The sequence below is a fragment of the Clavibacter zhangzhiyongii genome (assembly GCF_014775655.1).
Classification (GTDB): domain Bacteria; phylum Actinomycetota; class Actinomycetes; order Actinomycetales; family Microbacteriaceae; genus Clavibacter; species Clavibacter zhangzhiyongii.
Map to the genome: position 1 here is coordinate 953,438 of NZ_CP061274.1, position 57,370 is coordinate 1,010,807.

Sequence of the window (57,370 nt, forward strand, 5' to 3'; positions counted from 1 at the left end):
GTCGCGAGCGTCCGCGAGGCGCTCGCCGCCGGTGCGGCGGGCGTCATCCCGAAGTCCTCGGCCACCCAGACCGTCATGGCGGCCGTGGCCACCGTCGCCCGCGGCGACGTGCTCAACAACCTCGAGTGGGCCACCGCGATCGACGCCGACCGCGACTTCGCCAAGGCGCAGCTCGGCCGCCGCGAGCGCGACGTCCTGCACCTGTACGCGTCGGGCCTGCCCCTCAAGCTCGTGGCGCAGCAGCTCGGCATCGCCAACAGCACCGCGCGCGAGTACCTCGACCGGATCCGCGTGAAGTACGTCGAGGTCGGCCGGCCCGCGCCCACCAAGGTCGACCTCCTCCGCCGCGCCGTGGAGGACGGGATCCTCCCGGGGCTGGACCAGGACGGCGGCGATGCCCGCTAGGCCACCGGCCAGCGCGCCGCCCAGCGCGGCTCCCGTGACGCGCGCCCTCGCCGGCGCACCGCCCCGCACGCCCGACAACCCCATCAGTCTCGCGCGCATCGAGACGATCCTCGGCCGCGGGGCCGGCGCGTTCGGGCTCCTCTTCGCCCTGCAGTCGGTGCAGGTCATCAGCGGACAGCTCGGGGTCATGCGCCCCGAATGGAACGTCGCGTTCCTCGTGCTGTTCTTCGGCGGCCTCGTCTGGACCTGCGTCGCCGGCATCTTCCGTCGCGGCGTCGTGCCGGCGCACACCGCGGTCGCCGTCGTCTTCGCGCTCGCCGTCGTGACCTGGCCGTTCGCCATCGAGCCCGCGTCGCTCGCGGACACGCCGCAGCCGTTCCTCTACCAGGAGCTCACCGTCGCCACGACGTGCGCGGCAATGGCCTTCCGGCTCTGGATCGCGGTGATCTACACGGTCGCGGTGCCGCTGCTGCTCGGCTTCCTCGAGGTCGTGATGCGCCAGGGCGTGGTCACCCCGGGCGACTCGTTCCTGCAGGCGCTCTACGCGATCATCCTCGGCGGCTCGGTGCTGATGCTCGTCACGGTCCTCCGGCAGGCGGCGCTCGGCGTCGACTGGGCGCAGGGCACGGCGCTCACCCGCTACTCGCATGCGGTGCGGCAGCACGCGACGGAGGTGGAGCGCGTGCAGGTCGACGCGATCGTGCACGACAGCGTCCTCACCACCCTGCTCTCCGCGGCGCGCACCGCGGATCCGGCCTCCCGCGCGCTCTCCGCCACCATGGCGGCCAACGCGATGGGTCACCTGGCCGCCGCGGAGCAGGGCACGGACGACGACGCCTCGGTGCCGCTGCGCGCGGTCGCGAAGCGGATCGTCGACGCCGCCTCCGCCCTCTCGGCGCCCTTCGTGCTCGAGACGCGCGACCTCGGCACGCGCACCGTGCCCGTCGCGACCGCGGAGGCCATCTACTCCGCGGCGGTCCAGGCGATGATGAACAGCCTCCAGCACGCCGGCACCTCGGCCGAGACGATCACGCGACGGCTCGTCATCTCCGGCCACGGCGACGAGGGCGTCGCCATCGACGTCGTCGACGACGGGGCGGGCTTCGACCAGCGCCGGATCCCCACGGAGCGGCTGGGCCTCCGCGTCTCCATCAAGGAGCGCGTGGCGCAGGCCGGCGGGCTCGTGACGATCGAGTCGGCGCCGGGCGAGGGCACGGCCGTGCGGATCCGCTGGCCCGCCCCCGTGGAGCCCGACGCCGACGCCGCCGACGCCGTGCCGCGGCCGAGGGCGCGCGACGACCGGGCGACGCCGCCCCGCCCCGACCCCTCGGAGGCCGGCCGGTGATCGTCGTCCCGCGCTCGATCATCCTGGGCCTCGCCGCCCTGTTCTCGGCGTACCACGTGGTGCTGGCGCTCGTCGCCGTCGCGGCCCCGGCGGATCCTGCCGTGATGCTCGTCGCGGTCGCGCTCTACCTGGTGGCCACCACCATGAGCCTGTGGCCGACGAGCCCCACGGTCATGCCGGTGTGGCTCGCCGCGTTCAACACAGCCGTCGCGACGGTCGCGCCCGTGCTGGTCACCAGCCAGCTCACGGCCGGGCAGACCCCGCCCTTCGCGACCTGGCACATCGCGGCCGTGGGCACGCTCATGACCATCACCTCGGCCCGCCGCCGCCAGGGCTTCGCCTGGGCGGGCATCGTGATCCTCGCGGCGCAGACCGTGCTCTGGGCTGGCCCCGGCGGCCTCGTCGCCTACGGGGTCACCGGCAGCGCGCTATGGGTCGCGGTGTCGCACGTGCTCGCGCACGCGCTGTCGAAGGCCGCCCGCGACGCGCGGCAGTTCCACCGCGCCGAGCGCGAGGCGGCCGACTGGCAGGCGGCGCAGGAGGCGCACCTCTACGAGCGCCAGTTCCGGCTCCGCCAGACGAGCCGCATGGCCGTCCCCATGCTCCGCCGCATCGTGGAGACGGGCGGCGACCTGTCGCCGGAGGAGCGGCAGGAGTGCCTCTACCTCGAGGGCGCCATCCGGGACGAGATCCGCGGCCGCACGCTCCTCAACGACGCCGTGCGGGAGCAGGTGATGCTGGCCCGCCGGCGCGGGACGGTCGTGACGCTCCTCGACGAGGGCGGCATCGACGACCTCGACGACGCGACGCGCGACGTCGTGCTGGACCGCCTCGCGGAGGCCGTGCGCGACACCCGGGCCGACAAGATCATCGCGCGCACGGTGCCCGAGGGGTCCGACACGGCCATCACGGTCGTCGGCCTGAGCGTCGCCGGCGACGGCAGCGCGAGCCTCCTGGGGAGCGACGACCTGGACGACGAGGTCGACCTGTGGCTGGAGATCCCGCGCCCGCCGTCCTGACGCCGGTAGCGCACGTGCGCGGAGCCCCGCGGCGCATGCGGCGGTCGGCGATGGTGCTGAGGGGCGCGGGGGCCGGTGCCTGCACCGTCCGCCTCCGCGCCCCTCCGGTCATCCCGACGACCCGAGCATCAGGATGATCCGCCCCCTGACGTCGTCCGCTCACCACAGTTGGACGACGTCGTGTTGTGCGACCCGCGATGCGGGTCCCCCAGCACGACGAGTCTCACGGAGCGGGAAGGCGGGGCCAAGTCGTCATTTGCGGGGACACAGGGTGTTGCGTTCGCGGGCCCGGGCGGCTCAGCCCGCGAAGCCCCGCCAGCGCCCCGGGCCGGGGACGAGCGTACCGCGGACGGCCCGCTGCGAGCGCTGCCAGGCGTCGGGGGCCGGGCGCGCCGGCTGCTCCACGACCGGCTGGGTGGCGAGGGCCGCGAGGACGGCGGTCACCGCGGCGATCTCCTCCTCCGTGGGAGCACCGCCGAGGACGCGGAGCCCACCCAGCGGGGCCGGGGATCCGCCGGTCGTGCCCGCCGCGTCGCGCGCGTCGCTCACAGCGGGATGTTCCCGTGCTTCTTCGGCGGCAGGCTGGCGCGCTTCGTGCGCAGCGCCCGCAGCGCCTTGACGACCGACGCGCGCGTGGCGGCCGGCTGGATCACGTTGTCGAGCTCGCCGCGCTCCGCCGCGAGGAACGGGCTCGCCACGTTGTACGTGTACTCGTTCGCGAGCCGCGTGCGCACGGCCGCGACGTCCTCGCCCGCGGCCTCGGCGCGCTTGATCTCGCCGCGGTACAGGATGTTGACGGCGCCCTGGCCGCCCATCACCGCGATCTCGGCCGTCGGCCACGCGAGGTTGATGTCGGCGCCCAGCTGCTTGGAGCCCATGACGATGTACGCGCCGCCGTAGGCCTTGCGCGTGATGACCGTGACGAGCGGCACGGTCGCCTCGGCGTACGCGTACAGCAGCTTCGCGCCGCGCCGGATGACGCCCGTCCACTCCTGGTCGGTGCCGGGCAGGTAGCCGGGTACGTCGACGAGCGTGAGGATCGGGATGGAGAACGCGTCGCAGAAGCGCACGAAACGGCTGGCCTTCTCGCCCGCCTCGATGTTGAGCGTGCCGGCCATCGCGTTCGGCTGGTTCGCGACGATGCCGACCGAGCGGCCCTCGACGCGGGCGAAGCCCACGATGATGTTCGGCGCGAACAGCGGCTGCGTCTCGAGGAACTCGCCGTCGTCGACGATGAGCTCGATGATCGTCCGCATGTCGTACGGCTGGTTCGGGCTGTCCGGGATGATCGTGTCGAGCTTGAGGTCCTGCGCGGTGGTCTCGAGGTCGGCCGTGCGGGGGAACTCCGGCAGCTCGGCGAGGTTGTTGTCCGGCAGGAAGCCGAGGAGCGTGCGCGCGTAGTCGAGCGCGTCGTCCTCGTCGCTCGCGAGGTAGTGCGAGACGCCCGAGACGCGGTTGTGCGTGAGCGCGCCGCCGAGCTCCTCGAAGCCGACCTCCTCGCCCGTGACGGTCTTGATGACGTCGGGGCCGGTGACGAACATGTGGCTGGTCTTGTCGACCATGATCACGAAGTCGGTGAGCGCGGGGGAGTACACGGCGCCGCCGGCAGCCGGGCCCATGATGAGCGAGATCTGCGGGATGACGCCCGACGCGCGCGTGTTGAGGCGGAAGATCTCGCCGTACTTGCCGAGCGCGACCACGCCCTCCTGGATCCGGGCGCCGCCCGAGTCGAGGATGCCGATGATGGGCACGCCCGTCTTGATGGCGAGCTCCATGACCTTGATGATCTTCTCGCCGGCGACCTCGCCGAGCGAGCCGCCGAAGATCGTGAAGTCCTGCGAGTACACCGCCACCTGGCGGCCGTTGACGGTGCCCGTGCCGGTGACGACGGAGTCGCCGTAGGGCCGCTTCGCGTCCATGCCGAACGCGTGCGTGCGGTGGCGGACGAACTCGTCGAGCTCCACGAAGGACCCGTGGTCGAGCAGCTGGTCGATGCGCTCGCGGGCGGTCATCTTGCCGCGCGCGTGCTGCTTCTCGATGGCGGCCTCGCCGCTCGCGGTGACGGCCTCGTGGTACCGCTTCTTCAGGTCGGCGAGCTTGCCGGCGGTCGTGTACATGTCCGGGGCCCCGGCGTCCTCGTCTGGCTCGTGTGCAGTCACCCGCCTCACTGTACCGGCGGGCATGGGCGCCGCCGTTGTGGACCGCCCACAGAAGGCGGCACCTCCGGGGTGCGATGACCTCCTGCTCGGGCCGGTACGGTCTCCGCATGGACCTCCCCCTCAGTCGCCTGGCCGCCCCGCGCCTGGTCGCCCTCGACACGGCCGGCTCGACCAACGACGAGCTGGCGCGGCGGGCGTCCGCGGATCCCGCCGCCTGGCCGGACGGCTCCGTCCTCCTGACGCTCGACCAGACCGCGGGCCGCGGACGCCGGGGCCGCGTCTGGGTCGCGCCGCCCGGGCGGACCCTCGCGGTGAGCGTGCTGTGCGCGCCCGGCCGCACCGACCTCGACCCCGGGTGGCTGCCGCTCATCGCGGGGCTCGCGCTCGTCGGGACGCTGCGCGACGTCGTGCCCGCGCCCGCGGAGGTCACGCTCAAGTGGCCGAACGACGTGCACGTCGACGGGCGGAAGGTCTCGGGGATCCTCGGCGAGCTCGTCGCGCCCGGCCGCCTCCTCGTCGGCACGGGCCTCAACCTGACGCTGGCGGAGGAGGAGCTGCCGACGGCGACGTCCACGTCCCTGCGGCTCGCGGGCGTCCACGACCCCGACGTCGACGCGATCCTCGCGGCCTACCTCGTCGCGTTCCGCACGCGGTACCGCGCCTGGGTGGACGCCGCGGGCGACGCGCGCGCCGCCGGGCTCGCGGACGAGATCGCGCGCACCTGCGCCACCGTCGGCCGCGACGTGCGCGTCGAGCTGCCGGGCGGCGGCGAGCTCCGCGGACGCGCGACGGCAGTGGACGACGACGGCCGGCTCACCGTGGAGTCCGGTGCGGATCGCGCCGTGACGTCTGTCGCCGCAGGGGACGTGACGCATCTGCGGTATCAATGAGGCATGGCGCACACGGGTGACACGCAGCGGTACGCACCCGGCGAGGGAGGACGGGCCCTCCCCGTCCGCGGCGGTCGCCGGGCCCGGCGCAAGGCCGAGAAGGAGGAGCGCCGTCGCCTCGCGGAGGACGAGGCCGGGCGCCTGACGTCGTCGCACGACGTGGATCCGCGCCTCGGCCGCCCCGTCGCCCCGCCCGCCGCGCCGCCGCAGCAGGTGGTCGCCGCGGATCCGGAGCGCGTGCTCGTCCGCCTCCGACCGCACGGCCGCGCGCTCACGCTGCCCGTGCTGCTGCTCATCGCCATCTGCCTCACCGCCGGCTACTTCGGCGGCTGGTTCCCCGAGCCGTGGGAGAACATGCTGCTGCTCGTGTCGCTCGCGGGCGTCGCGGCGTTCGTCACGCTGCTCCCGGTGCTCGTCTGGCTCAACCGGCGCTACACGGTGACGACCCGGCGGCTCATCGTCTCGCACGGGTTCTTCGTGCGCACCCGCCAGGAGCTGCTGCACTCGCGCGGCTACGACGTCACCCTGCGGCGCGGACCCCTGCAGCACCTGCACCGCAGCGGGCACGTGACCATCAACGCCGGTCTGGAGTCGCCCGTCGTGCTCCGCGACGTGCCGTCCGCGGCGCTCGTGGTCCAGGCCCTGCAGGACCTCATGGAGGAGAACGCCAACATGGTCGCCGAGCGGCGGCGCCAGGAGGAGTCCCGGCGCGGGCGCCCGGGGGATCCGATGTGGCGGCAGGGCGAGCCGGAGCGCTCGCCGTGGCCGGACGACACGCAGCCGTGGCAGCGCCGTTGACCGCTCGCGTGAGACGGGAGCCCTCGGCGTCGGCGGCCGCCGGGCGCTAGGGGACCGTGACGCGCTCGTCGGGGGCGGCGGTGCGCGCGCCCGCAGCAGGCGGCGCCGCGTGGCGACGCGCGGGGGAGTAGACCCACTGGCGGTAGAGCACGAAGCGCACGGCGGATCCGAGGCCCAGGCCGATCACGTTGGCCGACACGTTGTCCGCGAGCGGCGAGGTCATCCCCAGCACGTAGTGCGAGACGTACAGGCAGCCGAGGCCGATGACCATGCCGAGGAGGCTGACGGCGAGGAACTCGAGCGCCTCGCGGCCGCGGCGCGTCGTGCGCTGGTCGCCGAAGGTCCAGTAGCGGTTGCCCACCCAGTTGACGGCGATGGCCACGACGGTCGACGCGACCTTCGCGAGCAGCGGACCGGCCTCGAGGGCGTCGGGGTGGAGGACCGTGGCGCGCAGCAGGTTGAAGACGGCGAGGTCCACCAGGAAGCCGAGGCCGCCGACGAGCCCGAACTGCGCGATCTGCACGCCGAGCGAGGCGAGGGAGCGGCGTGGGGACATGGGCGGGGTCCGTCCGGGATGGGGGAGGATGGCGGGTGGCGCGACGGACGATGATACCGGCAGGTCCTGAGCGCCGACCGTCCCGCCGTCGCCCGCCGACGTCCGCGGGCCCACCCACCTGGAGGAAGAGGACACCATGACGCCCATCGTCGGAGTCGTCGGAGGCGGCCAGCTCGCCCGGATGATGATCGCGCCCGCCGTGGAGCTCGGCATCGGGATCCGCGTGCTCGCGGAGGTGGAGGGCATGTCCGCGGGTCTCGCCGCCACCGCCGTCGGCGACTACCGCGACCTCGACGTGGTCCGCGCCTTCGCGCGCGAGGTCGACGTCATCACCTTCGACCACGAGCACGTGCCGCAGCACGTCCTGCGCGCGCTCGTCGCCGAGGGCGTCGCCGTGCACCCGGGGCCCGACGCCCTGCTCGTCGCGCAGGACAAGCTGCTCATGCGCGAGCGCCTCGAGCAGCTCGGCGTGCCGGTGCCCGTGTGGGCGCGCGTCGCCGACCGGGAGGCGCTCGCCGCGTTCCTCGCCGACAACGGCGGGGTCGGCGTCGTCAAGACCCCGCGCGGCGGCTACGACGGCAAGGGCGTCCGCGTCGTGCGCTCCGCGGAGGAGGCCGACGACTGGTTCGCCGCGCTCGGCCCGGGCGACGCGCTCCTCGCCGAGGAGCTCGTCGACTACGCACGCGAGCTGGCGCAGTCCGTCGCGCGGCGCCCCTCGGGGGAGATCGCGGCGTGGCCGGTCGTCGAGTCCATCCAGCGCGACGGCGTGTGCGCCGAGGTCATCGCCCCCGCGCACGGCGCCAGCCCCCGGCTCCGGGAGGCGGCGGAGGAGATGGCGCGCGGGATCGCCGAGGGGCTCGGGGTCACGGGCGTGCTCGCGGTCGAGCTGTTCGAGACCGTCGACGGCCGCCTGCTCGTCAACGAGCTGGCCATGCGCCCGCACAACACCGGCCACTGGTCGATGGACGGCGCGGTCACCGGCCAGTTCGAGCAGCACCTGCGGGCCGTGCTCGACCTGCCGCTCGGATCCACGCGGCCGCTCGCGCCCTGGTCGGTCATGATCAACGTCCTCGGCGGGCCCGAGGCCGGCACGCTCGCCGACCGCTACCCGAAGGCGCTCGCCGACCAGCCCGAGGCGCGCTTCCACCTCTACGGCAAGGACCCGCGGCCGGGCCGCAAGGTCGGGCACGTCACCGTGGTGGGCGACGACCTCGACGAGACCGCGTACCGGGCGCGCGCCGCCGCCGCGTTCTTCCGGGGCTGATCCGCGGGGGCGCGCCCGTCCGTCGTGCGCGGGTCGGGCGCGGGCTGCGTGGCGGGGCCGGGCGCGCGGGATCCGCCGCCTAGCATGGAGCCCGTGAATCCCGACACCCCTGCACTCGTCGGCCTGGTCATGGGCTCCGACTCCGACTGGAACGTGATGGAGAAGGCGTCCCTCGCGCTCGACGCCCTCGGCATCGCCCACGAGGTCGAGGTGCTCTCCGCGCATCGGACGCCCGAGCGGATGATCGCGTACGGCCAGTCCGCGCGCGAGCGCGGGATCCGCGTCATCGTCGCCGGCGCCGGCGGCGCCGCGCACCTGCCGGGCATGCTCGCGTCGGTCACGACCCTCCCCGTCATCGGCGTGCCCGTGCCGCTGGCGACCCTCGACGGCATGGACTCCCTGCTGTCCATCGTGCAGATGCCCGCGGGCGTGCCCGTCGCCACCGTCTCCATCGGCGGGGCCGAGAACGCCGGGCTCCTCGCCGCGCGGATCCTCTCGACCTCCGACGCGCGCATCGCGGACGCGCTGGCGCGCCATCGCGCCGAGCTGGCCGAGCTGGTGGAGCGGAAGAACGCCGCCCTGCAGCAGAAGGTCTCGTCGGGCGCGTGAGCCTCACCCAGCCCATCCGGCACCCGGACAGCCGGTCGCCCCGGATCATGACCACCCGGGCCTGGTGGCTCGTGGTGCTCAACGTCCTCATCCCCGGATCCGCCCAGGTCCTCGCGGGGAACCGCCGCCTCGGCCGCGTGGGCCTCGCCTCGACGCTCGTCGTGTGGGGCCTCGCCGTCGTGGTCGGCGGCCTCGCGCTCTTCGCGCGCGGCGCGCTGATCCAGCTGGTCTCGGAGGAGTGGCTGCTCGTGCTCCTCCAGGCGGTGCTCGCGGCCTACGCCGTGCTCTGGGTCGTGCTCGCGCTCGACACGCTGCGGCTCGCGCGCATCATCCGCGTCGCGCCGCGCGCCCGCGCCGTGATCGCGGCGCTGTCGGTGCTGCTCATGGTCGGCACCGCCGGATCCGCGGGCTACGCCGCGTACATCGTCGGCGTCGGCCGCGGCGCCCTCGGCGGGATCTTCGGCGACTACGCCACCGAGGCCCCCGTCGACGGCCGCTACAACATCATGCTGCTGGGCGGCGACGCGGGCAGCGACCGCGCCGGCCTCCGCCCCGACAGCATCACCGTCGTGAGCATCGACGCCGACACCGGGCACGCCACCATGGTCGGCCTCCCGCGTGACATGGAGAAGGTGCCGTTCTCCGACGGCTCGCCGCTCCAGGCGCGCTACCCGAAGGGCTACCAGCGCTGCGACGTGGACGCCTGCATGCTCAACTCCATCTACACGGAGGTGGAGGTCTACAAGCAGGACCTCTACCCGGATGCCGAGGAGAAGGGCAGCCTGCCCGGCATCGAGGCGATGCGCGAGGCGGTGGAGGGCGTCACCGGGCTCACCGTCCAGTACTACGCGCTCATCGACATGCAGGGGTTCTCCGACATGGTCGACGCGCTCGGCGGCATCGACATCGACGTGAAGCGCCGCATCGGCATGGGCTCGGGGCACGACGAGAAGTTCCGGCCGGTGCCGATCCCCGAGTGGATCGAGCCGGGCCAGCAGAAGCTCGACGGCTACCACGCGCTCTGGTACGCGCGCTCCCGCTACCAGACGACGGACTACGACCGCATGGCGCGCCAGCGCGAGGTGCAGCAGGCTGTGGTGCAGCAGTTCGACCCGGCCAACGTGCTCACCAAGTTCGACGCGATCGCCGAGGCCGGCCAGCAGGTCGTCAAGACGGACATCCCGCGCGGGATGCTCGGCTACTTCACGCAGCTCGCGCTGAAGACCAAGGACCAGCCCATCGACGACCTCGAGATCGTGCCGCCGCGCTTCGACTCGCAGAAGCCCGACTTCCCGGCGATCCGCCAGGCCATCCAGCAGCAGTTCGCCGCCGGCTCCGCGGGCTGACCCGGCACGGGCCCGCTACAGGTCGGCGTGCAGCTGCCAGACCTTCTCGGCGGAGTCGCGCCAGCTGAAGGCGCGGGCGCGGTCCTGGCCGACGACGGCGAGGCGCTCGCGGGCCGACGCGTCGGACAGCAGGCCGCCGATGGCGTGCGCGAGGCGCTCGGGGTAGCCGTCGGCGTCCTCGCGCGGGACCACGACGCCCGCGTCCGCCGCGACCTCGAGGAGGGCGGGGGCGTCCGAGTGGACGACGGGCGTCCCGAAGGACAGCGCCTCGACGACCGGGAGGCCGAAGCCCTCCGAGAGGCTGGGGTGCACGAAGACCGTGGCGCGGTCGAGCGCGACGGCGAGGTCGGCGTCGGCGAGGGATCCGAGGCTGCGGACGCGCGATGCGTCGACGCCCGCCTCGTCCGCGACCTGGGCGAGCTCCACGTCGCCCCACGTCGCGGGGCCGACGATGAGGAGCGGCAGGTCGCCGGTCTCGGGCCGGGCGAGCGCCTGCACGAGCGCCTGGACGCCCTTCCGGGGCTCGAGGCTGCCCACGGTGAGCAGGTAGTCGGCGGGGAGCTCCAGCGCCTCGGCGCGGGCGGCGGGATCCTCGGGCAGGGCGAGGCGCGGGCTGACGGCCCCGCCGATCACCCGCACGCGGTCGCCGAGGTCGACGTAGCGGGCCAGCTCCTCCGCGAGCGCGTGCGACGGGACGACCACGGCGTCGGCGTGCTTGCGGGCGCGCTTCGCCATGGCCTTCGTCCAGGAGACGGAGGCGCTCGTCATGCTCTCGGGGTGCGTCCACGCGTTGACGTCGTGGATGGTGGCGACGATCTGGTCGTGCGTGTTGACGCGGTCGTGGCGGCGCAGCGGCGCCAGGAGGCCGGGCGCGTGGACCATGCCGCTCGTGCCGGGCGTCGGCAGGCCCAGCTGCCAGGCACGTGAAAGCTCGCGGCGGGGGAGCGGCACGCGCGTGATCCGGGCGAGGCCCGGCAGGCGCGCCTCGAGGTCGGCCTGCTGCTCGGGCGTGACGGCGGAGACGACGCCCTCGACCTCGCACCCGCTGGGGGTGGTCGCGATGATCGCGCTCGTCAGGTCCTCGGCGTAGCGGCCGATACCGCCGGGGGTGGGCCCGGTCAGCTGGTCGATGATCACGCGCAGCGTGGTGGTCACGGTCCTCCATCGCGCGGGTGTCGGGTCGGCCCGCGGGAGGACCATCGTACCGGCGCTCCTCCCGGGGACGCGGGAGGAGCGCGGCGCGGAGCGGCTAGCTCCGGCGCATCCGCTCGACCGCGTCCTTGGACGGGCCGTCGAACGCGACCTTGCCGGACTGGATGAGGATCCCGCGCTCGCAGAGGTCGGACACCATGTCGAGGTCGTGGCTCACGACGACGAGGGTCTTGCCCGCATCGTGCAGCTCGCGGATCTTCGCGAGGCACTTCCGCTGGAACGGCTCGTCGCCGACGGAGAGGATCTCGTCGACCAGCAGGATGTCGACCTCGGTGTGGATGGCGACCGAGAACGCGAGCCGCAGGAACATGCCCGAGGAGTAGTGCTTGACCTCGGTGTCGATGAACTTCTCGATCTCGCTGAACGCCACGATCTGGTCGAAGCGCGCGTCGATCTCGTGCTGCTCCATGCCGAGGATGGCGGCGTTGAGGTAGATGTTCTCGCGACCCGAGAGGTCGGGGTGGAAGCCCGCGCCCACCTCGATGAGGCCGGCGATGCGGCCGCGTGCGAGCACCTCGCCGCTGTCGGGCTGGTAGACGCCGGAGATGAGCTTCAGCAGCGTCGACTTGCCGGATCCGTTGAAGCCGAGGAGCGCCACCGACTCACCGGGGCGGACGGAGAAGCTCACGTCCTCCAGCGCGTCGAACGTGCTGGCGAGGGGCTTGCGGCGGACGGCCGCGATGACCGTCTCCTTGATGGAGTGCGTGTGGCGGAGCAGGAACGACTTGCGCACGTTCTCCACGATGATGCGCGGGAGCGCTTCCGACTCAGAGGTCCTGGGCAAAGCGCCCCTCCAGCTTCTTGAAGACGAGCTGCCCGAGCAGGAGGCTCAGGAGCGAGACGCCGAGGGCGATGAACCCGTACATCCAGAGGTTCGGGGGCAGCTCGCCGGTGCCGCCCGTGGTGGGGTACCAGAACGCGGCGTGGAAGAGCTCGACCGCGGCGGTCACCGGGTTGAGCTGGTAGATCACGAGCATCCAGTCGGGCAGGACCTTCGCGACCTGGCCGTAGGGGTAGAGCACGGGCGAGGCCCACACGACCACCATGACGATGAGCTCGACGAAGTTCTGCGAGTCGCGGAACGACACGTTGGCGGCGCCGAACAGCATGCCGAGTCCGATGGCGAGCGTGCCGATGATGGCGATGCCCAGCAGGATCCCGAGCACCTGCACGGGCGTCGGCGCCCAGCCGACGAAGAGGCACACGATGAGGAGGATCACGAGCTGCGGCAGGAAGTTCACCAGCGCCACGAACGTGCTCGACACCGGGAAGAGCTCGCGCGGCAGGTAGATCTTCTTGATCAGCGCCCCGTTGTCCACCAGCGACTTCGTGGAGTTGGAGAACGCCTCCGTGTAGAAGTTGATGAGGATGATGCCCGAGAACAGGTAGACGGGGTAGTTGACCTGGTTGCGGTTGAGCTGCAGGAAGATCCCCATCGCGACGAAGAAGACCGCGAACTGCGCGGCCGGCTTCACGTACGACCAGAGCCAGCCGAGCACCGATCCCCGGTAGCGCACCTGCACCTCCTTGCGCACGAGCAGGGAGAGGAGGTAGCGGCGGCGGTAGACGTCCAGGAGCCCCGCGCCCGTGCCGGGCCTCGAGAACTCCCGGGACTGGGAACTCGTCATGCTCGACACGTCGGTGGTGCCCTTCGGGGTGCGTGGGGCCCGCGCGGGGCGCGGAGCGGGGTCGGTCACAGCGTCCGGGATCGGACCGGACACGAGTGTAACCGTCAGCGTGCCCGGAGGACGCCGTGGCCGGCGGCGTCGGTCAGCGCCTCGCGCCAGTCGCGGAGCGGCGCGAGGCCGATGCGCGCCCACGCGTCGTGCCCGAGGACGGAGTACGCGGGGCGCGGCGCCGGGCGCACGAACGACGCGCTGTCGGTCGGCAGCACGCGCTCCGGATCCAGGCCCGCCAGCTCGAAGACCGCGCGCGCGAGGCCGTGCCAGGTCGCCTCGCCCGAGGCCGTGCCGTGGAAGACCCCGGCCGGCGCGCCCGCCTCGATGAGCTCGGCGAGCCGGGCCGCGAGGTCGACCGTCCAGGTGGGCTGGCCGCGCTGGTCGTCGACCACCGAGACCGTCTCGTGCGACGCCGCGAGCCGCAGCATCGTGGCCGGGAAGGAGGGTCCGCCGGCGCCGAACAGCCACGCGGTGCGCACGACGCTCGCGCCGGTCGGGTGGCCGTCGAGCACGAGCCGCTCGCCCTCGGCCTTGGTGCGGCCGTAGGCGGAGACGGGCGCGTGCGGCGCGTCCTCAGGATAGGGGGAGGTGGCGGATCCGTCGAAGACGTAGTCGGTGGAGACGTGCACGATGCGCGCGCCCGCCTCGGCCGCGGCGCGCGCGAGGACGCCGGCGCCCGTCGCGTTGATCGCCCGCGCCTCGTCCTCGTGCTCCTCGGCCGCGTCCACCGCGGTGTAGGCGGCGAGGTTGACGACGACGTCGTGCCCGGCGACGGCCGCGCGGACGGCCGCCTCGTCGGTGATGTCGAGCTCGGCGCGCGCGGGCGCCGTCACGTCGTGCGCGGCGAGCGCGGGCAGGAGGTCCTGCCCGAGCATGCCCCGGCCGCCCGTGACGAGGATCCGGCTCACTTGGGCAGCTCGGCGCGCTGCTTCAGGGGCTCCCACCAGGAGCGGTTGTCGCGGTACCACTGCACGACGTCGGCGAGGCCCTCGGCGAACGGCACCTGCGGCGCGTAGCCGAGCTCCCGCTGGATCTTGGAGATGTCGACGGAGTAGCGGAGGTCGTGGCCCTTGCGGTCCTCGACCCGGTCGACGTACGACCAGTCGCGGCCGGTCGCGTCGAGCAGCAGCTGCGTAAGCTCGCGGTTGGTGAGCTCGGTGCCGCCGCCGATGTTGTAGATCTCGCCGGGCGCGCCCTGCACGAGCACGAGCGCGATGCCGCGGCAGTGGTCGTCCACGTGCAGCCAGTCGCGGATGTTGAGGCCCTCGCCGTAGAGCGGCACGTGGCGGTCGTCGATGAGGTTCGTGACGAACAGCGGGATGACCTTCTCGGGGAAGTGGTACGGCCCGTAGTTGTTCGAGCAGCGCGTGATCGACACGTCGAGCCCGTGCGTGCGGTGGTACGAGCGGGCGAGCAGGTCGCTGCCGGCCTTCGACGCCGAGTAGGGGGAGTTGGGCTCCAGCGGCCGCGACTCGTCCCACGAGCCCTCGGCGATGGATCCGTAGACCTCGTCGGTGGAGACGTGCACGAAGCGCTTCAGGTCGTGGCGGAGGGCGGCGTCGAGGAGCTTCTGCGTGCCGAGCACGTTGGTCTCGACGAAGATGCTGGCGTCGCGCACGGAGCGGTCGACGTGGCTCTCGGCGGCGAAGTGCACGACGGCGTCGACCTGCGGGATCCACTCGTCGAGGACGGCGTCGTCGCGGATGTCGCCCTGGACGAACGTGTACCGCGGCGAGTCGCTGACGGGCGCGAGGTTCTCGAGGTTGCCCGAGTAGGTGAGGGCGTCGAGCACGACGACGTCGACGCCCTCGAGCCCGGCGTAGTGGTCCTGGAGTGCGTGGCGCACGAAGTTGGAGCCGATGAAGCCGGCGCCGCCGGTCACGAGGATCCTCATGGGGATACGTCCTTCGGTAGAGGCGCCGGAGGGGTGGGCCGGCGTCGTGGGCCGGCGATTCGGGCGCCGGGCGCTCGATCCTATCGGGGGAGCCCCGCGGCGCGGCGGCGGCCGGGCCCCCCACATCAGGGGTGCGACGCGGTGCGCGCGCGGTCGGGCCGGGCATCATGGATGCGTGCCCCGGACCCCGCCCGCCGCCCGCCTGCGGGAGCTCCTCGCCGACCGCCGGGTGCGCTTCCTCCTCGTCGGCGGGTTCAACACCGTCTTCGCCTTCGTCCTCTTCGCCGCGCTCGAGGCCACGGCCGGCCGCGCGCTCGACCGGGCCGGGAACCCCGTCGCGGGCTCCCTCGTCCCGCTCCTCGGCAGCTACGCCGTCGCGATCCTGGTGGCCTTCGCGCTGTACCGCCGGCTGGTCTACCGGGTGCACGGCCACGTGCTGCGCGACCTCGGGCGCTTCGTCTCCGTCTACGTCGTCTCCATCACCCTGAACGCGGTCCTGCTGCCGCTGCTGGTCGCGGTCGGGGTGCCTCGGCTCGGCGCGCAGGCGCTGCTCGTGGTCCTGATCACGGTCGTCAGCTACGTGGGCCACGGCCGGTTCTCCTTCCGCCGCTCGTCCCCCGGAGAGGGGGAGCCCCCGACCGATCCGGAGGGCGACGGGGCCGCGGCGCCGCGCTGACGCGTTGCTAGGGTCGGCAGCGTGCAGATCCGAGAGCTCGCCGTACCCGACGCGTACGAGCTGACCCCCGTCCAGCGGACCGACGACCGGGGCGTGTTCCTCGAGTGGTACCGGTTCGACGAGATCCAGGAGGCGGTGGGCCACCCGCTCGACCTCCGCCAGGCGAACATGAGCGTGTCCCGGCGCGGCGTCGTCCGCGGCGTGCACTTCGCCGACGTCCCCCGCGGCCAGGCCAAGCACGTGAAGGCCGTCTCCGGCGCCGTGCTCGACTTCATCGTCGACATCCGGGTGGGATCCCCGACGTTCGGCCGGTGGGACAGCGTGCGGCTCGACACCGACACCCACAAGGCCGTCTACATCTCCGAGGGCCTCGGCCACTGCTTCGTCGCGCTGACCGACGACGCCGCCGTCACCTACCTCGTGAGCGACGTCTACAACCCGTCCGCCGAGCACGGCATCACGCCGCTGGACCCCGACCTCGACCTCCGCTTCCCGGAGGAGGCGGGCGAGCCGCTCCTCTCCCCGAAGGACCTCGAGGCCCCGACCCTCGCGGAGGCCGCGGCCGCCGGGCTCCTCCCCACCTGGTCGGACATGCGCGCCTTCCACGACTCGCAGAAGGTGAGCTGACCCATGAAGGGCATCATCCTGGCCGGCGGCTCCGGCACCCGGCTCTGGCCGATCACGAAGGGCATCAGCAAGCAGCTGATGCCGATCTACGACAAGCCGATGATCTACTACCCCCTGTCGACGCTGATGATGGCCGACATCCGCGAGGTGCTCATCATCACGACGCCCGAGTACAACGACCAGTTCCGGGCGCTGCTCGGCGACGGATCGCACCTCGGCATGCGCATCGAGTACGCCGTGCAGCCCTCGCCCGACGGCCTCGCGCAGGCCTTCGTCATCGGCGAGGAGTTCATCGGCGACGACTCGGTGGCGCTCGTGCTCGGCGACAACATCTTCCACGGCGCGGGCCTCGGCACGAGCCTGCGGAAGAACACGGAGATCGACGGCGCGCTGATCTTCGCGTACCACGTGGCCGACCCGACGGCCTACGGCGTGGTCGAGTTCGACGACGCCTTCACGGCCGTCTCCATCGAGGAGAAGCCCGCGCAGCCGAAGAGCGCCTACGCGGTGCCCGGCCTCTACTTCTTCGACAACGACGTGGTGGGGATCGCCAAGGGCATCGAGCCGAGCGAGCGCGGCGAGCTCGAGATCACGGCGGTCAACGACCACTACCTCCAGGCCGGCCGCCTCCGCGTGCAGGTCCTCGACCGCGGCACCGCGTGGCTCGACACGGGCACGTTCGAGAGCATGATGCAGGCGTCCGAGTACGTGAAGGTCATCGAGGACCGCCAGGGCTTCAAGATCGGCTGCATCGAGGAGATCGCCTACCGGGCCGGCTGGATCGACCGGGAGGCGCTGGAGGAGCTCGCGCGTCCGCTCATCAAGAGCGGGTACGGCCGGTACCTCGCCGATCTCGCGGTGCCGTCGGAGCGCTGACCGGGAGCGCAGGCCCGCCCCGCTACCATCGGGGGAGCCGAGCGCGTCCCCGGCGTCCCGACGCGCCGTCGCGCGTCGTCGTCCGGGTGGCTCATGCGCGCTCCGGCCTCGACCGAGGGGAAGACCGGATGCCGTCCGACGTGAGCCGCACCGACCGCATCGTCGCCGTGGTCGTGGCCTTCGACCGCCGCGAGCTGGTGCAGGAGACCCTGGCCGCCCTCGCGGCCCAGACCGTCGCCCCCGCCGCGATCGTGGTCGTCGACAACGCGTCCTCGGACGGGACGGCCGACGTGGTCCGCGCGCGCTTCCCGGAGGTCGACCTCACGGTGCTGCCGCGCAACACGGGCGGCGCCGGCGGCTTCACGGCGGGCATGGCGCGCGCGCTCGCCGTCCACGACGCCGACGCCGTGTGGCTCATGGACGACGACACGGTCCCGGACCCCGGTGCGCTCGCGGCGCTCCTCGCGGCCCGGCGCGCGGCGCCGGCGGGCACGGCCCTCCTCGCGTCGGCGGTCCGCTGGGTGGACGGCCGGCCGCATCCCATGAACACGCCGCGCGTGCGGCCGGGCGCCTCGCGCGCCTCGATCCGCCGCGCCGCCCGGCACGGCGCCTACCCCGTGCGCAGCGCCTCCTTCGTCTCCCTGCTCGTGGAGGCCGACGCCGTGCGCCTGCACGGGCTCCCGGTCGCCGACTACTTCCTCTGGAACGACGACTTCGAGTTCAGCACGCGCCTGCTCCGCCGTGCCCCCGGGTACGTCGCCACCGCCAGCACCGTCGAGCACCGCACGCGCACGTTCGGCGCGGCGGACGTGGATCCGGGCGCCCGCTTCTTCTACGAGGTGCGCAACAAGACGTGGCTGATGCGGCTCTCGCCGTCCCTCACGGCGGCCGAGCGGGTCCTCTACTCCGTCGCCGCGCTCCGGTCCTGGACCCGCACGGTCCGCCGCTCGCGCGACCGCCGGCTCCTCCTCTCCGGCCTCGTCCGCGGCCTGCGCGCGGGCCTCGCCACGCGTCCGCGGCCGAACGTCGAGGTGCTGGCGGGCCTGGGGGCGACGACCGACCAGGTCGCCCGGATCGACGCCGCCTCGGCGGGGGCGCGCGCGTGACGGAGCCGTTCTCCCTCCTCCTCCCCGTGTACAAGGGGGACAAGCCCGACTACTTCGAGCGCGCCTACCGCAGCTCCGTCGACCAGCAGACGCTGCGGCCGGACCAGGTCGTGGTCGTGCAGGACGGGCCCATCTCGCCGGCCCTGGCCCGCGCCGTCGACGAGGCCGTCGCGTCGTCGCCCGTCGAGGCGTCCGTGCTCCGGTTGCCCCGCAACGTCGGGCTCGCCCACGCCCTCGAGCGCGGCCTCGACGCGTGCGCGCACGACGTGGTCGCGCGCATGGACGCCGACGACATCTCCCTGCCCGACCGCTTCGCGCGCCAGCTCGAGATGATGGCGACCGGGCTCGACCTCGTGGGCACGGGCATGTACGAGTTCGCCGACGAGGTGGGCACCATCGTGGGCACCCGGACGCCGCCCACCGGCGCCGCGCGCATCGGCGGCTACGCCCGCTTCCACGACCCCTTCAACCACCCCACCGTGGTCTACCGCCGCTCCGCGGTGCGCGCCGCCGGGGGCTACGTGGACATCGGCCTGATGGAGGACTACTTCCTCTTCGCGCGCATGGTGCAGGCGGGCGCCCGGGTCGACAACATCCCCGAGCCGCTCGTGATGTACCGCGTGAGCGACGGCGCGTACGCGCGCCGCGGCGGGCTCTCCCAGCTGCGCGCCGAGCTCCGCCTCCAGCGCGAGTTCCGGCGACGCCGCTTCACCACGCCCTACCAGGCCGTGCGCAACGTCGCGATCCGCGGCGGCTACCGCCTCGTCCCCGAGCGCCTGCGCCGCTGGGCCTACGGCCGCGTCTTCGCGGGGGGCTCCGGCGCGGGTCGCAGCGCCTCCTGACGCGGGAGGGTACCCTTGAGCCGTCGCGCCGCGACGACCCCCCAGACACGAAAAGGACCCGTTCTCCATGGCCCATGACCTCGTAGTAGTCGGATCCGGATTCTTCGGCCTCACGATCGCGGAGCGGGTGGCCGAGGAGCTCGGCCTCCGGGTGCTGGTCATCGACCGGCGCGACCACATCGGCGGGAACGCCTACAGCGAGGCCGACCCCGAGACCGGCATCGAGGTCCACCGCTACGGAGCGCACCTCTTCCACACGTCGAACGAGCGCGTCTGGGAGTACGTCAACCGGTTCACGGAGTTCACGCCCTACGTCCACAAGGTCTACACGAACCACCGCGGCGAGGTCTTCCCGCTGCCGATCAACCTCGGCACCATCAACCAGTTCTTCCGCGCGGCCCACGGCCCCGAGGACGCGCGCCGCCTCATCCAGGAGCAGGCGTCCGAGCTGTCCGCCGGCGACGCCCGCAACCTCGAGGAGAAGGGCATCAGCCTCATCGGCCGCCCGCTGTACGAGGCGTTCATCCGCGACTACACCGCGAAGCAGTGGCAGACGGACCCCACGGAGCTCCCCGCCGAGGTCATCTCGCGCCTGCCCGTCCGCTACGACTACGACAACCGCTACTTCAACGACACGCACGAGGGCCTCCCCGTGGGCGGCTACACGGCGTGGATCGAGCGCATGGCCGACCACCCGAACATCGAGGTCCGCCTCGGCACCGACTTCTTCGACGACGCGCAGGAGATCACCAAGTCCTCCACCGTCGGCCGCGTCCCCGTCGTCTACACGGGCGCCATCGACCGCTACTTCGACTACTCCGAGGGCGCGCTGTCGTGGCGCACGCTCGACTTCGAGCGCGAGGTGCTGCCCGTGAAGGACCACCAGGGCACCCCCGTCATGAACTACGCCGACGCCGACGTGCCGTACACGCGCATCCACGAGTTCCGCCACTTCCACCCGGAGCGCGACTACCCGGAGGACAAGACGGTCATCATGCGCGAGTACTCGCGCTTCGCCGAGCGCGAGGACGAGCCGTACTACCCCGTCAACACCCCCGACGACCGCGCCGGGCTCCTGCGCTACCGCGAGCTCGCGGCGGCCGAGGAGGGCGTCTTCTTCGGCGGACGCCTCGGCACCTACCAGTACCTCGACATGCACATGGCCATCGGCTCGGCGCTGACGATGTACGAGAACGTCCTCAAGCCGGTGCTCGCGCCGGCCGCGACGGAAGGATCCTGAACATGGCCGACGCGCTGATCGAGGCCACGGGCCGGGACGAGGCGCTGCTCCTGCAGCGCGTCATCTTCCCCACGGACCACGACCCGGACACCGTCCCCCTCTACGTGGACGCCGACTACTGGACCAGCATCCCCGTCGTCGACCGCCGCAAGCACGGCACGAACATGCAGGTCATCGACGCGGACCACGACCGCGCGGTCGTCCGGCTGTCCGACGTCGGCATCCTGAGCGCGATGGACGGCGAGGGCGGCTTCCGCGTGCCGCACCGCCGCAAGGTCTCGTTCGGCACCTACTTCAACGCCTTCCCCGCGGCCTACTGGCGCGCCCACACGTCGCTCTCGTCGGTCGCGCTCGAGGTCATGACCGCGGGCGAGGGCCAGGTCGTCGTCTACCGCTCGAACGCGCGCGGCGTGATCCAGAAGGTCGAGGGGCGCATCGTCCGCGGCGACGTCACGAGCACCTTCGAGCTGCCGTTCACGAACTTCGCCGACGGCGGGTGGTACTGGTTCGACCTCGTCGGCGAGGAGGCCGACCTGTCCCTCGTGCAGGCCGCGTGGTTCGCGCCCGAGGGCACCGTCACGCGCACGGGATCCACCGGCACGGTCAGCCTCGCGGTCACCACGCTCAACCGGGCCGAGTACTGCGTCAAGCTCCTCACCGACATCGGCGCCAACGCCGAGGTGACCCGCCTCATCGACAACATCTTCGTCACCGACCAGGGCACCCAGAAGATCGTCGACCAGCCCGAGTTCCCACGTGCCGAGGAGCTGCTCGGCGGGCGCCTGCGCGTCATCGACCAGGCCAACCTCGGCGGGTCGGGCGGGTTCTCGCGCGGCATGTACGAGACGCTCCAGGCCGGGGCCTCCGACTACGTGCTCGTGCTCGACGACGACATCACCATCGAGCCGGAGAGCATCCGACGCGCGCTCAAGTTCGCGGACTTCGCGGTCAAGCCGACGATCGTCGGCGGCCACATGTTCGACATGTACGACAAGGGCAAGCTGCACGCGTACGCCGAGGGCTTCGACATGTGGAACTTCATGTGGGGCCCGGTCACGCCGACGCGCCACGACTTCCCGTCGTCGAACCTCCGCCAGACCCGCTGGATGCACCGCCGCGTCGACGCCGCCTACAACGGCTGGTGGATGTGCCTGATCCCCGTGGAGACCATCCGCGAGATCGGGCTGTCGCTCCCCGTCTTCATCAAGTGGGACGACGCCGAGTACGCGCTCCGCGCCCGCGAGCACGGCGTGCCCACGGTCACCCTGCCCGGTGCCGCCGTCTGGCACGTCTCCTGGGTCGACAAGGACGACTCGCAGGACTGGCAGGCGTTCTTCCACGCCCGCAACCGGCTCATCGTCGCCCTGCTGCATTCGCCGTTCCCGCGCGGCGGCCGCCTGCTGACGGCCAACCTCGCCACCGACGTGCGGCACCTGGTCTCGATGCAGTACTTCGCGCTGGCCGCCCGGCACGAGGCGTACCGCAACATCCTCAAGGGGCCGCGCGGCCTGCACCAGGACATGGTCACGCGCCTCGCCCGCACCCGCGAGCTCGCGAAGGGCTTCACCGACGGCGTCCCCATCAAGGACCGGGCGGAGCTGCCGGCCGTCGAGGGGAGCCTCGGGTCGCGCCGCCGTCCGCGCCAGTACCGGGCGCCGAACGCGCTCACGCGTCCGCTGTGGCTGGCCCGCGTGGTGCTCCGCCACGCGTTCTCGCCCGTCAAGCCGGCCGCCATGCAGAGCCCGGAGGCGCACCTCGCGTTCGCCGACGCGCGCTGGTGGGTCGTCCCGAACTACGACAGCGTCCTCGTCTCCAACGCCGAGGGCTCGGCGGCGCTGCTGCACCGCCGCGACCCGGCGACGTTCCGCCGGATGCTCGTGACGAGCATCGTCCTCCGGGCGCGGATCCTCGCCCGCTGGCCGCAGCTGCGCGCCGCGTACCGGGCCGCGCTGCCGCGCATCACCAGCGAGAAGGAGTGGGCGAAGAGCTTCGGCGTCACGCCCCCGCGCACCGGACGCTGATCCGCGGGGCGGTCGGCCGGAGCCGGCCGCCCCTGCCCCCTCGCGCGCGTCCGGGCGCCGGATGCCGTCGAGCCCCGTGGTCGGGTCGTGCGCGACCACCGGTTAGCATGTCCCAGCGGGGCGCATGGTAGCGCCCCCGGGAGCGGGGGACGGCTAGTGCGACGGATGAGGGGATCCGCGCGTCGGATCGTGGCGGGCATCGCCGCGGTCGCGACAGCGTGCGGGATCATGCTGGCGGGGGCCGCGGGCTCGACGGACGCGGCGCAGGCGGCGGACCTGTCCCGGTTCCAGCCCGGAGCGATCATCTCGGACTCCGTCTTCTTCGACGGCGGCACGATGAGCGCCCCGCAGGTCCAGACCTTCCTCGCCAGCCGCGTGTCCGCCTGCCGGTCGGGCTACACGTGCCTCAAGGACTACCGGCAGGACACCTTCTCCCGGGGAGCCGACCCGATGTGCGGCCCGTACCAGGGTGCGCGCGCCGAGAGCGCCGCGGACATCATCGCCAAGGTCGGGCGCGCCTGCGGCATCAACCCGCAGGTGCTGATCGTGCTCCTCCAGAAGGAGCAGGGCCTCGTGCTCTCGACCGCCCCCAGCGCTCGCGCCTACCGCTCGGCCACCGGCTACGGCTGCCCCGACACGGCCGCATGCGACGAGCAGTTCTACGGCTTCTACAACCAGGTCTACAAGGCCGCGTGGGCGTTCCAGCGCTACTCGAACCCCCGCGGCACCGGTCCGGGCACCGCCTGGGGGAGCGTCTACTCCCGCTACGGCAAGGGCAAGACGGTGCAGGTCCAGTACCACCCGGACGCCTCCTGCGGCAGCAGCGCCGTCTACATCTCGAACCAGGCGACCTCGAGCCTCTACTACTACACGCCGTACCAGCCCGACCGGGCGGCGCTCGCGTCGGGCTACGGCTCGGGCGGTGCCTGCTCCTCCTACGGGAACCGGAACTTCTACGCGTACTTCACCGACTGGTTCGGGTCGACGTCCTTCGACGTCGGCGGCTGGATCGGCGACAAGTACCGGTCCATCGGCGGCGCCTCGGGGATCCTCGGCGCGGCCACCGGGCCGGAGCGCCAGGTGCCCGGAGGGGCGGCGCAGGACTTCCGGAACGGGAGCATCGTCTCGTCCTCCGCCGGCGCCTTCGTGGTGCGCGGCTGGATCCGCGACGCGTGGATCCGCAGCGGCTCCGCCGGCGGCACGCTCGGCGTCCCCCTCGCGGACGAGCAGGCGATCGCCGGGGGTGCGGTCCAGCGGTTCTCCGGCGGATCCGTCTACTCCTCCGCCGCGGGCGCCTTCGCGGTGCGCGGCTGGATCGGCGACCGCTTCACCGCGGGCGGCGGCTCCGGCGGGGTCCTCGGCTTCCCGACCTCCGACGAGGTGGCGCTCCGGGGCGGCGCCCGCCAGGCCTTCGCGGGCGGCGACGTCGTCTCCTCCTCAGCGGGCGCCTTCGCGGTGCGCGGCTGGATCGGCGACAGGTACCGCGCGCTCGGTCGCGACACGGGCGTGCTCGGCTTCCCGCGCGCGGACGAGAAGCAGGTCGCCGGAGGCGCCTACCAGGACTTCACGGGCGGAATCGTCTCCGCCACGGCGAGCGGCACCAGCACGGTGCGCGGGTGGATCTCCGACGCCTACCGCGCACGCGGCGGCGCGACGGGCGCGTTCGGCCTGTCGACCGCCGACGAGCGGGCGACCGCGCGGGGCGCCCAGCAGCAGTTCCAGGGCGGGCGCTTCTACTCGTCGTCCCGCGGCGCGTTCGGCGTGCGCGGCTGGATCGGCGACCGGTACACGGCGTCCGGCGAGCAGGCCGGCGTCCTCGGCTCGCCGACCGGCATCGAGACCGCGGTGCCGAACGGCGCTGCGCAGCGGTTCGAGGGCGGCGGCATCTACAGCTCGGCCCGCGGCGCGTTCGTCGTGCGCGGCTGGATCGGCGACCGGTACGTGGCCCTCGGCGCATCGTCCAGCCGTCTCGGCCTGCCGCTCGGCGAGGAGCGGGTCTCCGGCGCCGACGTCGTGCAGGAGTTCCAGGGCGGCCGCATCGTGGTGGGACCGCAGGGCGTGCAGGTCGTCTACAACTAGCTGGCCCCTGACGAGGACCGTGCTCCCCTCGGGGGCACGGTCCTCGTCGTCTGCGCCCGGTGCCGCGTGGCCGACGCGCTCCGCGAGGTCGTCCCCCCCCCCCGCGCGCGTGACGGGGCGACGGGGAGGTCCGCGGTCCGCGTCGGGCGTCCCTGCGGGAGCTCCTGGCGCCTGACGCACGCCCGGCTCGAGCCGCCGCCGGCCCAGCGCTCCGCGGGCGTCGGACGACACCGGCGGATCGGCGGATCGGCGGGCTCGGCGACGCCATCGCGCGACGACGTCCGGCGCCGGACCCGGTCCGCCGGAGCGGGGCCGGGTCAGGCGCCGGTGGTCATCGGGACTGGCCGCCCTGCCGGTCGAACTCGACGATCTGCGACACCGGCTCGAACGGCGTGCGCCAGCCCCACGTGGAGACGCGGTCGACCGTGAGGTCGTAGGCGTCGGCCGCGTAGGGGTAGTCGAACAGCTGCACGCGACCCCACGAGCTGCCGGCGCCCTCCATGTCGGACGCCAGCGTGCTCACCGTGGCGGAGCGCTCGACCCCGGCCAGGGATCCGCCGCGACGCTGCACCCAGATGTTGTCCGGTCCGCCGTCGCCGAACGTGGTGGCGAGGACGGGGCGCTCGATGATGCCGTGCGCGATGGAGACCGGCCGCTGGCAGGGGAACCAGAACGAGGACGTCCACGTCACGGCCGTGGGTGCGTCGGGGGCGGAGAGGTCGTTGAAGGACACGGGGTCGACGAGCACCGGGGCCGTGAACCCGAACCAGCCGGACTCGCCGGTCGTGCCGTCCTCGGCCTGCAGGCGGATGGCGTCGCCGGGCGTCAGGCGGGACGGGTCGAGCGCGATGGTGCGCCAGCCGGGGCGGTCGACGGTGTCCTCGACGGCCACGCCGCCGAGGTCGACCACGGTGCCGTCCGCGGCGCGGATCTGGAGCCGGAGGCGGTCGGCGTCGCCGGCGGCCAGTTCCCCGCCGATGAGCACGGCGATGCGCTGGCGGTCGGTGGTCTCGGGCACGCGGTACCACGGGGTGGTCATGCGGCCCACGGTGTCGCCGCCCTCGGCGTAGCTGCCCCAGAGGGCGATGCCGTCGGCCAGCGCGGGCGGGGCGTCGGACGCGGGCCAGCCCGCGTCGAGCGCGAAGGAGCCGGGGGAGGCCGCGTCGGACTCGTCGCCCTCGTCGACGGCGAGGGGGCGGCCGGCGCTCGCGTCCCAGGTGGTGATGGCGGCGCCGGTCAGGCACTGCGAGCCGGCGGGGTCCTCGATGTTCGCCGCGCCGACGGAGTAGCCGTCGAGGCCGCGGGCCGCCGCGAGGGAGAACGTGCCGACCAGGTAGCCGCCCGTGACGAGCGCGAACACGGTGGCGAGCGCCGTGACCGACCAGAGGCCCTGCGGCTCCGACCAGGCGCGGCCGGCGCGACGCTGGACGAGGACGGCGACCGCGACGACGGCGGCCGCGACGAGGATCCAGATGGGCAGCGCGCCGAAGTGGATCGGCCCGAAGCCGGGCTCGCGTCCGTCGCCGAACATGCCCTGGCCCCACGCGTACGCCCACGAGTTGGGCCCGTGCAGGGAGAACACGATGACGGGGACGAGGCTCGCGACGGCCACGGGCGTCAGCCACCAGGGCGCGCGGCGGCCGTGCAGGAGACCCGTGACGATGCCGGGGGCGAGCACCAGGAACAGCGTGACGAAGAGCGGGCCGATCGAGGAGATGGCCCCGAAGTGGTGCGTCCACTTGCTGGGGGTGATCCACAGGAGCACGAACGACAGCGCGAGGCCCCATCCGGCCAGCTCGAGGGGCGCGGGCACGAGGCGCGCCGCCCGCGGCGACACGCGGGACGCCGCGTACGTCGCGACCCACCAGACGAGGAGCACGAGGGCGAGGAGCACCACGGACCGCTTCGCGTAGGAGCCCATGGGGATGTCGTTCATGAGCAGCGCGTAGCGCGACCACTCGTTGAGCCAGGTGAGCGGCGTCTCGACGGCCGCGAAGCGCTTGGGGCCGGTGAGGGCGTCGGAGAGCGTCGCGTCGGCGAAGGCGGCGAAGAGGGCCACCGACCCGACCGAGAGGACGGCCATGGTGCGGGCGGCCGCCGCGAGGCGCGATCCGCCCTGGTACGCGAGCCGCCAGAAGCCGGGGATGCCGAGCAGCAGCGGGGCGAAGGCGACGATGCCCGTGGGGTGCGCGGCGAAGGCGAGGCCGGCGACGAGGGCGGCGAGGGCCGCGGGGAGCAGCGTGCCCCGGTCGCGGGAGCGGAGCACGAGCGCGACGACGACCACGCCGGCGAGGGAGCCGAGGATCTCGGGACGGCTGCCGATCGTGTACGAGAGCCACCAGATGAGGAAGGTCGCCGCGAGCAGGCCGCGGGCCCAGAGCAGGGCGCGTCGGGAGAGGCGGACGGCCGCGCGCTCGAGGAGGTGTCGGGTGACGAACCAGGCCGCGATGCCCGCGACCAGCGCCGGCGTGCGCAGCCACACGGGGGAGCGCCCGCCGAGCTCCTGCCATGCGCCGAGCAGCTGCCAGAACCACGTGAAGGGCGTGAAGGACTGGTTGAACATCTGGTAGTAGTTGCCGACGAACCCGGCGACGCCGTCGTTGAGCGACATGGCCGCGTAGTAGCCGTCGTCGTCGGTCATCGGGCCGATGAAGATCCAGAGCGTCAGCACCGCGACCACCACGGCGTCGACCGGGCGCAGGGCCCGGAGGACGCGGGACGCGACGCCTCGGCGGGCGGGGGACGCTGCGGGGGAGCCGTCCGCGCGGACGGCGGCGGGCGCTGCGGAGGGATCCCGCCCGTCCGCATCGGCCACGGCGTCGTGGGCCCGGGCCGCGCGGCGTCGGCGGTCGTCGCGCGCGAGGACCACCAGCGCGCCGATGAGGCTCAGCCACATCAGCACCATGACGGCGATCTTGATCCCGCTGGGGGTGCTGTCGAAGTCGTCGACGACCTGCACGCCGACGGCCAGGTCGGACGGCGCGGGCACGGAGCCCACGCTGGAGACGAGGGCGTCGATCTGCGGGGGCAGCGTGCCAGGGAGGTCGACGACGCGGGACCCGTCGGCGTCGAGCGTGAGCCCCTGCACGTCGGAGTGCAGCGCGTAGGAGACGTCGGCGCCGGCGTCCAGCGGGATCTGCTCGGTCGCCCCGCCGACGCGGAGGGTCAGAGCGGTGCCGCTGGCGGTGAGGACGAGCCCGTCGGTCGCCGCCTCGGGCTCCGCCGGGTCGATGGTCGCGAGCAGGACGCCGTCGTCGGTCGCGGCCGCCGCCTCGACCGCCCGCGACGTGAAGGACGCGTCGAGCACGTGCGGCGTCTGGTTGGTGAGCAGGAGCGAGGTGGAGCGGATCTCGGCCGCGTCCTGGGGCCACGCCACGCGCACGTCGGCGGTGTCGACCGGGGCGAGCGCCAGCAGCCCGCCGGACGCGATCGCGACCGCGCCGAGGAGGCCGGCCAGGAGCGCCGGCCGCGGCCGGCGCGACCCGCTCCGGGCGGTCGAGGGGGAGTCGGACGCGGACGCGGAGGAGGAGGACGGCACAGTGACCCGAGGGTACAGGATCGGGTCGCCCCGATCCCGGACGGTAGCCTGATGCGATGACCGCCCTCCCCAGCGCCTCCCGCCGGGCGCTGCTGGTGATGGGCGCGACGGTCGTGACCGGCCTGGTGACGTACGTCTTCCTCGGCATCGTCTCGCGCGGCGTCGCCGCCCTGGCCCCCGACGCCGCCTCGGGCGACGCGGCGTTCGACATGTTCTCCGTCTTCTGGTCCGTCGCGCTCGTCGTGGGCTTCGGCCTCTTCCTCCCGGTCGAGCAGGAGCTCGCGCGCCTCGGCGCGCACGGCGCCGACGTGCGGGCCGCGGTGCGCGCGGCGCTCCGCCTCTCCGCGGTGGTCGCCCTGGCCGGCGTCGCGGTCGTGGCCATCGCCGCGCCCCTCCTCCTCGGCGCGGGGATGCCCCCGGGCCTCGTGGTGGCGTACGCGCTCATCGCGCCCGTCTCCGCGCTCCAGTTCACGGCCCGCGGCGCGATGGTGGCCCGCGGCGACGTCCCCGCCTACTCGCGGGTCCTCCTCGCCGACTCGGGACTGCGCGTCGCCCTGGCGCTCGCCGCCCTCCTCCTGCTCACGGCGCTCGACCTCCCCGACGCCGTGTCGTGGTTCGCCGCGGCGCTCCTCGCCGCCATCGCGCTCGCGCACGTGCCGGTGCTGCTGCGCGCCGGAACCCGGACCCGCGTCGTCGCGGACGAGGCCCCGGGCGCCGGCGACGGCGTGGACCCCGCCCTGGTCGCCGTCGAGGGTGCCGCCGTCGGGAGCGCGGCCGTCGAGGGAGCCGCCGTCGAGGGCGACGCCGGCACCGCCGCGCGCGGCCGGGCGACCACGAGCATCCGCCGCGCCTACCTCGCCCTCCTCGGCGCGGGCGTGTGCGCGCAGCTGCTCCTCAACGCCGGGCCCGTCGTCATCGCGGCGCTCGACCGCACGGTGGGCACGGCCGGCGCGTTCCAGGCCACGTTCAGCGTCGCCCGCGTCCCGCTGTTCATGCTCGTGCCGCTGCAGGGGCTCATCGTCCCGCCGCTCGTCGCCTACGTGCGACGCGGGGAGACGGCCGCCCTGATCCGGCGCATGTCGCTCCTCGCGGCGGCCATCGCGGGCCTCGGCGTGGTCGCGGGCGTCGTCGCGGCGCTCGCGGGCCCGGCCGTGATCGAGCTCGTGTTCGGGGAGGGCCGCTCGCTGCCCGCCCTCGACGTGGGGATCCTCGTGCTCGGCGTCTTCGCGCACGTGGGCCTCGTCATCGGCACGCAGGCGCTCATCGCCACCGACCGGCACCGCGACTCGTCGCTCGCGTGGGCGACCGCCCTCGTGTCGGCCGCCACGGCGACCGCGCTGCTCCAGGGCCCGCTCGGCTGGGCCACCGCCATCGCGGCCGGCTTCGGCGCCGGCTCGCTCATCGGCTGGATCACGGCGCTGCTGCGGCTGCGCGCCGTGGGGACCCGGCAGGTCCGCCTCGCGCGGACGGACACCCACAAGGAGACCCCATGACCGACGTCGTCATCGCCCTGACCTACTACGCCCCCTACGTGAGCGGCCTCACCAACGTGGCCCGCGACGTGGCGGAGGGGCTGGTCGAGCGCGGCCACCGGGTGACGGTGGTCACCACGCGGCACGACGCCGCGCTGCCCGCGGAGGAGACGATCGCGGGGGTGCGCGTCGTGCGCACGCCCGTGCTCCTGCAGCTCGGGAAGGGCGTCATCAGCCCGTCCTTCATCCCGACGGTGCTGCGCGAGTCGCGGCACGCGGGCGTGCTCAACATCCACGCGCCCATGGTCGAGGCCGGGCCGCTCGCGTGGCGCGCGTCGCGGATCACGCGGGTCGTCACCACGTACCACTGCGACGTGGACCTCCCGAGCGGGCTGGTGAACGCCGTGCAGCGCACCGTCATGGACCGCTCCAGCGTGCTCGCCGCCCGCAGCTCCGCCCGCGTGGTCGTCACAAGCGACGACTACGCCGACCACTCCCGCATCCGGGCCGCGCTCAGCCGGCGGCGCGCGGTGATCCCGCCCGGCTGCCACGACCGCAGCGGCGGCCGCCCGTCCTTCCGCGAGACGGACGGCCTGCACGTCGGCTTCCTCGGGCGCATCGTGGAGGAGAAGGGCATCGAGTACCTGGTGGAGGGCTTCACCGCCCTCGACCGGCCGGACGCCCGGCTCATCATCGGCGGCGACTTCTCGCGCGTCGCGGGCGGCTCCGTCATCGACCGGGTCAAGGAGCGCATCGCCGGCGACGACCGGATCCGCCTGCTCGGCTTCGTCGCCGACGAGGACGTGCCCGACCTCTACGCCTCCGTCGACGCGTTCGCGCTCACGTCCGTCAACGCGTTCGAGGCCTTCGGCATCGTGCAGGTGGAGGGGATGATCGCCGGCGTGCCCGCGATCGCGTCCGACCTCCCGGGCGTGCGGCAGCCCGTGCGCACCACGGGCTTCGGCGTGGTGGTGCCGCCCCGCGACGCCGCCGCCATCACGCGCGCCCTGGAGGAGATCGAGGCGCGCACCGACGACGTGCCCGCGATGGCCGCCCGGGCCAAGGAGCTGTACGGGGTCGACGCGGTGACGACGGCCTACGAGGAGCTCTTCGCCTCGCTCGCGCGCTGACGCGGCGCCGGCCGGGCGGGCGCTGCGGCAGACGACCGCGACCGCGGGCGCCCGCCTGGGGTCGGGATCAGAACGTGCTGGGCTGGACGTACAGGCCGATGACCAGGATCACGAGCCAGACGCCCGCGAGCACCTGGAGCATGCGGTCGCCGAGGGCGATCTCCTCCGGGGCCTGCGCGTCGCCGCGGTCGATGTGCTGGCCGTAGCGCAGCACCGCGAGCACGAACGGCGCCACCGAGACGGAGAGCCAGAGGTTCCGCAGGTCGGTGAAGAGCTCGAAGGCCCACAGGCTGTAGCCGAGGATGAGGATCGTCGCGGCGGAGTGCCAGATGAAGCCGAGGTAGCCGAGCGTGTAGCCCTTGAGGGACCCGCGCACGTCGCCCTGCAGGTCGGGGTTGCTGGCGAGCTCCCCGTAGCGCTTGCCCGAGACCATGAGGAGCGACCCGAAGACCGCGACGAGCAGGAACCACTGGCTGAGCACGACGCCGGTGGCCGCGCCGCCCGCGATGGCGCGCAGCAGGAAGCCGGAGGAGACGACGGCGATGTCGAGGATGGTGATGTGCTTCAGCCAGATGCAGTACGCGATCTGCACGAGCTCGTAGCAGAGCACCACGGCCGCGAGCTCGAGGCCGCCGGCGAAGGCGACGGCGAGGCCGCCGAGGAGGAGCACGGCGGCGACCGCCACGGCGACGGGCACGGGCACGATGCCGGCGGCGATGGGGCGCGAGCGCTTGCGGGGGTGCGCGCGATCGGCCTCGACGTCGAGGATGTCGTTCAGGAAGTAGATGCCGGACGCGGCGAGGCAGAAGGCGACGAACGCGAGCACGGCCTTCACGAGCGACGGCTCGAAGAGCGCGCCGGCGGCGACGGGTGCGGCGAACACCAGCACGTTCTTCATCCACTGGCGGACCCGTGCGGTGCGGATGACCCCGCCGAGGACGGAGGAGCTGCTGCCGGCGGGCGTGCGGGGGACGAGGTCTGGTTCGCTGATGGTGGTCCTCCTGGTCGGGCGATCAGAGTCACCGTAGCCGGTCGGCGCGCCCGACGCCGAACCGGCGGGCGGGCCCGGGGACATCGCCGGCGGGTCCGCCCGTCGGCCGTCGGATAGGGTCGTCGGGTGCAGATCCCACGGAACGTCCACCGGTGACCGCGGCCAGGATCCACCTCGTCCGGCACGGTGAGGTCGACAACCCGGACGGCATCCTCTACGGCCGGCTGCCCGGCTTCGGCCTCACGGCGCTCGGCCGCCGGATGGCGGCCGCCGCCGCGGACCACGTCGTCGAGGCGGGCCGCGAGGTCGGCCTCCTGCGCACCTCCCCGCTCCAGCGCGCGGTCGAGTCGACGGCGCCGATGGAGGCCGCGCTCGGCCTCGACCCCGAGCGCCGCGACGGCCTCGTCGAGGCCTCCAGCCGCCTCGAGGGCGGCCGCTTCGACATGAGCCTCTCCATCCTCGGCAAGCCGTCCGCGTGGCGCTACCTCGTGAACCCGCTCCGTCCCAGCTGGGGCGAGCCCTTCGTCCAGGTCGCCGCGCGCATGCGGGCCGAGCTCGCCGCCGCCGCCGCGGACGCGCCCGACGGCACCGACGCGGTCCTCGTGAGCCACCAGCTGCCCATCTGGATGGCGCACCGCAGCGTCACCGGCGCGCCCCTCTTCCACGACCCGCGGAAGCGCCGCTGCGCGCTGTCCAGCATCACGTCGTTCGAGCCGACGGCCGACGGGTTCCGCGAGGTGTCCTACTGGGCGCCGGCGCCCGAGCTCCTGGCCGCGTCGACGGACGACGGCGCCGTCTGAGGCGTCCGCGCGACCACGCGACCGCAGGGCGCGACGGCCCGTGAGCCGTCGGCCGCTCCCGCGCATCAGCGCGCCGGGCCCTCCGGCAGGCCGTGCCGCCAGCTGCGCCCCTGGGCGGCCTTGACGGCGCAGATCACGAGCAGGACCCATCCCCACTCCACGAGCGTGACGCTCTCGGCGAGCGACGCGACGACGAGCACGACGAGCACGAGCGCGGTCCAGACGTAGCCGACGCCGCGCTTGGTGGTCGCGAGCACCCAGGAGCGCCCGAGCGCGAGGGCGCAGAACGCCGCGAACAGCGCGAGCCCGACGAGCCCGGCCTGCAGGTAGAGGTCGAGGTAGGCGTTGCGGCCGGTCTCCTGCGCGCCGCGGCTCACGAGGTCGAGCGCCGTGTACGGATAGGCGTCCCGCCGCCAGTAGCCCACGAACCCCCAGCCCTCGATGGTGTTGAGGTCGATGAGGCGGAGCATCTCGCGCCACAGGGCGACGCGCTGGAGGTAGTCGGGACGCGCCTGGAGCACCTGCAGCACGGGGGAGCGGAACGCCACGACGAGCACCCCGACGACCGCGGCCAGCACGAGCGCCGCGCTGTTGGCGAGCGGCCGGGCCTGGCGGGCGAGGTGACGGAGGCCGAGGATCGCGAGGGCGGCGAGGCCGAGGACGAGGAACGTGCCGAGGATCACGGACGAGCGGGTGAGCGACGCGACCAGCAGCGCGGTGGTGAGCGAGAAGATCCCCCGGCCGCGGGAGACGGAGCGGGTGAGCAGCTCGACGGCGAAGGTCACGGCGGCGACGAGCGCGAGGATCCCGAGGGCGTTGCGCTCGCCGAGCAGGCCCTGGATGGGACCGAGGCGGTCGAGGGCCCCGCGGATGCCGAGGAACGGGATGGGGCCGTCGATGAGGAGCCCCGCCAGCACCTCGAGCGCGAGCGAGCCGACGAGCACGAGCCGCAGCACGTCGCCGGCCGCGCGCACGATCTGGATGAGGTCGCGCACGACCCCCACGTACACCGCGAGGAACGCGGACGCCGCGAGGTGGAGCACGCCGCCGACCGCGTCCGGCTGGTACGCGGTCCAGAGCAGCGTCGCCGCGCACCAGCCCACGAGGACCAGGAGCGAGATGGGGAGGAGGCCGCGCCACTCCCAGTCGCCGCGCTTCGCCGCCAGGGATCCCGCGGCCATCGCCACGAGCGCGACCAGGACGGCGACGAGCCCGGCCCAGCCCATGGTCGCGCGCAGCGCGTGCGACAGGACCGCGGTGCCGAGGATGCACTGCGTGAGCGCGGCTGAGAAGCGCGCGGACCCGAGGAGGTCGGGCAGGCGCTCGGGCAGCGGCAGGCGGGTGGGCAGCGTCATGCGGCGGCGGTCACGGGCGGTCGGCGGGGCACCGGGCGGCCGCGCGGGTCAGGCGACGCCGGGGTCGGCGACGGACGGCGCGGCGGGAGCGGGGGCCGGGGCGCCGGCCGCCGCGGGCTCGGCGGGCACGGCGGGCACGGGGCGACGGCGGGGGACCGCCGGCCCCGGGACGTCCTCGCGGGCCACCATGCCGGAGCGCGTGGCGACGGCGATCACGACGAGCAGCAGCCAGTTGCCCTCGTAGAGCAGGCGGCTCTCGGCGAGGCTCTGCACGACGAGGGCCGTCATGAGCAGCAGCGGCGCCAGCGCGAGCGTGGAGTAGGGCTCGACGAGGTCGCGGCGGTGCTGCGGCCGGTCGATGGCGGCCCACCAGGAGCGGACGTACGTGGTGACGATGAGGCACGCGAAGGCCAGGAGGCCGACGGCGCCCACCTGCAGCAGGACGTCGAGGTAGGCGTCGTGGGCCTGCAGGTAGGTGACGCCGCTGCGGACGGCGAGGCCCTGGAAGGGGTGCACCCAGGGTGCCCAGTAGCCGATCCAGCCCCAGCCGACGACGGGGTGCTCCTGCGCGAGCCCGAGGACGGACTCCCAGATCTGGAACCGCCCGGTGAGGTCGGGGGAGCGGCCGAGGAGCTCGAAGACCTCGGCGGTGCGCGTGACCACGATGCCCGCGCCGACGACGGCCGCCACGACGACGCCGCCCGCGAGCACGAGGCGCCCGCGGAGGTCGACGCGGCGGGCGATGAGCGCGAGCGCGGCGACGACGCCGGTCATGAGGAGCGCCACCAGCACGGTGGAGCTGCCGGTGAGGGTCAGCGTGAGCAGGGCGACGGCGATCCACACGGCGGCGTCGCGGCGGGCCACCGTGCGCGCCGCGTACTGCAGGGAGAAGACGATGAGGCCGAGCAGCGCGACCATCGCGAGCAGGTTGGCGTTGCCGACCACGCCCTGGATCCGCCCGCCGCTCAGCAGCTCGCCGCGGGTCCACGCGAACGCGGCCGGCGCGTTCGGCCCGTAGTCCGTGAAGAAGGGCATGACCGGCTGGCGCACGACCACGGCGACGACCAGCTCGAAGGCGAGCGACAGCCCGAGGATGATGCGGAGGGCCCGGCCGAGGCCCTGCACGATCTCCGCCCACGACAGCAGCACGAGGATCGTGAGCGCCGCGATGGTCGTGGACAGCTGGATCAGCACGCCGAGCACGGACTCGAACCGGTACTGCGACCACGCGATGGACAGCACGCAGACGACCGTGAACGCCAGCAGCGGGAGGGGCACGACCCGGAGCCGCGGCAGCGGGCGGGCGCGCACGAGGAGCACGATGCAGGTCACCAGCACCGCCAGGGCGATGGCGCCGAAGCCCCACCAGCTGAGGCTGTCCCGCCACATGTCACCCGCGAAGGTGGTGACGAGGACGAAGGTCGCGAAGCTCCGGAGGGCTCGGCGGCTGGGGGTGGGCATGCCCATCAGGGTATCCGGCCCGGGCCCCGAGCCCCGCCGCCTGGGTGAACGCGGACGGCGGCGGCGAGCGCGGGGCGGCGCGCCGGGCACCGGGCTGTCCGTCCCGCGAACGCGCCGCACCGGGCGCCGCCGTCCGGCGGTCAGACGAAGGCGGCGTGGCCCGTGATCGCCCGCCCGACGATGAGCGTGTTCATCTCCCGCGTGCCCTCGTACGAGTAGATGGCCTCCGCGTCGGCGAAGAACCGGGCCACGTCGTGGTCGAGGACGATGCCGTTGCCGCCGAACGCCTCGCGGCACCACGCGACGGTCTCGCGCATCCGGCTGGTGGCGTAGGCCTTGGCGAGCGCGGAGTGCTCGTCGGACTGGGTGCCCTCGTCGACCATCTCCGAGGCGCGCGTGACGAGGCCGATGGAGGCCGTGATGTTGCCGAGGCTGCGGACGAGGAGGTCCTGGATCAGCTGGTGCGCGCCGAGCGGCTTGCCGAACTGGTGCCGTTCGCCCGTGTACGCGACCGCGGCCTCGTAGGCGCCGACCGAGATCCCGACGGCTGCCCACGCCACCTCGGCGCGCGTGAGGCGGAGCACCTTGGCGGTGTCGGCGAAGGAGCGCGCGTTCTGCAGCCGGTTCCGCTCGGGCACGATCACCGCGTCGAGCTCGATGTCGGCGTTCTGCACGATGCGCAGCGCCTGCTTGTCCTCGATCCGCGTGGCGCGGAAGCCGGGGGAGTCGTTGGGGACGAGGAAGCCCTTGACCTGGCCGTCGTCCGCGTCCTTGGCCCAGATGACGGTGACGTCGCTGATGGTGCCGTTGCCGATCCAGCGCTTGGCGCCCGTGATGCTCCACTCGTCGCCGCGCCGGGTCGCCACCGTGCGGAGGCCGCGCGCGGAGTCGGACCCCGAGAGCGGCTCGGTGAGGCCGAACGAGCCGAGGACCTCGCCGGACGCGAGGCGCGGCAGCCACTCGGCGCGCTGCTCGGGGGATCCGGCGACGGCGACGCTGCCCATCACCAGGCCGCTCTGCATGCCGACGAGGGTCGCGATGCTCGCGTCGACGCGGCCGAGCTCGAGCGCCGCCCAGCCGCGGAACACGGCCGAGTTCTCGAAGGGGCGCGTCTCGGGGAACGGCATGCCGAAGAAGCCGCGCTCCGCGAGGCCGCCGACGACGTGGCGGGGGAACTCGGCTCGTGCCCAGAGCCCGTTGACGTGCGGGCGGACCTCCGCCTCGAGGTAGGCGCGCAGGTCGGCGAGGGACTCCTTCTCCCTGTCGCCGAGCCGGGACTCGTAGCCGTAGAAGTCGCCGATGAGGGGGGTGAGGGTCACGATGCTCCGTTGCGGTCCGTTTGTGCCCTCGGGGACGGGCGCCTGCGGGCGAGCCTAGGTCGGCGTCCGGCCGGCACCCCCATCGGTTGGTACTTTGGTCGCGTCCGGACAGGACGCGCGCCCTCGGGCGTTGTAGGTAGCCGCCAAGCCCGACAGGATCGCCCGTGTTCACTGCCCTCGCCAACACCCCCCGCGACTACGCCTGGGGGTCGACGACCGCCATCGCCGAGCTGCTCGGCCGCGAGCCGTCCGGAGGGCCGGAGGCCGAGCTGTGGCTCGGCGCGCACGACGGCTCGCCGACGCGCGTGGTCGACCCGGCGGCGGCCGGCGGCGCGCCCACGCTGGCCGAGTGGATCCGCGCGGACCCCGCCACGACGCTCGGCCCGCTCGCCGAGGGCCTGCGCCCGGGCGACGGCCCCGGCCTCCCGTTCCTCCTCAAGGTGCTCGCCGCCGGCGGCCCGCTCTCGCTCCAGGCGCACCCCGACCTTCACCGTGCGCGCCTCGGCTTCCGCGACGAGGAGGACCGCGGGATCCCGATCGACGCCCCGCACCGCAACTACAAGGACCCGCTGCACAAGCCCGAGCTCGTCTACGCGCTGAGCGACGAGTTCCACGCGCTCTGCGGCTTCCGCCCGCTCGCGGAGGTGCGCCAGGTCTTCACGCTGCTGCTCACCCTGGACGCGTCGGGACCGGACTCCGACCCGGCCGTCATCCGGTCCGTCCTCACGCGCCTCACGGGCTCCGAGGCCGACGTGCTGCGCGACGTGTTCGCCTTCCTCATGGGCGGCGGATCCGAGGTGCGCCGGCTCGTCGACCGCGTCACCCTCCTGGCGAACCTCGCCTCCGACAGGCAGTGCCGCGAGTTCTCGACGGAGATGCGCACCGTCCGCGAGCTCGCGGAGGCGTACCCGGGCGACCCCGGCATCGTCACGTCGCTGCTGCTGAACCGCGTGACCCTCCGCCGCGGCGAGGCGCTGTACCTCCCCGCGGGCAACATCCACGCGTACCTGCACGGCCTCGGCATCGAGCTGATGGCCGCGTCCGACAACGTGCTCCGCGGCGGCCTCACGCCCAAGCACGTGGACGTGCCCGAGCTCCTCGACGTGCTCGAGTTCCAGGCGCTGCCCGTGCCGTACCTCGCCCCCGAGCACGCGGCCCCGGGCGTGGAGCTGTACCGGCCGGACGTGCCCGACTTCCTGCTCGCGCGGATCGCCCCGGCCACGCGCGACGCGGCCGCCGACGACGCGGGCGCCAGCGTCGTCGTGGTCGACGGGCCGACCATCGTGCTTTGCACCTCCGGCGAGGTGACGCTCCGCGGCGAGGCCTCGACGGTCGTCGTCGGCCGCGGCGAGGCCGTGTTCGCCACGCCCGACGAGGGCCGGATCGTCCTCACGGGGGAGGGCGAGGCGTTCCTCGCGACGACCCCGGCCCCCGGCCCCGACGCCGCCGACGAGGACGCCAGCGCGTGACGGCTCGTCCGGGCGTCGTCGATAGGGTTGCCGCATGACATGGTTGGTCACCGGCGGCGCCGGCTACATCGGTTCGCACGTCGTCTCCGCGTTCGCGAAGGCGGGCATCGACACCGTCGTCCTCGACGACCTCTCGAGCGGCCACGCGTCGTTCGTCCCCGAGGGCGTGCCCTTCCATCGCGGATCCGTGCTGGACCGGGAGCTGCTCGCGAGCATCCTCGGCTCGGGCGACATCCGCGGCGTCGTGCACGTGGCCGGCTACAAGTACGCCGGGGTCTCCGTGCAGCGACCCCTCCACACCTACGAGCAGAACGTGACCGCCACGGCCGTGCTCCTCGAGGAGATGGAGACGGCGGGCGTCGACAGCATCGTCTTCTCCTCCTCGGCCGCCGTGTACGGCACGACCGACGTCGACCTCGTCGACGAGCGCACCCCCAAGGCCCCCGAGTCGCCGTACGGGGAGTCCAAGCTCATCGGCGAGTGGCTGCTGCGCGACCAGGGCGTCGCGGCGGGCCTCCGCCACGCGTCGCTCCGCTACTTCAACGTCGTGGGATCCGGCGAGGAGGGCTACTTCGACACCAGCCCGCACAACCTCTTCCCGCTCGTCTTCGAGGCCCTGCTCGCCGGGCGCACGCCGCGGATCTACGGCGCGGACTACCCGACGCCCGACGGCACGTGCGTGCGCGACTACATCCACGTCGTCGACCTCGCCGCCTCGCACGTCGCGGCCGCCCTCCGCCTCGAGGCGGGGGAGCCCGTCGAGCCCGTCTACTGCCTCGGCAGCGGCGCCGGCGTGAGCGTCCGCGAGATCATGACGGCCATCGCGTCGGCCACGGGCATCGGCTTCGAGCCCGAGGTGCACGACCGCCGGCCGGGGGATCCGGCCCGCATCGTGGCCTCCGGCGAGCTCGCCGCGCGCGACCTCGACTGGGCCATGCGCCACTCGCTGGACGACATGGTGACGAGCGCCTGGAACGCCCGCCAGGCCGGTTCCGGGCTCTAGCGCCGACGGCGAGCGGCGGCGCGTCGCAACCCTCGAGGAGCGGCTGAGGGTTTACCCTCCGCAGCTTGACTCGATGGAGTTACACCGGTGTAATTATGACGATGAGCTGAGGCCGGCCGGACGCCTCGGCCGCGTGGGGAGATCGTGACATGGCACTACCTGAGTACCACGCCGGAGTCCCCGACGACTGGTTCGTCGACCCCGTCCGACTCGGGGTCCCGGGCGTCCGCAGCGTCGACGACGGCAACCCGCTCGCCTGGCAGGCGGACTCGCTCTGCGCGCAGACCGACCCCGAGGCGTTCTTCCCCGAGAAGGGCGGATCCACCCGCGACGCCAAGAAGATCTGCGGCTCGTGCGAGGTCCGGTCCGAGTGCCTCGAGTACGCGCTGGAGAACGATGAGCGCTTCGGGATCTGGGGCGGCCTCTCCGAGCGCGAGCGCCGGAAGCTGCGCAAGCGCGCCGTCTGACCCGGGGTCGCGTGCCGCCGCGACGGACCCCCGCCTCCCCGGCGCGCCGTCCGGCTGCGGCGGATCCCCACCACGCACCACGTAGGGTCTCCCCTGTCATGCAGCCACGAGTAACCGCGATCCTCGTCGCCCACGAGGGCGCGCAGTTCCTCGACCGGACCCTCCAGGCGCTCGCCGCGCAGACCCGGCGACCGGACCAGGTGGTCGCGGTCGACCTCGGCTCCAAGGACGCGTCGGCCGCCCTCCTCGCGGCGTCCGAGCCCACCCGCATGGTGCAGGCGCCCGCCCGCATGACCTTCGGGCAGGCGGTGGACCAGGCCGTGCGCGTGATCCCCGCACCCGAGGGCGACCACGAGCTGCTCTGGCTGCTCTCCGCCGACAACGCGCCCGCGCCCGACGCCCTCGAGCGCCTGCTCGCCGCCGTCGAGGCCTCGCCCAGCGTCGCGGTCGCCGGTCCGAAGCTCATGGAGTGGGACCACCCCGACTACATCCGCGAGCTCGGCCGCACGCTCACCACGCTCGGCGCCGCCGTGCCCGTCGTCGACGGCGAGCTCGACCAGGCGCAGTACGACGACATGAGCGACGTGCTCGCCGTCGCCGCGGGCGGGATGCTCGTGCGGCACCGCCTCTGGGACGAGCTCGACGGCTTCGACGACGCGCTGCCCGTGGAGGACGACGCGCTCGACCTGTGCGTGCGCGCCCGCCTCGCCGGCCACCGCGTCGTGGTCGTGCCGGCCGCGCGGGTCGCCTCCGCGGGATCCGCCGCCCCCGGCACCGCCTTCCTCGGCCGCCGCACGCCGCGTCGCCGCCGTCGTCGCCTGCGCCGGCAGGCCGAGCTGCACCGCCGCCTCGCGTACGCGCCGCCCGCCGCCGTCCCGTTCCACTGGCTCTCGCTCGTGCCGCTCGCGATCCTGCGCGCCCTGCTGCAGATGCTCCGGAAGCGGCCGACCGCCGCGCCCGGCGAGATCGGGGCCGCGGTGCGCGTCGCGGTGGCGCCCGGCCGCGTCCGCGCCAGCCGCCGCCGCCTCGCCGCCACGCGGACGGCGCCCTGGTCGAGCATCGCCTCGCTGCGCCAGCCGCTCGCGGTCGGCCGACGGCGGAGATCGCTCGCCCGCGAGCAGTACCGCGTCGAGCACATGGGCGTCTCGGACGGCGTCGAGTTCCTCGCCACGGGCGGCGGCTGGACCGTGCTCGCGGCGCTCGTCGTCGCCGCGGTCATGTGGCTGCCGCGCCTCACGGGCACCGCGCTCTCGGGCGGGCAGCTGCTGCCGCTCGGGTCGAGCGCCGGCGCGCTGTGGGCGCAGGTCGGCGTCGGCGTCCGCGGATCCGGCGCGGGGCCCGTCGCCCCCTCCGACCCGTTCGCGTACGTCCTCGCGGTCCTCGGCAGCGTCACCGCCTGGGAGCCGTCGCTCGCCGTGCTCGGCCTCTTCGTCGGCGCGCTGCCGCTCGCCGCGCTGGCCGCCTGGCTGTGCGCCGCGCAGCTCACCCGCAACTCCTGGCTGCGCGCCCTCGCCGCCCTCGTCTGGACGCTCGCGCCCACCCTGCTGGTGGGGCTCGACGAGGGCCGCCTGCCCGCCGTGCTCGCGCACCTGCTGCTGCCGTGGCTCGCGCTCGCGGTGCTGCGCGCGCCGCGCTCGTGGTCGGCGTCGGCCGTCGCCGGGATCCTCATGGCCGCCGTCGGGGCCTCCGCGCCCTCGCTCGTGCCGGCGATGCTCGTGCTCTGGCTGGTCGCCACGGTGCGGGCCGGCCGTCGCGCCGGACGGCTCGTGACGATCCCCGTGCCGCTCGTCGCGTTGGTCGCGCCGCTCGTCGCGTACCGCGTCATGCAGGGGCAGCCGCTCGCCCTCGCCGCGGATCCCGCCGTCCCGGCCGCGTTCACCCCGGCCGACGTGCCCGGGCTCGCGCTCGGCTTCCCGACCGCCGGCCTCGGCGGCTGGACCGCCTTCGTCGAGGGGCTGGGGCTCGGCCTGCCCGCCGCGGTGCCGCTCGTCGTGGTGGCCGTCCTCGTGGCGCCGCTCGTGCTGGGCGCCGTCGCCGCCCTCTTCCTCCGCGGATCGCACCGCGCGGCCCTCGCCCTGGCCGTGACGGTGCTGGGGTTCGCGACCGCCGTGCTCGCGGTGCGCACCGTCGTGCAGTCGACCGGATCCGACGTCGTCGCGGTCTGGCCCGGATCCGGCCTCAGCCTCCTGTGGCTCGGCCTCGCGGGCGCCCTCGTGCTCGGCTTCGCCGCGCTCGGCCGTCGTTCCGTCGTGCCGGGGCTCGCCGCCGCGGCCGCCCTCCTGATCCTCGCGCTGCCCGTCGTCTCGGCCTCGGTCGCGGGATCCACCGCCGTGCGCGCCACGCAGGACACCTCGCTGCCCGGCCTCGTGCTCGCGGAGGCGGCGACGGACCCGTCCGTCGGCACGCTCGTGCTGCGGGCGGGAGGCGACGGATCCCTGGCCGCCGACGTCGAGCGCGGCGCCGGCCGCACGCTCGAGCAGGTGTCCACCGTCGACACCGCCATCGCGCCGCTGACCGACACCGAGACGCGCGTCGCCGAGCTCGCGGGCAACGTCTCGTCGCGCTCCGGGTTGGACGCCACGGAGGACCTGAGGACGCTCGGCATCAGCTACGTGCTCCTCGCGCCGCCGGCGGGCGACGCGGACGCCGCCGTGCACGACCGCGCCCGCGCCGCCCTCGACGACGACCCGGTGTTCACGGCCGTCGGCCAGACGGAGGCGGGCCTGCTGTGGCGCTTCGTCGGCAGCGACGCGCTCGACGTCCCGGTGGCCGGACCGGGCAACCTCGACGACCCGGGTCGCATCGGGGTGCTGGCGGCGCAGGCCCTGGTGTTCGCGCTCACGCTGCTCCTCGCGATCCCCACGGGCAGCCTGGCCGCGCGCAGCCGCCCGCTGCCCGCCTACCGCGAGCCGGTCGTCGCCCCCGACGCGCGTCCCGCGGACGCGGACGAGCCGCGCCCCGAGCACGACGACCGCGGGACGCCCGCGTACCTGGACGAGCCGACGGGCACGAGCGTGGAGGCCGCGGCCTTCGGCGACATCCCGCAGGCGGGGGAGCGCCGTGGCGACGACGACGCGGCCGCGCCCGTGGCGTCCGACCGCGCGACCGACCACGCGTCCGTCGCCGAGCGCGGCGCCCGACCGGATCACCATGACGACACCAGGAGGACCGATGGCCAGGCGTGACGCCGTGCGCATCGCGACGCGCGTGACCACCGGGATCGCCGGGGTGGCGGTGCTCGGCGTCGTCGTCGCCGGAGCCCTCCTGCTCCCGCCCGCGTCCGGCGGGACGGCGGCGCCGTCCGTGCTCGTGACGCCCGTGGCCACCGACCAGCAGCGCGTCTGCCCCGGCGCCCTCCTCCGGCCGCCCGAGGCCGACGCGCAGGCGACCACCAGCGCCGTCGCCGTCGGGAGCGCCGCCGTCACGAGCGGATCCGCGACCGGCGACGCCGCCGCGGGCGGGCCCGCGGTCCGCACCTCCCGCATCCAGGCGCCCGACGTCCAGGGCTCCGCGTCCGCGGAGGCCCAGGTCCTCGCGATCGCGGGCGCGGTCGACGCGCAGCCCACCGACCTCGCGGGCGCCGCGTCGCAGATCGCCACCGAGCCCGACCTCGCCGGTCTCGCCGCCGCGCCGTGCTCCGAGGCCACCGCTGACTCGTGGCTCGTCGGCGGCGCCACCACGACCGGCCGCACCACGTTCGTCGTGCTCGACAATCCGTCGGGCGTGTCCTCCACGGTCGACCTCGCCATCACGGGCGAGGACGGCGCCGTCAGCGCCCCCGGCGCGAGCGGCATCGCGGTGCCGGCGGGCGCGCGCCGCGTCCTCAGCCTCGCCGGCCTCGCACCCGACCTCAGCGCGCCGGCCGTGCACGTGCAGAGCCGCGGCGGCCAGGTCGTCGCGACGCTCGAGCAGACCACCGTGCGCGGGCTGCTGGCGGGCGGCGTCGACTGGATCGGCCCGGCCGCCGCGCCGTCCACCGCCCTGACCATGACGGGCCTCCGCATCGACACCCAGGCGGCCGCCGCCCCCGCACCCGCCGAGGGCGAGCAGGCGGCCGGCGACGACGCGTCCGGATCCGCCCCCGGTGCGGGCGCCGACGTCGGCACCGACCCCGACCGCGAGACCGCCGTCCGGATCCTCGTGCCCGGCACGACCGACGCCGACGTGAGCGTGAGCATCGCGCCCGAGGACGGCACCGACGGCACCGGCACGACCTTCACCGTCCAGGCTGACGCCGGCAGCACGACCGACCTCCCCGTCGCCGACCTGCCGGACGGCCGCTACTCCGTCACCGTGCAGAGCTCCGTGCCCGTCACCGGCGCCGTGCGCAGCGTCTCCGGCGCGGCGGAGGGCGGCGCGACCGACTTCGCGTGGGTGCCGTCCGCGGATCCGCTCACGCGCGACGCCCTCGTCTCCGTGCCCGCGGGTCCGGCCCCGCTCCTGCACGTGCGCAACCCCGGCTCCGCCGACGCGACCGTGACCGCGCGGCCGACCGACGGGTCCGAGCCGGTCGAGCTGGCGGTGCCCGCGGGATCCGCCGCCTCCGTCGCCGTGACCGCGGGCCGCACCTACCTGCTGGAGGGCGCGACGGGACTCACCGCGACCGTGACGCTCGCCGAGCCCGGCCGTTCCGCGTCGCTGCCCGTGGTGCCGGTGCTCCCGGCGGCCGACCCGCTGCGCGTCCACCCCTGACGCCGGCGCGGGCGGTCCGGCGCGGACGGCACGCGACGCGCGCCGATCGTCCCGCCGGGAACGCGGACACCGCACGCCCGTCCGGGATCCGGCGCTAGTGCGGGTCGTACCTGTCGGGCGCGAGGTCCCACGGGTCCTTGCCGAGCATCTCGGCGACGGCGCGGAACACGCAGCCCTCGACGAGCGCGCGCTGGTGGTGCTCGTCGTCCTCGTGCAGGTGCGCGAGGCGCTCGATGGGCAGGCGGTAGAAGATGACGCGGCGCTCGTCGACGAGCACGCTCCAGCGGTCGATCCCGTCCCGCTCGCTGTTCTGGGCGGGCAGCGCGGCGACCTCGAACGAGACGCGCTCGAGCTCCTCGGGCCAGAGCCCGCGCAGGTACTCGGCGGCGGACGCGATGGTCTGGTCGAACAGGTCGGCGCGCGTGCGGAGCACCGGCAGCTCGGGCCCGGTGACGGGCGAGCGGAGGCCGCGGCCGTGCCGATCCCGCCAGGAGCCCCGGATGGAGACGTGGCCTCCCCGGCGGCGCGATCGTGGCATGGCCCCATCGTACGGCCCCGGAGTCGGCGGTAGTGTGGGCCCGACATGACGAACAGGCCCTGCTCCCGCGTCGGCTGCACCGGCGGCGCCACGACCACCCTCACCTACGTCTACGCGGATTCCATGGCCGTGCTCGGTCCCCTCAGCCACGACTCCGAGCCCCACAGCTACGACCTCTGCGACCGCCACGCGGCGCGGCTCTCGGCGCCGCAGGGCTGGCAGATCGTCCGGCACGGGGTGCTCGGTGAGGTAGGTTTCGGAGCATGACGACGACTGCCGCCGAGACGCTGACCGCCATAGTGAAGACCTACGACGTGAGAGGTCTCGTCGGGAGCCAGCTGACCGAGGAGCTCGTCACGGCCCTCGGCGCCGGCTTCGTCGACGAGCTGGGCGCCGCCGGCAGCGAGGTCGTCGTCGGCCACGACATGCGGGACTCCTCGCCGTCGTTCGCCCAGGCGTTCGCGAAGGGCGCCACCGCCCGCGGCGGGAACGTCCTCCTCATCGGCCTCTGCTCCACGGACGAGACCTACTTCGCGTCGGGATCCCTCGACGCCCCCGCGGTCATGTTCACCGCGAGCCACAACCCGGCCACCTACAACGGCCTCAAGTTCTCCCGCGCCGGCGCCCAGGGCATCAGCCTGGACACGGGCCTCGCCGCCATCCGCGACCGCGCCATCGGCTTCCTCGCCGACGGTATCGCGCCGGTCGAGCCCGCCGGCACCGTGCGCGAGCGCGACGTGCTCGCCGACTACGCGGGCTACCTCCGCCAGCTCGTCGACCTGTCCGGCATCCGCCCGCTGCGCGTCGTCGTCGACGCCGGCAACGGCATGGGCGGCATGACCGTCCCCGCCGTGCTCGGCACCGCGGCCGGCCTGCCCGAGCTGCCCATCGAGATCATCCCGCTGTACTTCGAGCTCGACGGCACCTTCCCGAACCACGAGGCGAACCCGCTCGAGCCCGCCAACCTGGTCGACCTGCAGAAGGCCGTCGTCGAGCACGGCGCCGACCTCGGCCTCGCCTTCGACGGCGACGCGGACCGCTGCTTCGTGGTCGACGAGAAGGGCCGCGCGGTCACGCCGAGCGCCGTCGCCGCCGTCGTCGCGCTGCGCGAGATCTCGCGCGTGAAGGCGCAGTCGCCGGACGAGGAGGTCACCGTGCTGCACAACCTCATCACCTCGCGCATCGTGCCCGAGACCATCGAGGCCGCGGGCGCCACGGCGGTGCGCACGCGCGTCGGCCACTCCCTCATCAAGGACCAGATGGCCGCCACGGGCGCCGTCTTCGGCGGCGAGCACTCCGCGCACTACTACTTCCGCGACTTCTGGGGCGCCGACAACGGCATGCTCGCGGCGATGCACCTGCTCGCCGAGTTCGGCCAGAGCGACGGCCTCATGTCCGACCTCTCCGCGCGCTACACGCCGTACGCGCTGTCGGGCGAGATCAACAGCACGGTCGACGACGTGCCCGCCGCGTACGAGCGCATCGTTGAGGCGTTCCGCGGCCGCGGCGAGTTCGACGAGCTGGACGGCCTCACGGTCGACGGCCCGGTCGAGGACGACGGCGCGTTCTGGTGGTTCAGCGTCCGGCCCTCCAACACCGAGCCGCTCCTGCGCCTCAACGTCGAGGCGTCGACCGAGGAGCGCATGGCCGCCCTCCGCGACGAGCTCCTGGGGCTGATCCGCGGGGCCTGATCCCGTCACCCGCACCATCCGACGCCGCGTCCCTCCTTGAGGGGCGCGGCGTCGTCGTGCACCCGGCGGGCGCACGCACCGGATACCCCCGGGGGGTTCCGTTCGGTACCCCCCTGGGGTATCGTCGAGGGGAACGGAGGTGGCCACCATGGTCGGGTACAGCGAGGGCAAGGACGACATCCTCAAGCGGCTGCGCCGTGCGGAGGGGCAGGTGCGCGGCATCGAGCGCATGGTCGAGTCCGACACGTACTGCATCGACGTGCTGACCCAGGTGTCCGCCGTCACGCGGGCCATGGAGACCGTCGCCCTCAAGCTGCTCGACGACCACCTCGCGCACTGCCTCGCCGAGGCCGCGCGCGAGGGCGGCCAGGTCGCCGAGGACAAGGTGCGCGAGGCCTCCGCGGCCATCGCGCGGCTCGTCCGGTCCTGATCCGCCCCGCCGCCGCATCCGCATCCCCCGACAAGGAGACACCATGACCACCACGACCTTCCCCGTCACCGGCATGACCTGCGCGCACTGCGTCGCGAGCGTCACCGAGGAGGTCGGCGAGCTGCCGGGCGTCGCGTCCGTGGCCGTCGACCTCGTCGTCGGCGGCGCGTCGACCGTCACCGTCGAGAGCGACGGCCCGCTCGACCCCGCGGCCGTCCGCGCGGCGGTCGACGAGGCCGGATACGTCGCGGAGGTCTGAGATGGCCGACCCCGCATCCGGAGCCGCGCCCGCCGCGGACCCCGTCGCCTCCCCGGTCGAGGGCGGCGCCGTGCTCACGCGCGTCGACCTCGACGTGCAGGGCATGACGTGCGCGTCGTGCGCGATGCGCATCGAGCGCAAGCTCGGCCGGATGCCCGGGGTCGAGGCCGCCGTCAACTACGCCACCCACCGCGCGCGCGTGCAGCTGCCCGCGGGCACGAGCGTCGAGGACGCGATCCGCACGATCGAGCGCACGGGGTACCGCGCGTCCGAGCGCGCGGCGTGGGGGAGCGGAGCGCAGGAGGACCTCGCGCCGGCTCCGACGGCGCGCGCGGACGCCGCCGAGCGCGCGTCCGTCGCGGTCGAGGCGCCGCGGATCCGCCCGAGCGCGGATCGGCCCGGAGCCAGCATCGACGAGCCTGCGCCTGCCCCTGCGCCTGCGCCCGCTCGCGCCTCGGCGGAGTCCGCCGCCCGCGACGCCGTCGCGGCTCGCCGGCCCGACGCCGACGAGCTGGCGCTCCGGCAGCGGCTCGTGGTCTCGGCGGCGCTCACCGTCCCCGTCTTCCTCATGGCGATGGTCCCGGCGCTCCAGTTCGACGACTGGCAGTGGCTGTCCCTCGCGCTCGCCGCCCCCGTCGCGGTGTGGGGCGCCTGGCCGTTCCACCGCGCGGCGGCCGTGAGCGCGCGCCACGGCGGCGTCGGCATGGACACGCTCGTGAGCATCGGCGTCGCGGCCGCGTTCCTGTGGTCGCTCTACGCCCTCTTCCTCGGCGACGCGGGCGAGCCCGGCATGCGCATGACCATGAGCCTCTTCTCCGAGCCCGGAGCGGGATCCGGCGACGTGTACCTCGAGGTGGCCGCCGCCGTGACGGTGTTCCTCCTCGGCGGGCGCTACCTGGAGGCGCGGGCCGCCCGCGCGTCCGGCGCCGCCCTCGCCGCGCTCCTCGACCTCGCCGCGAAGGACGTGGCGGTCGTGCGCGACGGCGTCGAGCGGCGGATCCCCATCGGCGCGCTCCGCGTCGGCGAGGAGTTCGTCGTGCGGCCGGGCGAGCGCATCGCCACCGACGGCGTGGTCGTCGACGGCTCCAGCGCCGTCGACCGCTCCCTCCTCACGGGCGAGTCCCTGCCGGACGAGGTCGGCCCCGGTGACGACGTGACAGGCGCGACCCTCAACGCCGGCGGCCGCCTGCTCGTGCGCGCCACGCGCGTGGGGGAGGAGACCCGCCTCGCCCGCATGGCCGCGCTCGTGGAGGAGTCGCAGACCGGCAAGGCCCGGATCCAGCGCCTCGCCGACCGCGTCTCGGCCGTCTTCGTGCCGGTCGTGCTCGTGCTCGCGCTGGGCACCCTCGTGGGCTGGCTGCTGCTCGGCTTCCCGCCCGAGGCCGCGTTCACCGCGGCGGTGGCGACGCTCATCATCGCCTGCCCGTGCGCCCTCGGGCTCGCGACGCCGACCGCGCTCCTCGTGGGCACGGGCCGCGGCGCGCAGCTCGGGATCCTCATCACGGGCCCCGAGGTGCTCGAGTCGACCCGCCGGATCGACACCGTGCTGCTCGACAAGACCGGCACCGTGACGACGGGCGTCATGTCGCTCGTGCGGGCGGTCCCCGCCGCGGGCGTCGACGCCGACGAGCTCGTGCGCGCCGCCGCCGCCCTCGAGGCGCGCAGCGAGCACCCGGTGGCGCGCGCCGTCGTCGAGGCCGCGGGCGCCGGATCCCTGCCCGCCGTCGAGGGCTTCGTCGCCACCGCGGGCCTCGGCGTGCACGGCGTGGTCGACGGCCGCGCGGTCGCCGTCGGGCGCCCGTCCTGGCTCGCCGAGCAGTGGGCCGCGGAGCCAGACGCGACGCTCGCCGAGGCGCTCCGTGCGGCCGAGGCCGACGGATCCACCGTGGTCGCGGTCGCCTGGGACGGCGCCGTGCGGGGGATCCTCGCCGTCGCCGACACCGTGAAGCCCACGAGCGCCGAGGCCGTCCGCCGGATCCGCGCGCTCGGGCTCCGCCCGGTCCTCCTCACGGGCGACACCGCGGGCGCCGCGCGCCGCGTCGCCGAGGAGGTCGGGATCGACGAGGTGATCGCGGGCGTCCTCCCCGAGGGCAAGCTCGACGCGGTCCGCCGCCTCCAGGCCGAGGGGCGCGTCGTCGCGATGGTCGGCGACGGCGTGAACGACGCCGCCGCGCTCGCGCAGGCCGACCTCGGCATCGCGATGGGCACGGGCACCGACGCGGCCATCGAGGCGGGCGACATCACGATCGTCCGCGGCGACCTGGTGCTGGTCGCCGACGCCGTGCGCCTCGCCCGCCGCACCCTCGGCACGATCCGCGGCAACCTGTTCTGGGCCTTCGCCTACAACGCCGCCGCGATCCCGGTCGCCATGCTCGGCCTCCTCAACCCGCTCGTCGCCGGGCTCGCCATGGCGCTGTCGTCAGTGTTCGTCGTGACGAACAGCCTGCGCCTGCGGTCCTTCCGCTAGCCGCCGCGGCGCCCGCCCGTCATCCACGGGCGGGCGTCACGCGTCGGATGCGAGACTGGACGCATGACCCTGCTGCCGGACGCCACGTCCACCGCTCTGCCCTTCCGCGTCGCCGACCTCTCCCTCGCGGAGTCGGGCCGCCACCAGATCCGCCTCGCCGAGAACGAGATGCCCGGCCTCATGGCCCTCCGCGAGGAGTTCGGCGCCGCGCAGCCGCTCGCGGGCGCGCGCATCGCCGGATCCATCCACATGACCGTGCAGACGGCCGTGCTCATCGAGACCCTCACCGCCCTCGGCGCGCAGGTGCGCTGGGCGAGCTGCAACATCTTCTCCACGCAGGACGAGGCGGCCGCCGCGGTCGCCGTCGGCGCGGGCACCCCGGAGGCGCCCGCGGGCGTGCCGGTCTTCGCCTGGAAGGGCGAGACGCTCGAGGAGTACTGGTGGTGCACCGAGCAGATCTTCGACTGGTCCGGCGAGGCCGAGGCCGCGGGCGCCGACTGGACGGGCCCGAACATGATCCTCGACGACGGCGGCGACGCCTCGCTCCTCGTGCACAAGGGCCGCGAGTACGAGCTCGCCGGCGTCGTGCCCGAGACCCCCGAGGACGCGAGCCACGAGTACCGCGTCATCCTCGACACGCTCCGCCGCAGCCTCGCCGCGTCCGGCGACCGCTGGACCCGCCGCGCCGCCGACATCCAGGGCGTCACCGAGGAGACCACCACGGGCGTCCACCGCCTCTACGAGCTGGCGCGCGACGGCGAGCTGCTGTTCCCGGCCATCAACGTCAACGACTCGGTCACCAAGAGCAAGTTCGACAACAAGTACGGCATCCGCCACTCGCTGCCCGACGGCCTGAACCGCGCCACCGACACGCTCATCGGCGGCAAGGTCGCGTTCGTCGTCGGCTACGGCGACGTGGGCAAGGGCGCGGCCGAGGCCCTCCGCGGCCAGGGCGCGCGCGTCATCGTCTCCGAGGTCGACCCGATCTGCGCGCTCCAGGCCGCGATGGACGGCTACCAGGTCGCGCGCCTCGAGTCGGTCATCGAGCACGTCGACATCCTCGTCACCGGCACGGGCAACGTCGACGTCGTCCGCGTCGAGCACATCGAGCGGATGAAGCACCAGGCGATCATCGCCAACGTCGGCCACTTCGACAACGAGATCGACATGGCCGGCCTCGAGCGCCTCCCGGGCGTCGAGAAGGTCGAGATCAAGCCGCAGGTGCACGAGTGGCGCCTGCCCTCCGGCCGCAGCGTGCTCGTGCTCTCCGAGGGCCGCCTCATGAACCTCGGCAACGCCACCGGCCACCCGTCGTTCGTGATGAGCAACTCGTTCACGAACCAGGTGCTCGCGCAGATCGAGCTGTGGGTCCGCAACGACCAGTACCCGATCGGCGTGTACGTGCTGCCGAAGCACCTCGACGAGAAGGTCGCGCGCCTGCACCTCGACGCGCTCGGCGTGGAGCTCACGGAGCTGCGTCCCGAGCAGGCCGCCTACATCGGCGTCTCCGTCGAGGGCCCGTACAAGGTGGACCACTACCGGTACTGATCCCGGCGGATCCGTCCGACGCCGCCCGTCCCCTCGCGGGGCGGGCGGCGTCGTCGCGTGCGGGGATCGCACCGGGTGGTCGGGTGGCCGGGTGGCCGGGTGGCCGGGTCGGGCGAGAGGATCAGGCGGGCGGGGCGGGCGCGGATCCGCCGCGGGCCGGGAAGCCGTGCGGGAGCCCGGCGAGGATCGGCTCGAGCGACGCCATGCGGTCGCGCTCGAGCATCAGGGCCCGGTGCTCGCGCTCGCGACGCACCGCGCCGACCGCGGTGACGAAGGACTCGGCGTCCGTCGCGGGCAGCGGCGCGACGTGCGGCGCGGCCTCGTCCGCCAGCTCGCCGGCGAGGCGGGCGCGCGACGCGGGCGTCAGGCGGTCGCGCTGCACGAGGAAGCGGGCGATGCGGCGACCGAGCGCGTCGGGCAGCCGCCCGACGTCGGCCTCCGACGCCCACGCGACCAGGTGCGGCGGCACGGGCGGCAGCGGCGCCGGGTACGCGGGCACGCGCTCGTGCTGCGACCGCGTGCCCGCCACGAGGTCGCCGAGGCGCTGGGCGCGCGGCGTGAGGAGGCCCACGAGCGCGGCCAGGCCGCCCAGCGTGAGGTAGGTCTCGAGGATCCCGACGAGCGCCCGGGCGACCGCGTGCCGGAGGCCGATGCCGCCGCCGTCCGCGCGCACGATGCGGGCCCCCACGGCCCAGCGCCCGAGGGACCGGCCGCGGGACGCGACCTCCACCACGACGGGCAGGACGACGATCGCGAGCACCACCGCGGCGATGGCGCACGCGGCGCCCGACGCCTCGTCGAGGAGGCCCGCCGCGGCGAGACGGCCGATGAGGAGGACGAGCAGGAGGCCGACGACCAGGGACGCGGCCACGTCGATCGCCGCGCCCGCGGTCCGCAGCACGAAGCCCGCGGGACGGACGTCGAGGGCGACGGCCTCGCCCACCACGAGCGCGTCGGGACCGTCGGAGAGCGTCGGGTCGTGCGCGTCGGCGGCCGCCATGCATATAGTCAAGCAGATGGACCTCGACGCCTACACCGCCGCCCACCGGGACGAGTGGGACCGGCTCGCCCGCCTCGCCGGTCGGCGCCGGCTCACGGGACCCGACGCCGACGAGCTCGTCGACCGGTACCAGGCGGGGGCGGCCGAGCTGTCCGCGATCCAGGCGGTCGCCGGATCCACCGCGCAGGGCGACCGGCTCTCCGTCGCGCTCTCCCGGGCCCGGATGCGGTTCACCGGGCAGACCACCAACGCGGCGTCGCGCATCCCCGCGTTCTTCGCGGTCGACCTGCCCGCGGCGCTGCACCGGATCCGCTGGCTGACGCTCGCCGTGGCCCTCGCGACCATCGCGATCACGGCGCTCTACGCCACCTGGATCCTCCGCGACCCCGCCATGATCGCGAGCCTCGGCAGCGACGCCGACCTCCGGAGGTACGTCGACGACGAGTTCGTCGACTACTACAGCTCGAACCCGGCGGCCTCGTTCACGGGGCAGGTCTGGACGAACAACGCGTGGATCGCCGCGCAGTGCGTGGCCTTCGGCATCACCGGCGTCTGGGTGCCGTACGTGATCCTGCAGAACGCCCAGGGGCTCGGGACGACCACCGCCGTCATGTTCCACTACGGCGAGGGCGGCACGTTCTTCTCCTACATCCTCCCGCACGGCCTGCTCGAGCTCACGGCGATCTTCGTCGCGGCCGCTGCGGGCCTGCGCATCGCGTGGGCGTGGATCGCGCCGGGCGCCCGCACGCGCGGCCAGGCGCTCGCCGAGGACGGGCGCGCGCTCATCACGGTGGCGATGGGGCTCGTGCTGGTGCTGCTCGTCTCCGGCATCATCGAGGGCTTCGTCACGCCGCAGCCGTGGCCGGTGCCCGTGAAGATCGCGATCGGCGCGGCGGCCCTCGGGGCGTTCCTCTTCTACATGGTGGTCGTCGGCGGCCGGGCGGTCCGCGCGGGCGCCACGGGCGACCTCGACGAGTTCGAGGCGGGCGGCCGGCGGATCGTCGCGGGCTGAGCCCGACCGGATCCGCCGCCGCCCGCCTCGCGGGTCGTGCGGGCGCGGGTCAGTCCGCGGGGTCCACGTCCGCCTCGAGCGGCGTGGCGGCCACGGAGGTGCCGACGTGCAGGCGGAAGGCGCCGGGCTCGCGCTGCCAGCCGCCGGTCCAGTGCGCGAAGGCGCGGGCGCCGATCGCGACCTCGACCTCGGCGGACGCGCCCGCCTCGAGCTGCACGGGCGCGAAGCCCGCGAGCCAGCGCACGGGACGGTCGACGGCGGATCCCGCGCGCGACAGGTAGGCCTGCACGACCTCCTTGCCCGCGCGGTCGCCCGTGTTCGTCACGCGCACGGTCGCCTGGATCCCGCCGGCGCCGTCCTCGACCACCCGCAGGTCGTCGAGCGCGTGCGTCGTGTAGCCGAGGCCGTGGCCGAACGGGTACGCCGGCGTCGCGCCGGAGCGGAGCCAAGCGCGGTACCCGACATGGATGCCCTCGTCGTAGACCACCCGTCCGTCGACGGGCGTGACGGAGCGGACGGGCGCGTCCTCCTCCGTCGCGGGCCACGTGGTGGGGAGCCGGCCGCCGGGCTCGACGGCGCCGAACAGCACGTCCGCGAGGGCGCCGCCGAACTCCTGGCCGCCGAACCACGCCAGCAGCACGGCCTGCACGTCGTCGCGCCAGGGGAGGAGCACCGGGGATCCCGAGTTGACCACGACGACGGTGCGCGGGTTCGCGGCGGCGACGCGGCGCACCAGCTCGTCCTGCCGGCCGGGGAGCGCGAGCGAGTCGCGGTCGAAGCCCTCGGACTCGACCTGCGCGTTGGTGCCGACGACGACGATCGCGACGTCCGCGCCCGTGGCGGCCGCGACGGCCTCCTCCAGCAGGCGGTCGGGATCGGACTCGTCGGCCTCGAGGCCCACCGTGATGCCGAGGATCCCGGCGAGGCCGCCCGGCGCGGACGTGAGCTCGAACTCGACCTTGAGGTCCACGGGCTGCCCGGCGACCGCGGCGAGGGGCGCCGAGATCGACGGCGGCGAGAGGAGGCTCGCGCCGAGGTCCATGCCGACGGGGGCGGCGCCGTCCTCGCGGAGCAGCACGCCGTCCGCGTGCACGCGGCCTCGGCCGGTGGCGCTGAAGCCGACGAGCACCTCGCTCGTCTCCTCGGGCGTCCACCGGGTCGTGATCTCGATGACCGCGGCCGTGCCCGTGGGCGCGTCGCCGCCGAAGTACATGAGCGTCGTCGCGCGGCGGTCCTCGGTGAAGACCTCCGTGCCGTCGGCGTCGAGGAAGCGCACGAGGGCACCCGGCTCGCCCGTGCGGGGGTTCCGGATCGACGCGAGCGGCAGCTCCTGGATCCCCTTCTGCACGACGGCGCCGCGCGCGTACCGCACCTCGACGTCGTCGCCGAGCGCCGCGCGGATCCCGTCGAGCGGCGTCACCACGTGCTCGGGGATGACGGTCGCGCTCCCGCCGCCCTGCGTGCGCGCCTCGACGGCGTTGTGGCCGATGACGGCGACGGAGCGGAGCGCGGACGCGTCGAGCGGCAGGGCGCGGCCCGCGTTGCGGACGAGCACGCTGCCGGCCGCGGCGGCCGTGCGCGCGAAGGCCACGCCGTCCTCCACCTCGACGGGCGCGGGCGCGACGGCGTCGAAGCCCTCGAGCGCGCCGACGCGGGCGGCGAGGCGCAGGAGGCGGATCACCTTGCGGTCGACGTCGGACTCGAACACGCGGCCGTCGCGCACGGCGTCGAGGAGCGCGGGGCCCCACGCGCCGACCGGGCCCGGCATCTCCAGGTCCTGCGACGCGCGCGCGGCGTCGACGCTGCGGACGCCCGTCCAGTCGCTGACGACCACGCCGTCGAAGCCCCACTCGGAGTTGAGCGGCGTCTCGAGCAGGTCGCTCTCGGTCGAGGTCGTGCCGTTGATCGAGTTGTAGGAGCTCATCACGAGCCAGGCGCGCGACTCCACGACGGCCTTCTCGAACGCCGCGAGGTACAGCTCGCGCAGCGCCCGCTCGGGCACGACGCTGTCGGCCGTGAAGCGGTCGGTCTCGTACTCGTTGGCCACGTAGTGCTTCGGGGTCGCGCCGACGCCGTTCTCCTGGACGCCGCGCACGTAGGCGGCGGCGAGGTCGGCGGTGAGCAGCGGATCCTCGCTGAACGCCTCGAAGTGCCGGCCGCCGTAGGGCGAGCGGTGCAGGTTGATGGTCGGGCCGAGCACGACGTCGACGCCCTTCCGGCGCGCCTCGACCGCGGAGGCGCGGCCGTAGCGCGCGGCGATCCCGGTGTCCCAGGTGGAGGACAGCGCGGACGCCGACGGCAGGTTCAGCGAGGGCGAGCGCTCGTCCCAGACCTCGCCGCGCACGCCGCTCGGGCCGTCGGAGACGAGCATGCGGCGCAGGCCGATGCCCTCGACCGGCCAGGTGGTCCAGAAGTCGCGGCCCGTGACGAGCCGCACCTTCTGCTCCAGCGTGAGGCGGCCGGCGAGCTCCTCGAGCGCGGCGGTGTCGGGGTCGAGCGGGGTGGGGGCGTCGTGCGGGTCGTGCGTGTCCATGGGGGCTCCTGGGGGGACGGGGGCGGCGGTCCGGGTGCGCTCGGGCGGGGCGGCGGATGCGGCGGTCACCGCACGCCCTTCACGCGGAAGGCGGCGAGCGCGCCGAGGATCCCGGCGGCGGCGCCGGAGAGGAACAGGCCCGGGTAGCCGAAGGCCGCGACCACGCCGCCCGCCGCGGTGGGCACGAGCGACTGCGGCAGCGCCTGCGCGATGTTGACGACGCCGAGGTCCTTGCCGTTGTCGGAGTCGCTCGGCAGCACGTCGGTGATGAGCGCGAGGTCCACCGCGTAGAACGAGCCGATGCCCGCGCCGATCACGAGCTGCGCGGCGTACACGACGGCGAGGCTGGGGGCGAGGGCGAGGATCACGAGGCCGACGACCGCGACGAGCGCCGCGACGGCGACGAACACCTTGCGGCGGCCGAGCCGGTCGCTCAGCCAGCCGGCGAGGAAGGTCGTGGCGACCACGCCGATCACGTTGAAGAGCGTCGCGACGAACACGGCGTTGGCGACGTCCGCCTCGGCGACCCCGAGGTCGTCGATGAGGTACAGCGCGAGGTAGTTGGTGGCGGTCACGGCCGAGGCGGTGAGCAGGAAGCGCATGAGCCAGGCCCAGCCGAAGTCGGGGTTCCGGCGGGGGTCGAAGACGAACGAGCCCAGGAGCTCCTTCGCGCTCAGGCGCGTGGCGGGCCGCTCGACGAGCACGCGGTCGCGGAACACGAGCGCGAAGGTGACGACCACGATCACGCCGATGGCGCCCGGCACGAGCACCTGCTGCGTGGTGGTCGCGAAGAGCTGGACGATGAACGTGCCGACCACGAGCGAGCCGTTCTGCGCGACGCCCACGGCGGCGGCGACGCGGCCGCGGTTGCGGGGGCGCGCGGAGTCGGCCATGACGGCGATGAGCGCGGCGATGGCGGCGTTGAAGCAGGCCTGCACGAGCATCCACGCGCCGACGAGCGCGAGCACGGTGGACGCCTGGGTGAGCAGGAACAGGGCGCCGTAGCCGAGGACGACGCCGCCGATGATCCACGGGCGGCGCATGCCGAGGCGGCCGGGCGTGCGGTCGGAGAGGCGGCCGGCGAGCGGGTTGACGACGAGCGCCACCAGCGCGCCGAGGCCGAGGACGAGGCTCAGCGTGCCGGCCGTCGCGTCGGGCGCGACCTCGGCGACCTTGAGCGCGAGCGACACGATGATGGGCGGCAGCAGGGCCACGAAGAGGCCGAGGAGCGCGATCGGCATCCCGATCTCCGCTCGGCGCGAACCCGGCGGGCGCTCGCCCTCCCGGCCTGCCAGGACGCGCGACGCGTCCTCGATGTGCTGCTCTCGGACTGCGTCGGCCACGGTGCCTCCTCGTTCGGGGCCGCCCTCGTCGGCGGCTCGGCACGACGGTAGCACGCGAAACCCACCGGTGGTAGGTATTGGTCCACGCCGCGGATCGCTAGGGTCGAGGCATGGCAGGGGCAGAGGGTCCGCGGCGCTACGCCAAGGGGGCGACGCGCCGGCGCGAGATCCTCGAGGCCGCGCTCGCGCTCATCGCCGAACGGGGGTAC

General features: G+C 74.3%; 48 protein-coding genes and 1 pseudogene (2 of these 49 cut by a window edge). 32 read left to right on the top strand and 17 right to left on the bottom strand.

What is annotated here, in order from left to right; all coding sequences use genetic code 11:
* The 3 genes in view from H9X71_RS04600 to H9X71_RS04610 are tightly spaced (at most 34 nt apart) and all read left to right on the top strand, a layout consistent with a single transcriptional unit that may run on beyond the window.
* Positions 1-405, top strand: partial view of a response regulator transcription factor gene (locus H9X71_RS04600; RefSeq protein WP_191148535.1) — the 3' portion only. It extends 300 nt beyond the left edge of the window; 405 of the gene's 705 nt are visible here — the last part of the coding sequence; its start codon lies off the left edge, out of view; its stop codon occupies positions 403-405.
* 34 nt (positions 406-439) lie between these two features.
* A complete protein-coding gene (locus H9X71_RS04605; protein WP_244961797.1) occupies positions 440-1,750 on the top strand; it encodes a sensor histidine kinase in 1,311 nt (436 codons plus the stop codon).
* Entirely contained in the window at positions 1,747-2,769 is a 1,023-nt protein-coding gene (locus tag H9X71_RS04610) for a hypothetical protein (RefSeq protein ID WP_191148536.1), read from the top strand. Before H9X71_RS04605 ends, H9X71_RS04610 begins: the two co-directional genes overlap by 4 nt.
* Before the next feature lie 297 nt (positions 2,770-3,066).
* Here H9X71_RS04610 and H9X71_RS04615 read toward each other — a convergent pair whose 3' ends face one another.
* Both H9X71_RS04615 and H9X71_RS04620 read right to left on the bottom strand, forming a co-directional pair.
* Positions 3,067-3,318, bottom strand: coding sequence for an acyl-CoA carboxylase subunit epsilon (locus tag H9X71_RS04615; protein WP_191148537.1), 252 nt, complete (start codon positions 3,316-3,318; stop codon positions 3,067-3,069).
* A complete protein-coding gene (locus H9X71_RS04620) occupies positions 3,315-4,886 on the bottom strand; it encodes an acyl-CoA carboxylase subunit beta (protein ID WP_244961885.1) in 1,572 nt (523 codons plus the stop codon). The genes H9X71_RS04615 and H9X71_RS04620 overlap by 4 nt, the downstream gene beginning before the upstream one ends.
* 149 nt (positions 4,887-5,035) lie before the next feature.
* Here H9X71_RS04620 and H9X71_RS04625 point away from each other — a divergent pair, with 149 nt between their 5' ends.
* Both H9X71_RS04625 and H9X71_RS04630 read left to right on the top strand, forming a co-directional pair.
* Positions 5,036-5,818 (top strand): biotin--[acetyl-CoA-carboxylase] ligase, encoded by a 783-nt coding sequence (locus tag H9X71_RS04625; RefSeq protein ID WP_191148539.1) that lies wholly within the window; start codon positions 5,036-5,038, stop codon positions 5,816-5,818.
* A 3-nt stretch (positions 5,819-5,821) separates the two neighbouring features.
* A complete protein-coding gene (locus H9X71_RS04630; protein ID WP_191148540.1) occupies positions 5,822-6,616 on the top strand; it encodes a PH domain-containing protein in 795 nt (264 codons plus the stop codon).
* Positions 6,617-6,662: 46 nt separating this feature from the next.
* Here H9X71_RS04630 and H9X71_RS04635 read toward each other — a convergent pair whose 3' ends face one another.
* The gene (locus tag H9X71_RS04635) at positions 6,663-7,172 is read right to left on the bottom strand and encodes a GtrA family protein (RefSeq protein ID WP_191148541.1); all 510 of its coding nucleotides are present in this window, start codon (positions 7,170-7,172) and stop codon (positions 6,663-6,665) included.
* Positions 7,173-7,263: 91 nt separating this feature from the next.
* On the opposite strand from H9X71_RS04635, the pseudogene H9X71_RS04640 reads away from it, so the two are divergent.
* From H9X71_RS04640 to H9X71_RS04650, 3 genes and pseudogenes are all read left to right on the top strand, one after another.
* A pseudogene (locus H9X71_RS04640) lies at positions 7,264-8,436 on the top strand (5-(carboxyamino)imidazole ribonucleotide synthase); the annotation flags it as partial.
* An 84-nt stretch (positions 8,437-8,520) separates the two neighbouring features.
* Positions 8,521-9,045 (top strand): 5-(carboxyamino)imidazole ribonucleotide mutase, encoded by a 525-nt coding sequence (gene purE, locus H9X71_RS04645; protein WP_191148543.1) that lies wholly within the window; start codon positions 8,521-8,523, stop codon positions 9,043-9,045.
* Positions 9,042-10,391: an LCP family protein gene (locus H9X71_RS04650; RefSeq protein ID WP_191148544.1), complete on the top strand. Its 1,350-nt coding sequence runs from the start codon at positions 9,042-9,044 to the stop codon at positions 10,389-10,391. The genes purE and H9X71_RS04650 overlap by 4 nt, the downstream gene beginning before the upstream one ends.
* Before the next feature lie 15 nt (positions 10,392-10,406).
* Here H9X71_RS04650 and H9X71_RS04655 read toward each other — a convergent pair whose 3' ends face one another.
* The 5 genes from H9X71_RS04655 to rfbB all read right to left on the bottom strand — a co-directional run bounded on the left by H9X71_RS04655 (position 10,407) and on the right by rfbB (position 15,176).
* On the bottom strand, positions 10,407-11,546 hold the full coding sequence (locus H9X71_RS04655; protein WP_191148545.1) for a glycosyltransferase family 4 protein: 1,140 nt from the start codon (positions 11,544-11,546) through the stop codon (positions 10,407-10,409).
* Between the two features lie 94 nt (positions 11,547-11,640).
* Positions 11,641-12,387 (bottom strand): ABC transporter ATP-binding protein, encoded by a 747-nt coding sequence (locus H9X71_RS04660; protein ID WP_191148546.1) that lies wholly within the window; start codon positions 12,385-12,387, stop codon positions 11,641-11,643.
* The gene (locus H9X71_RS04665) at positions 12,371-13,240 is read right to left on the bottom strand and encodes an ABC transporter permease (RefSeq protein ID WP_191149083.1); all 870 of its coding nucleotides are present in this window, start codon (positions 13,238-13,240) and stop codon (positions 12,371-12,373) included. Before H9X71_RS04665 ends, H9X71_RS04660 begins: the two co-directional genes overlap by 17 nt.
* A gap of 95 nt (positions 13,241-13,335) precedes the next feature.
* Positions 13,336-14,190: a dTDP-4-dehydrorhamnose reductase gene (gene rfbD, locus H9X71_RS04670; RefSeq protein ID WP_191148547.1), complete on the bottom strand. Its 855-nt coding sequence runs from the start codon at positions 14,188-14,190 to the stop codon at positions 13,336-13,338.
* Positions 14,187-15,176, bottom strand: coding sequence for a dTDP-glucose 4,6-dehydratase (rfbB, locus tag H9X71_RS04675; RefSeq protein WP_191148548.1), 990 nt, complete (start codon positions 15,174-15,176; stop codon positions 14,187-14,189). The genes rfbD and rfbB overlap by 4 nt, the downstream gene beginning before the upstream one ends.
* A 175-nt stretch (positions 15,177-15,351) precedes the next feature.
* Here rfbB and H9X71_RS04680 point away from each other — a divergent pair, with 175 nt between their 5' ends.
* The 8 genes from H9X71_RS04680 to H9X71_RS04715 all read left to right on the top strand — a co-directional run bounded on the left by H9X71_RS04680 (position 15,352) and on the right by H9X71_RS04715 (position 24,643).
* On the top strand, positions 15,352-15,852 hold the full coding sequence (locus tag H9X71_RS04680; protein ID WP_244961799.1) for a GtrA family protein: 501 nt from the start codon (positions 15,352-15,354) through the stop codon (positions 15,850-15,852).
* A 21-nt stretch (positions 15,853-15,873) separates the two neighbouring features.
* On the top strand, positions 15,874-16,479 hold the full coding sequence (locus tag H9X71_RS04685) for a dTDP-4-dehydrorhamnose 3,5-epimerase family protein (protein WP_191148550.1): 606 nt from the start codon (positions 15,874-15,876) through the stop codon (positions 16,477-16,479).
* A gap of 3 nt (positions 16,480-16,482) precedes the next feature.
* The gene (rfbA, locus tag H9X71_RS04690; protein WP_191148551.1) at positions 16,483-17,355 is read left to right on the top strand and encodes a glucose-1-phosphate thymidylyltransferase RfbA; all 873 of its coding nucleotides are present in this window, start codon (positions 16,483-16,485) and stop codon (positions 17,353-17,355) included.
* A gap of 140 nt (positions 17,356-17,495) precedes the next feature.
* A complete protein-coding gene (locus H9X71_RS04695) occupies positions 17,496-18,461 on the top strand; it encodes a glycosyltransferase (protein WP_244961802.1) in 966 nt (321 codons plus the stop codon).
* Positions 18,458-19,303, top strand: a complete 846-nt coding sequence (locus H9X71_RS04700; RefSeq protein ID WP_191148553.1) for a glycosyltransferase — start codon at positions 18,458-18,460, stop codon at positions 19,301-19,303. The genes H9X71_RS04695 and H9X71_RS04700 overlap by 4 nt, the downstream gene beginning before the upstream one ends.
* A gap of 67 nt (positions 19,304-19,370) precedes the next feature.
* A complete protein-coding gene (glf, locus tag H9X71_RS04705) occupies positions 19,371-20,543 on the top strand; it encodes a UDP-galactopyranose mutase (RefSeq protein WP_191148554.1) in 1,173 nt (390 codons plus the stop codon).
* Positions 20,544-20,545: 2 nt separating this feature from the next.
* Positions 20,546-22,564, top strand: coding sequence for a glycosyltransferase (locus tag H9X71_RS04710; RefSeq protein ID WP_191148555.1), 2,019 nt, complete (start codon positions 20,546-20,548; stop codon positions 22,562-22,564).
* 189 nt (positions 22,565-22,753) lie between these two features.
* Positions 22,754-24,643, top strand: a complete 1,890-nt coding sequence (locus H9X71_RS04715; RefSeq protein WP_191148556.1) for a hypothetical protein — start codon at positions 22,754-22,756, stop codon at positions 24,641-24,643.
* Between the two features lie 331 nt (positions 24,644-24,974).
* Here H9X71_RS04715 and H9X71_RS04720 read toward each other — a convergent pair whose 3' ends face one another.
* A complete protein-coding gene (locus H9X71_RS04720) occupies positions 24,975-28,181 on the bottom strand; it encodes an arabinosyltransferase domain-containing protein (RefSeq protein ID WP_191148557.1) in 3,207 nt (1,068 codons plus the stop codon).
* Positions 28,182-28,237: 56 nt separating this feature from the next.
* Here H9X71_RS04720 and H9X71_RS04725 point away from each other — a divergent pair, with 56 nt between their 5' ends.
* Together H9X71_RS04725 and H9X71_RS04730 are read left to right on the top strand one after the other, a co-directional pair.
* Positions 28,238-29,674 carry a polysaccharide biosynthesis protein gene (locus tag H9X71_RS04725; RefSeq protein ID WP_191148558.1) on the top strand — a complete coding sequence of 479 codons (1,437 nt, stop codon included), beginning with the start codon at positions 28,238-28,240 and terminating at the stop codon, positions 29,672-29,674.
* Complete coding sequence (locus H9X71_RS04730; protein WP_191148559.1) at positions 29,671-30,783, top strand: glycosyltransferase family 4 protein; 1,113 nt, start codon at positions 29,671-29,673, stop codon at positions 30,781-30,783. The genes H9X71_RS04725 and H9X71_RS04730 overlap by 4 nt, the downstream gene beginning before the upstream one ends.
* A gap of 67 nt (positions 30,784-30,850) precedes the next feature.
* Here the strand turns inward: H9X71_RS04730 and H9X71_RS04735 are convergent, their stop codons facing one another.
* On the bottom strand, positions 30,851-31,774 hold the full coding sequence (locus H9X71_RS04735; RefSeq protein ID WP_414749992.1) for a decaprenyl-phosphate phosphoribosyltransferase: 924 nt from the start codon (positions 31,772-31,774) through the stop codon (positions 30,851-30,853).
* Positions 31,775-31,926: 152 nt separating this feature from the next.
* On the opposite strand from H9X71_RS04735, the gene H9X71_RS04740 reads away from it, so the two are divergent.
* Positions 31,927-32,574 carry a histidine phosphatase family protein gene (locus H9X71_RS04740; protein ID WP_191148561.1) on the top strand — a complete coding sequence of 216 codons (648 nt, stop codon included), beginning with the start codon at positions 31,927-31,929 and terminating at the stop codon, positions 32,572-32,574.
* 65 nt (positions 32,575-32,639) lie between these two features.
* Here H9X71_RS04740 and H9X71_RS04745 read toward each other — a convergent pair whose 3' ends face one another.
* From H9X71_RS04745 to H9X71_RS04755, 3 genes are all read right to left on the bottom strand, one after another.
* Complete coding sequence (locus H9X71_RS04745) at positions 32,640-33,929, bottom strand: O-antigen ligase family protein (protein ID WP_191148562.1); 1,290 nt, start codon at positions 33,927-33,929, stop codon at positions 32,640-32,642.
* 48 nt (positions 33,930-33,977) lie between these two features.
* Entirely contained in the window at positions 33,978-35,390 is a 1,413-nt protein-coding gene (locus H9X71_RS04750; RefSeq protein WP_244961804.1) for an O-antigen ligase family protein, read from the bottom strand.
* Between the two features lie 140 nt (positions 35,391-35,530).
* The gene (locus H9X71_RS04755) at positions 35,531-36,709 is read right to left on the bottom strand and encodes an acyl-CoA dehydrogenase family protein (RefSeq protein WP_191148564.1); all 1,179 of its coding nucleotides are present in this window, start codon (positions 36,707-36,709) and stop codon (positions 35,531-35,533) included.
* A 164-nt stretch (positions 36,710-36,873) separates the two neighbouring features.
* Between H9X71_RS04755 and manA the strand changes: the two genes are divergently transcribed.
* From manA to H9X71_RS04780, 5 genes are all read left to right on the top strand, one after another.
* The gene (manA, locus tag H9X71_RS04760) at positions 36,874-38,178 is read left to right on the top strand and encodes a mannose-6-phosphate isomerase, class I (RefSeq protein ID WP_191148565.1); all 1,305 of its coding nucleotides are present in this window, start codon (positions 36,874-36,876) and stop codon (positions 38,176-38,178) included.
* A gap of 34 nt (positions 38,179-38,212) precedes the next feature.
* Complete coding sequence (gene galE / locus H9X71_RS04765; protein ID WP_191148566.1) at positions 38,213-39,181, top strand: UDP-glucose 4-epimerase GalE; 969 nt, start codon at positions 38,213-38,215, stop codon at positions 39,179-39,181.
* A gap of 149 nt (positions 39,182-39,330) precedes the next feature.
* Positions 39,331-39,648, top strand: coding sequence for a WhiB family transcriptional regulator (locus H9X71_RS04770; RefSeq protein WP_012298082.1), 318 nt, complete (start codon positions 39,331-39,333; stop codon positions 39,646-39,648).
* A gap of 98 nt (positions 39,649-39,746) precedes the next feature.
* On the top strand, positions 39,747-42,833 hold the full coding sequence (locus tag H9X71_RS04775) for a glycosyltransferase (protein ID WP_244961806.1): 3,087 nt from the start codon (positions 39,747-39,749) through the stop codon (positions 42,831-42,833).
* Positions 42,820-44,340, top strand: coding sequence for a DUF5719 family protein (locus H9X71_RS04780; RefSeq protein ID WP_191148567.1), 1,521 nt, complete (start codon positions 42,820-42,822; stop codon positions 44,338-44,340). The genes H9X71_RS04775 and H9X71_RS04780 overlap by 14 nt, the downstream gene beginning before the upstream one ends.
* Positions 44,341-44,434: 94 nt before the next feature.
* Here the strand turns inward: H9X71_RS04780 and H9X71_RS04785 are convergent, their stop codons facing one another.
* Positions 44,435-44,878, bottom strand: a complete 444-nt coding sequence (locus H9X71_RS04785; protein ID WP_191148568.1) for a metallopeptidase family protein — start codon at positions 44,876-44,878, stop codon at positions 44,435-44,437.
* Positions 44,879-44,923: 45 nt separating this feature from the next.
* On the opposite strand from H9X71_RS04785, the gene H9X71_RS04790 reads away from it, so the two are divergent.
* From H9X71_RS04790 to ahcY, 6 genes are all read left to right on the top strand, one after another.
* On the top strand, positions 44,924-45,145 hold the full coding sequence (locus H9X71_RS04790; RefSeq protein ID WP_015489735.1) for a DUF3499 family protein: 222 nt from the start codon (positions 44,924-44,926) through the stop codon (positions 45,143-45,145).
* Positions 45,142-46,569, top strand: a complete 1,428-nt coding sequence (locus H9X71_RS04795; RefSeq protein WP_191148569.1) for a phosphomannomutase/phosphoglucomutase — start codon at positions 45,142-45,144, stop codon at positions 46,567-46,569. Before H9X71_RS04790 ends, H9X71_RS04795 begins: the two co-directional genes overlap by 4 nt.
* Positions 46,570-46,717: 148 nt before the next feature.
* Positions 46,718-46,999 carry a metal-sensitive transcriptional regulator gene (locus tag H9X71_RS04800; protein WP_094126037.1) on the top strand — a complete coding sequence of 94 codons (282 nt, stop codon included), beginning with the start codon at positions 46,718-46,720 and terminating at the stop codon, positions 46,997-46,999.
* Between the two features lie 43 nt (positions 47,000-47,042).
* The gene (locus tag H9X71_RS04805) at positions 47,043-47,258 is read left to right on the top strand and encodes a heavy-metal-associated domain-containing protein (RefSeq protein WP_116052587.1); all 216 of its coding nucleotides are present in this window, start codon (positions 47,043-47,045) and stop codon (positions 47,256-47,258) included.
* Between the two features lies 1 nt (position 47,259).
* The gene (locus tag H9X71_RS04810; RefSeq protein WP_191148570.1) at positions 47,260-49,725 is read left to right on the top strand and encodes a heavy metal translocating P-type ATPase; all 2,466 of its coding nucleotides are present in this window, start codon (positions 47,260-47,262) and stop codon (positions 49,723-49,725) included.
* 63 nt (positions 49,726-49,788) lie between these two features.
* Complete coding sequence (ahcY, locus tag H9X71_RS04815) at positions 49,789-51,273, top strand: adenosylhomocysteinase (RefSeq protein WP_191148571.1); 1,485 nt, start codon at positions 49,789-49,791, stop codon at positions 51,271-51,273.
* Positions 51,274-51,394: 121 nt separating this feature from the next.
* Here ahcY and H9X71_RS04820 read toward each other — a convergent pair whose 3' ends face one another.
* Positions 51,395-52,273: an RDD family protein gene (locus H9X71_RS04820; protein ID WP_191148572.1), complete on the bottom strand. Its 879-nt coding sequence runs from the start codon at positions 52,271-52,273 to the stop codon at positions 51,395-51,397.
* A 16-nt stretch (positions 52,274-52,289) separates the two neighbouring features.
* Between H9X71_RS04820 and H9X71_RS04825 the strand changes: the two genes are divergently transcribed.
* Positions 52,290-53,285, top strand: a complete 996-nt coding sequence (locus tag H9X71_RS04825; protein WP_191149084.1) for a stage II sporulation protein M — start codon at positions 52,290-52,292, stop codon at positions 53,283-53,285.
* Between the two features lie 49 nt (positions 53,286-53,334).
* Here H9X71_RS04825 and H9X71_RS04830 read toward each other — a convergent pair whose 3' ends face one another.
* Both H9X71_RS04830 and H9X71_RS04835 read right to left on the bottom strand, forming a co-directional pair.
* Entirely contained in the window at positions 53,335-55,818 is a 2,484-nt protein-coding gene (locus tag H9X71_RS04830) for a beta-glucosidase family protein (protein WP_191148573.1), read from the bottom strand.
* 65 nt (positions 55,819-55,883) lie between these two features.
* A complete protein-coding gene (locus tag H9X71_RS04835; RefSeq protein WP_191148574.1) occupies positions 55,884-57,161 on the bottom strand; it encodes an MFS transporter in 1,278 nt (425 codons plus the stop codon).
* A 110-nt stretch (positions 57,162-57,271) separates the two neighbouring features.
* On the opposite strand from H9X71_RS04835, the gene H9X71_RS04840 reads away from it, so the two are divergent.
* Positions 57,272-57,370, top strand: partial view of a TetR/AcrR family transcriptional regulator gene (locus tag H9X71_RS04840; protein WP_191148575.1) — the start only. It continues 546 nt past the right edge of the window; 99 of the gene's 645 nt are visible here — the first part of the coding sequence; its start codon is at positions 57,272-57,274; its stop codon lies beyond the right edge, outside the window.

Bases quoted from the DNA above. Each gene is read 5' to 3' on its own strand.
- H9X71_RS04750 (WP_244961804.1), bottom strand. From the start codon at position 35,390: ATGCCCACCCCCAGCCGCCGAGCCCTCCGGAGCTTCGCGACCTTCGTC.
- rfbB (WP_191148548.1), bottom strand. From the start codon at position 15,176: ATGAGGATCCTCGTGACCGGCGGCGCCGGCTTCATCGGCTCCAACTTC.
- H9X71_RS04635 (WP_191148541.1), bottom strand. From the start codon at position 7,172: ATGTCCCCACGCCGCTCCCTCGCCTCGCTCGGCGTGCAGATCGCGCAG.
- H9X71_RS04830 (WP_191148573.1), bottom strand. From the start codon at position 55,818: ATGGACACGCACGACCCGCACGACGCCCCCACCCCGCTCGACCCCGAC.
- purE (WP_191148543.1), top strand. From the start codon at position 8,521: ATGGAGCCCGTGAATCCCGACACCCCTGCACTCGTCGGCCTGGTCATG.
- H9X71_RS04630 (WP_191148540.1), top strand. From the start codon at position 5,822: ATGGCGCACACGGGTGACACGCAGCGGTACGCACCCGGCGAGGGAGGA.
- H9X71_RS04790 (WP_015489735.1), top strand. From the start codon at position 44,924: ATGACGAACAGGCCCTGCTCCCGCGTCGGCTGCACCGGCGGCGCCACG.
- rfbA (WP_191148551.1), top strand. From the start codon at position 16,483: ATGAAGGGCATCATCCTGGCCGGCGGCTCCGGCACCCGGCTCTGGCCG.
- H9X71_RS04795 (WP_191148569.1), top strand. From the start codon at position 45,142: ATGACGACGACTGCCGCCGAGACGCTGACCGCCATAGTGAAGACCTAC.
- ahcY (WP_191148571.1), top strand. From the start codon at position 49,789: ATGACCCTGCTGCCGGACGCCACGTCCACCGCTCTGCCCTTCCGCGTC.
- H9X71_RS04820 (WP_191148572.1), bottom strand. From the start codon at position 52,273: ATGGCGGCCGCCGACGCGCACGACCCGACGCTCTCCGACGGTCCCGAC.
- H9X71_RS04780 (WP_191148567.1), top strand. From the start codon at position 42,820: ATGGCCAGGCGTGACGCCGTGCGCATCGCGACGCGCGTGACCACCGGG.
- H9X71_RS04620 (WP_244961885.1), bottom strand. From the start codon at position 4,886: ATGTACACGACCGCCGGCAAGCTCGCCGACCTGAAGAAGCGGTACCAC.
- H9X71_RS04745 (WP_191148562.1), bottom strand. From the start codon at position 33,929: ATGACGCTGCCCACCCGCCTGCCGCTGCCCGAGCGCCTGCCCGACCTC.
- H9X71_RS04770 (WP_012298082.1), top strand. From the start codon at position 39,331: ATGGCACTACCTGAGTACCACGCCGGAGTCCCCGACGACTGGTTCGTC.
- H9X71_RS04805 (WP_116052587.1), top strand. From the start codon at position 47,043: ATGACCACCACGACCTTCCCCGTCACCGGCATGACCTGCGCGCACTGC.
- H9X71_RS04825 (WP_191149084.1), top strand. From the start codon at position 52,290: ATGGACCTCGACGCCTACACCGCCGCCCACCGGGACGAGTGGGACCGG.
- H9X71_RS04710 (WP_191148555.1), top strand. From the start codon at position 20,546: ATGGCCGACGCGCTGATCGAGGCCACGGGCCGGGACGAGGCGCTGCTC.
- H9X71_RS04810 (WP_191148570.1), top strand. From the start codon at position 47,260: ATGGCCGACCCCGCATCCGGAGCCGCGCCCGCCGCGGACCCCGTCGCC.
- H9X71_RS04785 (WP_191148568.1), bottom strand. From the start codon at position 44,878: ATGCCACGATCGCGCCGCCGGGGAGGCCACGTCTCCATCCGGGGCTCC.
- H9X71_RS04800 (WP_094126037.1), top strand. From the start codon at position 46,718: ATGGTCGGGTACAGCGAGGGCAAGGACGACATCCTCAAGCGGCTGCGC.
- galE (WP_191148566.1), top strand. From the start codon at position 38,213: ATGACATGGTTGGTCACCGGCGGCGCCGGCTACATCGGTTCGCACGTC.
- glf (WP_191148554.1), top strand. From the start codon at position 19,371: ATGGCCCATGACCTCGTAGTAGTCGGATCCGGATTCTTCGGCCTCACG.
- H9X71_RS04775 (WP_244961806.1), top strand. From the start codon at position 39,747: ATGCAGCCACGAGTAACCGCGATCCTCGTCGCCCACGAGGGCGCGCAG.
- H9X71_RS04625 (WP_191148539.1), top strand. From the start codon at position 5,036: ATGGACCTCCCCCTCAGTCGCCTGGCCGCCCCGCGCCTGGTCGCCCTC.
- H9X71_RS04730 (WP_191148559.1), top strand. From the start codon at position 29,671: ATGACCGACGTCGTCATCGCCCTGACCTACTACGCCCCCTACGTGAGC.
- H9X71_RS04725 (WP_191148558.1), top strand. From the start codon at position 28,238: ATGACCGCCCTCCCCAGCGCCTCCCGCCGGGCGCTGCTGGTGATGGGC.